The following is a 57,671-nucleotide window of genomic DNA, read 5'->3' as shown; positions in this document are numbered from 1 at the left end:
GTCTGTACGGAAATATTTATGCCGGGGAACTGCTATTGTCTCTATTAGTAGGTTCATTAGCGTGGACAGGATGGGCAGGCTTTATTGCTGCAATTCCTTTAACAATGGCATGGCAAGGTTTTTCTATCTTCATAGGGTTTATACAAGCCTATATCTTTACAATGTTAACTTTTGTTTACATGTCTCATAAAGTAAGTGACGAGCATTAATCTATTCCCTTATTTTTTTAAGGTGAAACTATAAAAAAATCATATTGATATATTTAGGAGGAAATTAATAATGAATCTTTTAGCAGCAGCAATCGCAATTGGTTTATCAGCATTAGGAGCAAGTATTGGTAACGGTTTGATCGTAGGACGTACAGTTGAAGGGATTGCACGCCAACCAGAAGCACGCGGTTTCCTACAAACAACAATGTTCATCGGGGTAGCATTAGTTGAGGCATTGCCGATTATCGGAGTTGTAATTGCATTCATGGTACTTAACCGTTAATAAATAGCTAAAAAATGGCGAAGACTTTTTTGAAAACTTCGCCTTTACTTTATGCAAAAAAAGTCAGTTTGAAGGTAAGCAGTTGGAAGGGAGTGAACCGTTGTGTTATTAAATAGCTTCGTATTAGGAGCTGCTGGAGCAGCTTCTCACGGTATAAATGGTGGAACAGCCATATTTCAATTAGTAATCTTTTTAATTCTTCTTGCGCTATTGAAGAAATTCGCATGGGGACCGATTATGGGAATCATGAAGCAAAGGGAAGAATTTGTAGCAAATGAAATAAACAGTGCGGAGAAAAACCGCATCGAGTCTTCTAAGCTTCTAGAAGAACAGCGGGCATTGCTGAAAGAGGCGCGCACTGAGGCAAAAGAATTGATCGACAATGCAAAGGCTCAAGGTGAGCTGCAAAGAGAAACAATCATTGCTGATGCAAGAAAAGATGCGGAAAGACTAAAGAATTCAGCATTGCTTGAAATTGAACAACAGAAGGAAAAGGCAGTTGTTGCAATTCGCGAGCAAGTTAGTTCCCTATCTGTATTAATCGCTTCTAAAGTAATCGAAAAAGAGCTGAGTGAACAGGATCAGGAGAAACTGATTAATGATTACATACAAGAGGTAGGCGAAAAACGATGATGGATACAGGAGTATCAAAGCGCTATGCTTTAGCCCTTTTCCAAATCGCGAAAGAAAATGGCAATGTGGAACAGTTGGAAGAGGAAATGCGTGTTGTAAAAGCAGTTGTGGCCAACTCACCGGATTTGCAGCAAGTTTTCAAGTCTCCTAATATCTCATTGGAGCAAAAGAAAGAGATAGTAAAAAATGCGTTCAGTTCAGCAAGTGTTCATGTGCAAAACATGTTGATGCTTTTAATGGACAGACATCGCGAAGATTATATCGTCAGCATCTGTAATTACTTTTTGGAATTTGTTAATGATGCAAAAGGAATTGCAGAAGCGAAAGTCTACTCTGTAAGACAACTTACAGATAGTGAAAAATCGGCTATCTCTGCGGCATTTGCTGCCAAAGTAGGGAAACTGTCGCTAAATATTGAAAATATTGTTGATTCCAACCTTTTGGGCGGAATTAAAGTTCGCATAGGTAACAAAATATTCGACGGCAGCTTACAAGGCAAGCTTGCACGTCTGCAACGTACATTATTAGGATAAGATTTCAAGATAGGGGTGAAACGCATGAGCATCAAAGCGGAAGAAATCAGTGCTCTTATAAAAAGGCAAATTGAAAATTACCAATCAGAAGTTCAAGTGAGTGAAGTAGGTACGGTTATCAGTATTGGTGATGGAATCGCTCGCGTTCATGGATTGGACAACTGTATGGCAGGGGAACTTGTTGAGTTCTCTAACGGAGTTATGGGTCTTGCCCAAAACTTAGAAGAAAGCAATGTCGGGATCATCATCCTTGGTCCTTACACAGACATTCGCGAAGGTGACGAAGTGCGTCGTACAGGCAGAATCATGGAAGTACCTGTAGGCGAAGAATTGATTGGACGTGTTGTTAACTCATTAGGTCAGCCTGTGGATGGAATGGGTCCGATTAACTCAAGCAAAACTAGACCGATTGAGTTCTTGGCACCTGGTGTTATGGACCGTAAATCAGTTAGCGAGCCGCTTCAAACAGGTATCAAGGCAATTGATGCACTTGTGCCAATCGGCCGCGGACAGCGTGAGCTTATCATCGGTGACCGCCAAACAGGTAAAACATCTGTAGCAATCGATACAATTCTTAACCAAAAAGACCAAGATATGATCTGTATCTATGTAGCAATCGGACAAAAGGAATCTACTGTTCGTAATGCGGTTGAAACACTTCGCAAACACGGTGCATTGGATTATTCCATCGTCGTGACTGCATCTGCTTCCCAGCCGGCTCCATTGCTTTACCTAGCTCCATATGCAGGTGTAGCTATGGGTGAGGAATTCATGTATAACGGCAAGCACGTTTTAATCGTATATGATGATCTTTCTAAACAAGCATCAGCATACCGTGAATTATCCTTGCTGCTTCGTCGTCCTCCAGGCCGTGAAGCATATCCAGGGGATGTATTCTACTTGCATTCTCGTTTACTTGAGCGTGCAGCGAAGCTGAGCGACGCTAAAGGCGGCGGTTCTATTACTGCATTGCCGTTCATTGAGACACAAGCAGGAGACGTATCTGCATATATTCCAACAAACGTAATCTCTATTACAGATGGTCAAATATTCTTGCAGTCTGACTTGTTCTTCTCAGGAGTACGTCCTGCAATCAACGCAGGGTTGTCTGTTTCCCGTGTAGGTGGTTCTGCACAAATTAAAGCGATGAAAAAAGTTGCAGGTACGCTTCGTCTTGACTTAGCGTCATTCCGTGAGCTTGAGTCATTCGCACAGTTTGGATCAGACCTTGATAAAGCAACACAAGATAAGTTGAACCGCGGTGCCCGTACAGTTGAGGTACTGAAGCAAGACTTGAACAAACCATTAAAAGTAGAAAAGCAAGTAGCGATCCTTTATGCATTGACGCGCGGATTCCTTGATGATATTCCAGTACATGATATCAGAAGATTTGAAGATGAGTTATTGAACTGGATGGATCATAACCGTAAAGAATTGCTGGATCACATTGTGTCAACGAAAGAGCTTCCTTCTGACGACGATATGGCAGCTGCGATTAACGACTTCAAAAAGACGTTCGCTGCAACTGAGTAATAAAAGGAAAATCTGATGAATGGTGGTGAAAACGTTTGGCATCATTACGCGATATAAAGTCACGTATTAATTCAACGAAAAAGACAAGCCAAATCACAAAAGCGATGCAAATGGTATCTGCTGCTAAGATGAATAAAGCAGAAGCAAATGCAAAGTCTTTTGTTCCATATATGGAAAAGATAGAAGAAGTGACACAGTCAGTAGCGGCAGGGAGCAAAGGCAGCTCCCACCCAATGCTGGTTGCCCGTCCGGTTAAAAAGACAGGTTATATTATTATCACATCAGACCGCGGACTTGCGGGTGCATATAACAGTAATGTTTTAAGAAAGCTGAACCAGATTGTACAAGCTAAGCATCAATCAAAAGATGAGTATGCAGTTATTGCAATCGGTAAAGTCGGCAGAGATTTCCTTGTGAAGCAAGGGACAAATGTCATTTTGGACATTGTCGGAATTGCGGACCAGCCGGACTTCTTGGACATTAAGGATATTACGAACAAGTCTGTCGGCATGTTTAGTGATGGAACATTTGATGAAGTACACATCATTTACAGCCATTATGTGAGTGCAATCCAGCAGGATGTAATGGAGAAGAAAATTCTCCCTCTTACAGATATCGGGAATAACTCTGCTGCACTTACTTCCTATGAATTTGAGCCTTCTGCAGAAGAGATTTTGGATGTATTGCTGCCGCAATATGCAGAAAGCCTAATTTACGGTGCATTGCTTGACAGTAAAGCGAGTGAACACTCTGCTAGGATGACAGCAATGAAGAACTCTACTGATAATGCGAAAGAAATTATCAATGATTTGAGTCTAGTTTATAACCGAGCTCGCCAGGCTGCTATTACGCAAGAGATTACGGAAATCGTCGGCGGTGCAGCTGCGCTGGAATAGGATTTAAGCAATAGAATTGCGACTTTGCAATTCTATGAAAAGAAGTATTGGAGGGAAAAACATGAGCTTAGGACAAGTTCTTCAGGTAATGGGTCCTGTAGTCGACGTTAAGTTCGATGGTGGCCATTTGCCTGATATAAATAATGCTTTGAAAGTGGTTCGTATTTCAGGAGAAAATGCTTCTGACAACGCTGAAGTAACCCTTGAAGTTGCCCTGCATTTAGGTGACAATACGGTCCGTACAATCGCGATGTCTTCTACTGATGGAATCACTAGAGGAACTCAAGTAACAGATACAGGTAAGTCTATTTCTGTACCAGTTGGTGATGTTACTTTAGGACGTGTATTTAACGTATTGGGAGAAACAATCGACCTTGATCCAGAAATTTCAGCTGATGCTAGAAGAGACTCTATTCATAGAGAAGCTCCGAAGTTCGAGCAGCTTTCTACACAAGTTGAAATACTAGAAACAGGTATTAAAGTAGTAGACTTGCTTGCACCTTATATTAAAGGTGGAAAGATCGGTCTATTCGGAGGAGCAGGTGTTGGTAAAACGGTTCTTATCCAAGAACTTATCAACAACATCGCTCAAGAGCACGGCGGTATTTCTGTATTTGCCGGTGTTGGAGAGCGTACGCGTGAAGGAAATGACCTATACCACGAAATGACAGATTCCGGCGTTATTAAGAAAACAGCAATGGTATTCGGACAAATGAACGAGCCGCCAGGTGCTCGTATGCGTGTTGCCTTGACTGGTTTGACAATGGCTGAATATTTCCGTGATGAGCAAGGACAAGACGTTCTGTTCTTCATCGATAACATCTTCCGTTTCACACAAGCAGGTTCTGAAGTTTCTGCCTTGCTTGGACGTATGCCTTCAGCAGTAGGTTACCAGCCGACTCTAGCAACAGAAATGGGTAAATTACAAGAGCGTATCACTTCTACAAACGTAGGATCAGTAACATCTATCCAAGCGATTTATGTACCAGCAGATGACTACACAGACCCAGCGCCTGCAACAACATTTGCTCACTTGGATGCAACAACAAACCTTGAGCGTAAATTGACAGAGATGGGTATTTACCCAGCGGTGGATCCATTGGCATCTACATCACGCGCTTTGTCGCCTGAAATCGTAGGAGAAGAGCACTACAATGTTGCTCGTCAAGTACAATCAACTTTACAGCGCTACAGAGAGCTTCAAGATATCATCAGCATCCTTGGTATGGATGAGTTGAATGATGAAGATAAAATGGTCGTACATCGCGCAAGAAGAATTCAATTCTTCCTGTCACAAAACTTCCACGTAGCAGAACAGTTCACAGGACAGAAGGGTTCTTATGTTCCTGTTAAAGAAACTGTTAAAGGCTTCAAGGATATCCTTGATGGTAAATACGATCACCTTCCAGAAGATGCATTCCGCCTAGTCGGAAGAATCGAAGAAGCAATCGAAAATGCTAAAAAAATGGGTGTTGAAGTATAATTCTAGTCAGGAGGGGTAGAAATGAAGACGATTAAAGTCCATGTAGTAACTCCTGATGGCCCGGTGCATGATTCAGACGTTGAGACGGTTATCGCAAAAGCAGAAAGCGGAGAACTTGGAATAATGGCAGGCCATGTTCCAATGGTTGCTCCCCTTAAAATAGGTGTCATACACTTGAAAAATGGAAAGACTTCTGAGTATTTGGCAGTCAATGGCGGAATCTTAGAGGTTCGGCCAGATAAAGTAACGGTGCTTGCTCAATCTGCGGAAACTGCGGAAGATATCGATTATGATCGTGCTTTACGAGCTAAGGAGCGTGCAGAGCAAAGATTGCATGCGCAGAGTAGTGAACATATAGATTTTAAACGCGCAGAGCTTGCTCTCAAACGTGCAATGAACCGTATTTCTATAATCGAAAAAAGATATTAAAACCAAATGCCTCCTTTGCAAAAATGCAAATTGGGGGCATTTTTTTCGTTCGTGAAAGGGCTTTAAAAGAACAAAAAAGGTCTAGAAGAAACGAAAATGAAATAAAAATGAAATGAAAATGAAAAAATATGAAACCTTTTAGGTAGTTAGTTCGTCAAATAGAAGTTAGCAAGGAAACTTAAGAGTGGAGGTTCGGCCGTGATAGAAGATTTTGGCCAACAGGCGTTGCTCAGCATTGTAACAAATGTGGTATTTATTGCCCTGGCTTGGTGGGCATTGCAGTCCTTGAACATTGAAAAGTTCATCCGTGCAAACAAAGTAGTTCAAGCAAGAGTTTTATATGTGTTATTATCGATAATAATGGGATCACTAGTCAGTGACTTCTTCCTTAATTATCTGCTTTGGTCACAACAGTTGCCACTAATTATGCAATAAGATGCATTGGAAGAAACAATTACCAACTAAATAGGTCTTCATACATGTTTTCTTTTGTTCACTTTTTCAGTACAATTCAACTTGCGTGTTGAATAAAATTAGTTTGTACGCTGATATAGAATATATTCATGTCAAAAAGTGACGACAATTCGTGAGTATTTCATTCCCCTACTATGGAAACAATGCTAGTAAGGGGGAGGAATATAAGATGAATAAAAAAAGAACAGTAATTTATATCGTGTTAACAATACTAGTTGGTTTGGCAGCAGTCACTTTTGGGAATAACCCAATTATCGCGAAAAAACAGCTAGACCTATTTATCATAAATGGAATTTTACAAGAGGAACAGAACATTAATGTAACTGAATGGTCTCTGCATGCAAGAGAAAAATTGGAAAATGTGAAAAGCTTATCAGATGCAAAAGCCGTTCAGGCTGAATTGCAGGAAAAATTTCCTGATGCAAAATGGACGGAAACAGAAAACAGCAGCAGCTGGCAGGCTAAAGCTTTACTTTCAGCTGACAGCAGCAAAGAAGAGAGTATAACGGTCACTGCTTCATTAACAACTCAAACTGCTCAATCATATGTTATATATGAAGTGAAAGGGAAGGAGTTAAGTGACCAGTTCAGCAAAATGCTGAAAAAGGATATAGAAGAAAAAGTTTCAGCTATATTTCGTGGAAAACCAACAATTTTCTCTTGTATAAAAGGCGAATTCAATGATAAGATTAGTAAGAGTCTGCCTTATTATGTAAACCATTTATTGGATGCTTTTCAAGCGAAACAAATAGAGGCGTTAGAGGAAGATGATTTTGTATCAGCTTCAGCCATAACGTCTATCTTTGATGAGAAAATTCAGGAAAATGACAAGGCAATGAACTTGCAATTGGGAATCAGGACACAAGGAATGGGCGGTAAGACTACCTTTGTAGTTGGCACACCCATCATAACGATTGAATATTAATATAGAGACATTGGACGCGGAGGGGAATACACTTTGGATAAAATCATCGTCCGCGGCGGAAAAAGGTTAAATGGAACGGTTAAAGTAGAAGGCGCAAAGAATGCCGTTTTGCCTGTAATCGCCGCTACATTATTAGCAAGTGATGGAAAAAGCATAATTAAGTCAGTTCCAACTCTTTCAGATGTATTTACAATAAACGAGGTATTGCGTTTTCTTAATGCTGACGTAACTTTTGCCAACAACGAAGTAACAGTAGATGCATCAAAAGAGTTGAGTGTGGAAGCGCCATTTGAATATGTGCGCAAAATGAGAGCTTCTGTTTTGGTAATGGGTTCATTATTGGCTAGAAATGGCCATGCAAGAGTAGCGTTGCCAGGAGGCTGCGCAATTGGCTCTAGACCGATTGATCAGCATCTTAAAGGCTTTGAAGCAATGGGTGCAAAAGTACAGGTAGGAAATGGTTTTATTGAGGCGTCTGTTGAAGATCGTCTGCATGGAGCGAAAATTTATTTAGATTTCCCAAGTGTAGGGGCAACAGAAAACATTATGATGGCTGCGACACTGGCTAAAGGTACAACAATCATCGAAAATGTTGCTAAAGAACCTGAAATTGTTGATTTAGCTAATTTCCTAAATGCAATGGGTGCAAAAGTAAGAGGTGCAGGAACTGGCACACTTCGAATTGAAGGTGTAGAAAAGCTGTACGGTGCAGAACATACAATTATTCCGGATAGAATTGAAGCTGGAACGTTTTTAGTTGCCGCTGCTATCACAGGCGGAAATGTCCTTGTACAAGGTGCAGTGCCAGAACATCTTTCATCTTTAATCGCAAAAATGGAAGAAATGGGTGTAGTCTTCAAAGAGGAAGAAGACGGACTTCGTGTTATTAGTGCAGAAAACTTAAAAGCTGTTGATATTAAGACAATGCCTCATCCTGGATTCCCAACAGATATGCAGTCACAAATGATGGCATTGTTGCTTCGCGCTAAAGGAACTAGCATGATAACAGAAACTGTTTTTGAAAACCGTTTTATGCATGTTGAAGAGTTCAGACGCATGAATGGCGATGTGAAGATTGAAGGTCGTTCTGTTATTATGAATGGACCAACAAACCTGCAAGGTGCTGAAGTAGCAGCAACAGATTTACGTGCTGCAGCAGCATTAATATTGTCAGGACTTGTGGCTGAAGGTATTACAAGAGTTACTGAACTGAAGCACTTGGATCGCGGATATGTTAACTTCCATGAGAAGCTGGCGGGATTAGGTGCTGACATTGAACGAGTGACAGAAGAAGAGCAAGTTACATTGACTGCAACTTATGTCGCAGATATGAATGCGTAATAAAACATAAGCAGCTATTATTCATTTCCCTTATGAGATGGATATAGCTGTTTTTTTTTTGTGCAGTTAAGCTTGGAAGAGGTTAATGAGGAAATGAAGAGATAACGAGAGATTACTCCCATACTATGCAAAGTTAGAAAAAATAGAACGCCTAGACCGATTATTTTCATGGTTTTTTCCTGATGAATAAAGTCATAAATGCTTGTCCAAGCCCATAAGAATGTTTTGTAAGACATTAATCGTCTTCTCGAAGCAATATCTACATCGTTCTTATGGAGGCTTATATATGATCAAATTCAAACCCTTTATCGCACTAGGAGCCATTCTGTTCAGCATCACTTTATTGCTTCCAGCTGTTTTGGTGCTTCCCTTTATTTCAGAACGAGGGAATGACACAAATGATACGCCAGCACAAGTTACGCCAGCAGAAAACACAGGTCCATCTGTGGAAGTTTCCATCTATCGGGAAGAGCAAAAAAAGATAGAGAAAGTTGATTTAGAAGAATATGTTGCCGGTGTTGTGGCACTGGAGATGAATGCAAGCTTTGAACCTGAAGCACTAAAAGCGCAAGCATTAGCAGCAAGAACCTATATCGTCCGCAGGATGATCTCCCAAACGGATTCAGGATTGCCTGATGGAGCAATAGTCGGTGATTCTATTACTTATCAAGTATATAAGAATAAAGCAGAATTAAAATCAACCTGGAAAACCGGTGATTATGATTGGAAGATGAAAAAGATTGAGGATGCCGTTCAAGCAACAGCAGGACAGATTCTGACATATGACGGAGAGCCAATCGATGCTCTATTTTTCTCCACAAGTAATGGATATACAGAAAACGCTGATGATGTCTGGGCTAACTCTCTTGCTTATTTAACGAGTGTTGAAAGCCCGTGGGATAAGAACTCCCCAAAGTTTAACGGCAAAGAAGAGCTCAGTATTCAAGAGTTCGAAAGCAAACTTGGCGTCTCTGTAGGAAGCAGTACAAGCATTATGACAAATGTAGAGTATACGAAAGGCAAGCGAATTGCAAAAGCGAATATAAGCGGAAAAGAGCTTGCAGGGACAGACATTCGCGATAAGCTTGGTTTAAAGTCAACAGACTTCACTATGACCAGAGAAGGCCAGAATATCGTTGTGACAACGAAGGGATATGGTCATGGTGTCGGGATGAGCCAGTATGGTGCAAACGGAATGGCGGCTGAAGGCAAGACATATGAGGATATCGTCAAGTATTACTATAAAGGTGTAGCTGTAACCGATTCTGAGAAACTTCTGACAGCTTATATGGCAAATAAATAATAAAGAAATAGCAGGAAGCTTCCTTGGCAGCAAGGGGGCTTTTTTTACTTTTCATCCCTTTAGAAAAAAAGTTTTTATTTTCATGCATAAATAAAACCAGTTTGTCGAAAAATAAGTTTTTAAAAAATTTTTTCTTGCATGTATATATTTATCATTATCTGTTCAGAATGATTGCTGAGGTGATGATAAAATGAGAGAGGAAGAAAACAAACGTACTTCTCCAAAATCAAAAGTAAAGAGTTTCTTTAAAAAGCGTTGGGCATTTCCAGCTGTTTATATCGCGAGTGCAGCTATTATTCTAACAGGTGTCCTTTGGTATCAAAACAGTGCAAGCGATACAGACAAGTTCAATTATGATGCGTCAAAAAATCCAAATACGCAGCTTAATGGTGATGAGCCTTCTGTACCAGTTACAAATGATGTTGAGAACTTTGCATGGCCAGTAAATGATCCAGATGCAGTAATTACTCAAAAAGGTTTTTATGACAATAGCCAAAGCAAGGAAGAGCAAATAAACTCACTAGTTTTCTATGATAATATGTACCAGCCTAATACTGGTGTAGATTTGAAAATGGAAGATAACAGTGAATTCGAAGTACTTGCTTCATTAAGCGGAACAGTTACAAAAGTATCAGAAGATTCTGTACTTGGTAATTCAATCGAAATCGAACATGCTGATGGTATCAAAACTTTCTATCAGTCTGTAAAGGATATCCAAGTAAAAGAGGGCGATGAAGTGAAAAAAGGTCAACCTCTTGCTACTTCTGGACAAAGCTTATATAACAAAGATGGCGGCATACATGTTCACTTTGAAATTCGTAAAGATAATGTAGCAGTAAATCCAATTGATTACTTCAATAAATCATTGGCTTCATTAGAAAATGCTGATACTTCTGAAGCAAGCAGCACTTCTGAGGAAAATGAAGTAACAGATGAATCGAACAAAGAAGAGTCTGTTTCAGAGGATGCAACAGAAAATCAATCAAATAAAGAAGTAACAGAAGAGTCAACAGACTCGAAAAATACAGATGCTGACGCAACAGATGAATCAACAGATTCTTCAAGTGATGATGCAGCAGACGAAAGCACTTCAGCTGATCCAAACGCATAATGCAAAACGAAAGAGTCCCATTCTTCGACAGAATGGGACTCTTTTTTCATGAATAAACCTATTTCAAAGACAAATTTCTCGGGAAATAATCCATACCTGTAAATCATGCTTTTTTGTCCATTATAGGCTTCTTTTTTAGCTGCATTGCTTGGACAATTCGCAGGATAGTTAAAATAAACACAGTTGCGCCTGTGAATATATAGAGTATAAGCATCCATGTTGTCTGGCTGTCTGTGCCCAGCAGCAATCCGTGAAGAAGAGCTGCATAGAATGTTGGGAATGCGAGAAAATGGATGGCTCTCCACATCTTCTTCCCAATCTTTTTTAAGAAGTCTGTTGATAAAACTAATAACAAGAATCCATAAAAGGCAAATATGCCTAATGATAGGGAGATGACATTATGTTCGACTGTAAAAGGAATCAGGATATTAAAGATGGTGTAAGAGGTATATTCTGTATCGAATACTAGGACTAGACCATGAACCATTCCAAAAAGCAGCCCGAACCAGCCGGCAGCCTCATGAGTATTTAGAATTATTTTTTGCATTTTCTTCGGAAATATTGGAAGTTTAAAAGTTAGCCCAGTCAGCATGGAGATAAACAGCAATAAATAAGATGTGATGGCTGCTGCCCTTGTTACATTCCAAATGCTGAATAGGTCGCCAAAGGTGGATAACCATTCATTCATACTGTTTCACTCCTTCTTTTGCATAAAAGTTTATATTGCCAGCTTGCAGGCATTGGTCATCGCTTGTCAGCCCAATAAAAGCTAAATTATTTCCTTTAAATTGCTTTAAGCCTTCCTCCCAGCCAAGGATAAGCATGCATTTAGCAAGAGCTTCTGCCTCTGTTAATGTTGGGGCAATCACAGTTGCCTGAATAAGGTTGGAGGTGCTCGGCAGGCAGGTTCGCGGATCTACTATATGGTGACAGTGCTGTCCGTTGGCAGTTGTCCAATGCCTTTTTACTGTAGAACTTGTTGCAATACCTGCATCTCTTTGTAATTCAATGGAGGCAATCGTTGCGTCTGGTCTGCTTGGATGATCTATTTTGACCACACGCTTTCTTTGCTCTAAACCCCAAACACAAATATCCCCGCCTGCAGAAATAGCGCCAGTCTTTATTCCGTCATCCTGTAAAAGCTCAGCGATGCATTGTGCTGTCCAGCCTTTAGCTATGCCCCCTAAATCTATTTGAATATCTTGTTCAAGGGTTACGCTCCTCATGCCTGTATCGATTGTGAGCGGGCGGGAAATCAGTCTAGATGAGGTAGGCTGTTCAGCTGTCTTCGGACATGCCTCCATCAGTTCAAAGCTCCGGTCATAACCGAGAGCACAAAGCGTCCTGCCTAGATAAGGATTATAAATCCCTTTTGTGACTGTAAAGTAGAAGTCCGCAATCCTAATAGCTTCAAACAGGATAGAGCTGCATACAAAAGGGATGTGAATGGTCCTATTTAATTGTGATAATTCACTAGCCTTGTCAAACCGTGACAGCGTCTTTTCTGCCTTTTTAAACAGATGTAATGTTTTTTTGGATGATTCCTCTGGTAAATCAAATGTGCGAATAGTGGTGTTCATACATGGGAATTCTGTTTGCTGCATATAATTATCTCCTTAAGATGAATGGCTGCGAAGGTCTCCACTTTCAGTTGTGCTCCCGTTAGTTGGAGGTGCTTGAAAGGACCCGCCGCTGAAATTATTGGACCCGCTGTTTGGGTCTGTTGTGGTACCTCCGCTGCTGTCACTTGAAGTATCAGAAGAACTGTCCTCTTGATAATCACCAGCCCAAGAGTCGCTGCTTCCAGATGAATAGGAACTTCCTGATGAATCACTGCTGCCTGAACCGTCGTCAGGTGTTGTATAACTTCCATTACTCCCATTTGAAGGGATTTGGCTTCCGTCTTCCTGTGCGAAAGGATTTTGGCTGCTTGGCAGCTCGCTGGTGCCCCCTGATTGATTATAAGCAGTTTGCTGACTGTTCCCAGTTGAAGTTGTTCCATTTAAAAACCCTATAAAACCTGTAAAAGCTGCAACACTGGATAAACCTATAATCCACTTTGTTTTTTTCGGTGCCATATACATCCCCCGTATCTATCAATATTTATTAATAAGGATTGTACGAAACAATCCTTAATTATTTCTTAAGCGCTACCCACTTTTAAAAAAATCAAAGGAAACCTTGTCCCTATTCATAATTTTCTGCATAAACTTTGACCCAAGCTAATAAACTGTTACAAACCTTACAAAGATGAAGTTTGGAGTGAGGGATCGTTTATAGATAAATGGATATGTAGTCGAGGACATGTTTAATCACGATAAGATCAGAAAGCAAAAGCTTTCTGCCGCATGTAAAAAGGAATATTCATGAAAGGAAACGTGCGGGATGAAGAATTTCGATGAAGCGAAAAGCGAGTCTCATTTCACACTTCTCACATCCAATTTAGGGAGGGCGAGTGGTGTGCACGATTACATCAAAGAGAGAACTATCAAGATTGGAAAGTATATCGTGGAGACGAGGAAAACAGTTCGCGTTATAGCGAAGGAGTTTGGCGTATCCAAAAGTACAGTCCATAAGGATTTAACAGAAAGGCTTCCTGAAATAAACCCGGATTTGGCAAACGAAGTAAAGGAAATTCTTGATTATCATAAATCGATTAGACATCTTCGCGGTGGGGAAGCGACAAAAATGAAGTACAAGAAGGAAGAATTGGAAGGGGAAACAGTACAATAACAACATGGAAAGAAAAAAACACAAGAATTTCATTTATGCTTATCTATCGATGGAGGACATCCTCCATCGGTAGAGAAAAAAACAGACAGAAATAGGACTTAGGAAATACTAAGTCTTTTTTATATGTCAAAATACATATCCAACACGCTCCTGTATTACTAACAGTTATATAAGAGATTGGAAAAAAATAGATAAATAATCGTTTAAGCGAACAAATATGAAAATTTTACAAATAAAAATAAGAAAAAATGCGCATATTTTTGACAAAAAGTTACTTCTTTCGTCAGCGGTATGATAGAATAGAAAATTAGAGTAGGACTAATATGATACGTGTTATGGCAAGGGTTGCAAGACATGTGAAGTGTTAGACATACACTTATCAGAAAACGAATATAAGAGAGTCAGCAGTTGTATTTTATATCGAACAACTGTTCTTCTGTCTGTCATAGTATTGCTTGAATTGTTAAAATGATCTGCTTATTAAAATGCGTTACATAATTTAATGAAACTAGTTTTGCTTTTTTGCGTTTAAATAATAGGAGAAATATTAACTTTTCATGTAAAGGTCTGTTTATAAAGAGAACAAATGGAAAAAACTGAATAATAGCCATAAGGAGGAAGTGTAAAAAATGTTCGCTAGAGATATCGGTATTGATTTAGGAACAGCAAATGTGTTGATTCATGTAAAAGGGAAAGGGATCGTCTTAAATGAGCCTTCGGTAGTCGCTCTCGATAAAAACACAGGCAGAGTGCTTGCAGTTGGAGAAGAAGCGCGCCGTATGGTTGGACGTACACCTGGAAATATTGTCGCTATTCGTCCGCTGAAAGACGGAGTTATTGCTGATTTTGATGTCACAGAAGCAATGCTTAAGCATTTTATCAATAAATTGAATGTAAAAGGATTTTTATCAAAGCCACGCATCCTTATCTGCTGTCCTACAAACATTACAAGTGTAGAGCAAAAAGCTATTAAAGAGGCAGCAGAAAAGAGCGGCGGCAAAAAAATCTACCTGGAGGAAGAGCCGAAAGTTGCTGCAATTGGAGCGGGTATGGACATCTTCCAGCCGAGTGGCAACATGGTTGTGGATATCGGCGGGGGAACAACTGACGTAGCTGTTCTTTCAATGGGTGATATTGTTACTTCTTCAAGCATCAAAATGGCAGGGGACAAGTTTGACAGTGAAATTCTTCAATATATTAAGAGAGAATATAAGCTCTTGATTGGAGAAAGAACGGCAGAAAACATCAAAATTAACATTGGAACTGTTTTCCCTGGCGCGCGTAAAGAAGAGATGGAAATTCGCGGCCGTGATATGGTTTCAGGTCTTCCTAGAACGATTACGGTTCATTCAGAGGAAATTGAACAGGCGCTAAGAGAGTCTGTAACAGTGATTGTACAAGCTGCTAAGAGTGTTCTGGAAAGAACTCCGCCTGAGCTTTCTGCAGATATCATTGACAGAGGAGTTATTTTGACAGGAGGCGGCGCGCTTCTTCATGGAATTGACATGCTGCTTGCTGATGAATTAAAAGTTCCAGTCTTGGTTGCAGAAAATCCAATGGATTGTGTCGCAATTGGTACAGGCATCATGCTTGACAATATTGACCGTTTACCAAAAAGAAAGCTTGGCTAATCAGGCTTTTCCATTGCTAAATAAATGAAAAATCGGCTGCCCGAAAGGGTAAGCCGTTTTTTTTGTTTAAAATTTAAAATAAATTTCTGTTTTGCATTAAATACCATTAGATATTTGTAAATAACATCCGATATAATAAGGGATGAAGTAAATACAATACAAAATATGACTTTTTTCAACAAATGACTACAGAAATGAACCTAACTTATTTTATAATATAACTAACTGTAATATGACCTTAACTTCTCAAAGATTGGAGAAAATGATATGTTTAAAGGATTTTATACAGCTGCATCAGGTATGTTAGCACAGCAAAGAAGAACTGAAATGCTGACAAACAATATGGCAAACAGCAATACACCTGGATATAAAGCCGATCAATCTGCTGTCCGTACATTCCCGGAGCTGCTTCAACAAACGGTAGATACCTATACTCCCAGCGGAAAAACAACAAAATCAACAATTGGCTCTTTAGGGACTGGTGTTTATATGCAAGAAGCCATCCCAACATTCACACAAGGTGATATTACTCAAACTGACTTGAAAACAGACATCGCCCTAGTGAATATAAATGTTCCTGGGGATGACAATAATACGGCAGGCTCCATATTCTTTAATATTCAAAATGCAAACGGTGAGACAAGATATTCTAGGAACGGAAACTTCACACTGGACGGCCAAGGTTATTTGACAACAGGAAGCGGCTTATATGTAATGGATGAAAACAATGAGCGAATTCAGCTGCCTGACGATAACTTTTCCGTGTCTAATGAAGGTGTGCTTACAACAAGTGAAGGGCAAGCATACCGCCTTGGGGTGAGCTATACAGCAAATCCTAAATCTTTAGTAAAAGAAGGCGATGGCCTTTACCGGGCTGAGGATGGACAGGCACTTGAAAATGCTTATACAGCAAACGGTGTAACATTCCAGCTTAAACAGAACTTCCTGGAGAGTTCTAACGTAGATACATCCAGGACGATGACAGATATGCTGTCTGCATATCGTTCATTTGAAGCAAACCAGAAGATTCTTCAAGCATATGACAAAAGCATGGATAAAGCCGCAAACGAAATAGGTAAAGTTTAAGGCAGACCACGTTTGGGGAAGCAACCCAGGTTAAGGGGGAGAATATAAGATGAACAGAACGATGCTTATCGCTACAAATACATTGACACAGTTGCAAAAACAAATGGATACAATCAGTAATAATATGGCTAATGTTGATACGACTGGTTACAAAAAGAATAATGCTACATTCACTGATTTGCTTGTCCAACAGGTTAATAACCAAAAGGATCTTGCGCAGGAGGTTAACCGTCAGACTCCTAATGGCATTAGACAAGGAAACGGTGCAATGGTTGCCCAGACCCAGACAGTTATGACACAAGGCACTTTAAAAACGACGAACCGTCCGTTGGATACGGCATTTACGTCAGAGGGCCAGCTTTACCGTGTGCTTGTCCAAAATGGGCAAAACACTGAAGTTCAATACACAAGAGACGGTGCTTTTTATTTATCTCCGGTATCAAATACGGAAAACATGCTTGTGACAAAGCAGGGGTATGCAGTTCTTGATGAAAATAATAATCCGATAATGCTCGATAAAAACGTAAGTCAATATACTTTATCAGAAACAGGTACTCTATCTGCAACTCTGAACAATGGACAGACTCAGAACGTTAATCTAGGTGTGACAGCTGTTAATTATCCTCAATTCCTTGAGAAAAAGGGAGATAATCTGTATGGTTTGCCTGCCAATCTAGATGAGCTTAACATGACGAGAGATCAAGTTCTGACAGATTTGGACGGAGCACTACGCGGAGAAGTTTCCGTCCAGCAGAATGTTCTGGAACAATCCAATGTTGATATGAGCAAGGAAATGGTTAACTTAATGTCGACACAGCGCTCCTATCAGTTTCAGTCAAGAGCTATCACTATTGCTGATCAGATGATGGGATTAGTAAATGAGATACGCTAAAAGGGAGATAAAATAATGTCAGTTAATACAAGCAGTCAAGAAGTCATGAAGACAAGGGAGCAGATAAGGGAAGAAAGACAAGATAATAACTCGCAAGAGAAGTCTTCTTCAAGGTTTGGCAGAGTTCGGATGTTCCCGATTTGGCTACGGTTAATCTTAATTATTGTATTGACAGCTGTAAGCATCACAGCCGGTGCTGTAATTGGCTATAGTGTTATCGGTGACGGTAAAGCTGGAGATACTTTCAAAAAGTCGACATGGACACATATAATAGATCTTGTTGAGAAAGAATAAGGATATATAATTATTTTTTTAAGGAAGGGATAATTTCCCTTCCTTTTTTATAAGGTTATTTAGTACAATTATACATAACCACATATTAGTAGGAGGTCATAAAAATGTTAGATATAAATCAAATTAAAGAAATCATTCCCCATCGTTACCCATTCTTGCTGGTCGACCGCATCTTAGAGGTCGAGGAAGGGAAGCGTGCAGTCGGAATCAAGAATGTTTCAGCAAATGAAGAGTACTTTAATGGTCACTTTCCAGAATTCCCAGTAATGCCAGGTGTGCTTATCGTTGAAGCATTGGCTCAAGTTGGAGCTGTGGCGATGCTGATTAAAGAAGAAAATAAAGGAAGACTTGCTTTCTTTGCAGGTGTTGACAGCTGCCGCTTCAAAAAACAGGTATACCCTGGCGATCAGCTTCGTCTCGAAGTAGAAATGACAAGAGTGCGCGGAAACTTTGGCAAAGGAAAATGTGTTGCTACTGTAGACGGTGAAATAGCGTGTGAAGCAGAAATCATGTTTGCATTAGGAGATAAAAAAGAAGAATAGAGCTTTTGCTCGGCAGAAGCATCTGGTGTTTAATGCCTATTGTTATATATTTATGGGAAAGTCAAATGACATGTAAAATGTCCTTTTTCTTGGACAAGATAATTATTGACCATATAAAAGGTCTTTAAAAATCTTAAAGGAAAAGGGGTTTTTCACTTGAATAAATGGATGACGCTATTAGGTGTTTCTGCATTGTCTGCAATGCTTCTTACTGGCTGCGGTAATAATGATGATCAAAGTCCGGCTCCGGAAGATGATACGACTGTAGAAGACACAGATACTACAGACAATAATATCATTCCAGACAATAACATCATTCCAGACGGTGACATGAATAACGGGACAGACAATAATCGTCTTAACAATGATGATGGTCTGAACAACAGAAATGGCGACAATGACAACAATATAGACAACGGTGATGATGGTTTTATCGATGACAACAATGACAATAATGACCGTAACACTGACAACGATCTTGATGCCGCTGAAGATGATAATGATCCTGGCGAAGACATGATTGAAGACCGTAAAGATCGCAATGACAAGGATGACAAAGATAGCTGATTTTAAAAAGGCAGTCTACAAATGTAGACTGCTTTTTTAGTCTGTATTTTTTTCTACAAAGAGCTGCTGTTTGCTGTGCATCAGTTCTTTAAACCTTTCAGACAGCACACGGCCTTCATAGCCGCTTTCAAGGAGATGATCAAGCAGCATCTCTGCATAATCCTTGCGATTCCTCATCAAGCTCCCTTGCAGCAGCACACTGATTGTGTCCGTAAATTTACTGACAGAATGGACAATGACTTCAAACGGTGCGGGGTCATTTTCCTTTTTAGAAATGACAGCATGTACTAGTAGCTTTTGTCCATCATTTAGCGCATTTTCAAAAAAAGAGTAATCTGTGTGAGCCATATATAATTCGATCAGCCAATTATGATGGTCATCCTCTTTATTGATAATTAATCCGTCTAAAATAGGTATTGCTGTTGCGTTCCCCCCTTGCAGCAGCTGAATGGAGATAAGTTTGAATGTCTTCACTAGAATGCCTCCCCCGAAAGTATCTTAGTTCCTTTTATTATAACGCAGATTGGTTCATGCTCCAATGCATGCATATATTGACTGTTTTGACAATTTTGATTTTGCTGCTGAATTATTATTGTTATTACTATATTAAGAAATTTTTTAGGATTTATACTGCTAAAGTGGTGGAGGAAAGGATAGAAACTTGTCATACTATCGTGCCTTTCGCAAATATGTGTCGAATGGCGGGGGAATATGCGATGGAAACCAACTATTATCCTAGTATAAATTCCTGTGCAAAAGGACTTTAGCACCTTAATAGTAGAAACTAACTATGATACTTTTATAGGGTATCGATATATTCAGAAAATAAAGAATTATCAGGAGGGGAGCCTTGATATGCAAAAAGGGAAGATTTTAATCTTTGTCATTATGCTGTTTATGTTATTTTCCAATAGCGTCTTAGCTGCTGGCATACCAAATAAGGTGGAAAGTACTAAGGGGAAGGACAACCAGCTTACAGTAAAAAAAATCAGCGGCAGTGATGTAAAGGAGAAATATAAAGACACAGATACTGTCCGGGTCGTAGTCGAGATGGCAACAGAACCGACTGTCGATTATGCTCAGAAACAGGACAAGCAAGTAAAAGAGCTGCCTAAAGCAACGAAGAAGAAGCTGAAAGAAGATAAACTTGCAGAACAGAAGGAAGTCAAGGCGAAGGTAAAGCAGGAAAAAGTCAAATTTACAGAAAAGGAAAGCTTTACAACAATCTTCAACGGGTTTAGTGGTGAAATGAAATATGGTGACATTAAAACCGTGGAAGAGCTTCCGGAAGTGGCAAAAGTACATATCGTAAATTCATATGAAAGACCAGACGAAGAAACAGATATGGTATACAGCAAAGAGCTTGTTCAAGCCCAAGAAGCTTGGCGGGATTATGGTTATAAAGGAGAAGGAATGGTTGTCGGTGTCATTGATACTGGAATCGATCCAAATCATCGAGATATGATTTTGTCTGAAGGGACAGAAGGGGAACTAACGAAATCTGAGGTAGACAAAGCTAAAACGGATACTGGCCTACTAGGCAATTACTACACAGAAAAGGTTCCGTATGGCTACAATTATATGGATGAAAACAATATTATCCAAGATGTTGCCGAAGGGGCAAGCATGCATGGTATGCATGTAGCTGGAACTGTCGGTGCGAATGGTGATGAAGAAAATGGCGGGATTAAGGGAATTGCTCCAGAGGCTCAAGTGCTTGCACTTAAAGTTTTCGGAAATGACCCTAATATGCAGTCCACATGGGGTGATATCTATATTAAAGCAATCGATGATGCAATCATCCTTGGTGCAGATGTCATTAACATGAGCTTAGGATCCACAGCTGGGTTCGTAGCAGAGGATTCTCCAGAACAGCAGGCAATCAGCAAGGCTGTTAATAACGGCATTCTTATGTCCATTTCAGCAGGAAACTCTGCACATTTAGGCAGCGGCTTTGCAAACCCGCAAAGCTCTAATCCGGACATCGGCGTGTCTGGTTCACCAGGCTTGGCCTATGACAGTGTCCAAGTAGCTTCTGTTGAAAATAATTTTATGAAATTGGATGGCTTGAATTATACAATTGGTGATGAAAATGGACAAGCAGCCTTCTTATCAGCTGGCAGTGTCCATCCCAATGATTTAGAGCAGAAGGACTTCGAGCTTTCTTATGCAGGGCTTGGAAAGCCAGAAAACTTTAACAGTGATGTTAAAGGGAAGTACGCGCTTATTCAAAGGGGAGAAATAGGATTTGTGGATAAGGCAATAAATGCCCAGAATGCTGGTGCTGCTGGAGTAATCATCTACAACAATACAGATGGATTTGTCAGTATGGCAAGTGACCCAGCTATTAAAATTCCGCAACTGTTCCTTCAGAAAACAGATGGAGATAAATTAGCAGCTGTCTTGGAGCAGAATGAAACAGTGTCTATTAATTTTGATGGCAGCCAAGTGACAGCAGCTAATCCTGAAGCCGGCAAAATGAGTGCCTTTACTTCATGGGGATTAACACCAAATCTTGATTTCAAACCAGAAATCACCGCACCTGGTGGTCAGATTTATTCTACATTAGAAAACAATCAATATGGGGTGATGAGTGGTACTTCCATGGCAGCACCGCATGTATCAGGCGGATCTGCCTTAATATTGGAAAGAGTGGACAGTGAATTTGGGGCAACAGGCTTTGATCGTGTCCGCATTGCCAAGAATTTGCTGATGAATACCTCTGAGCCTGTAACGGATATCGGTACAGTAAACAGCGCATTTGAATGGGATATTCCTTATTCACCGCGGAGACAGGGAGCAGGCTTAATGCAGCTTCATTCTGCCCTGCAATCGCCAGTCATCGTAACGGGAAATAAAACGGATGAGGCAAAGGTATCCTTAAAAGAGGTAGGCAATACATTCAGCTTTACCTTAAAGGCGGAAAACTTTAGCGATAAAGCAGTTTCATATGACATTACTGCGAATCTACAAACGGATTTTGCAGCATATGGAGAGCTAGGCTATAGTGCAGATGTTCTTGAAGCACAGGAAATTCTTGATGCGAGCATCTTGATTGACGGCAAAAAAGAGAAAACAGTGAAAATCGGGGCAAACAAAAGCAAAAAAATTAAAGTTACTGTCGATTTGAGCAAAGCAAAGGTAGTTGAACCATCCTTAACTGGAGACTTTGAAACACCTGTCGCGATTGATCAAGTGTTTGAAAACGGCTATTTTGCTGAAGGCTTTGTAACATTCACAGACCCGACAGACATGAATGCAGACTTGAATGTCCCTTATGTAGGCTTTAAAGGGGATTGGAACAAGGCTCCTATTCTTGACGGAATGAAATATGATACAGAGTCTTTCTATGGCATGAGTGGAGCAGTAACTACAGATGGAGAAGATTTCTCCTACTTAGGTTATGATCCTGTAAACGATAAATATACGAAGGAAGGCATTGCATTTTCACCTAATGGAGATGGTATTCAGGAAGATATCATTCCAGTGCTTTCATTCCTGCGCAATGCAAAAACCGCCGAGTTCTCTATTGTAGACAAAAACGGGAAAACAGTGCGTACCCTTCTTACAGAGGAAGAAGTGACAAAGGATTATTATGACAGCGGCAACGGAACATCCTACAAGCTCGACAGCGATTGGGCATGGGATGGAAAAGTGAACAATAAGCTAGTGGATGGTCAATACTACTATCGTATCAGCGCTACGATTGATTATCCTGGTGCTAAGCCGCAAATTGTTGATATCCCAGTGAAGGTCGACACGAAATCTCCATCTGTTAAAGCAGAGCTGACAGAAAATAATAAAGTGCTTGCAGTAGCTGCTTCAGATGATAAGAACGGGTCTGGTATCGCATATGTAGATATTTTGAAAGATGGAAAGTCCCTTTTAGAAAAACCATTAAGTGCTGACAGTGAAAGTTATACATTGTCCAAAGCGTTAAATGCTGGTGAAAGTCTGACAGTTGTTGCTTATGATTATGCTGGAAATGCAGCAGAAACAAAGCTTACAGCAACAGATACTAAAAAGGATACAACCATCCCAGTTGTTTCTTTAAATGATCCAGAAGCGCTTGGTATTTTTAATACGTTAGAGGTGCCTTTCACAGGCACGATTAAAGATGAATCAGCAATTAAGGAACTAATCGTTGCTGGGAAGACGATTCCAACAACGCTTAATCAAGAAACAGGAGAATATGAATTCAGCCAAAGCTTGCCTTTCAAAAGCGGTGTCCACGCTTTTGAAGTAAAGGCGGTAGACGCTGCAGATAATACGGCAGTCTTCAAAAGAACGATTATGGTTGATAATGAGAAGGCATCTCTGCAATTAAGTGGTTTGCCAGTAAACCGTATCGTAAAAGCAAACAAGAAAAGTGTAACAGTTGACGTTACAGCACGTGATAATTTTGATGAGCTGAAGCTTACCCTTAACGGCAGCCAGCTGTTTGCACAGAAATTTAAAGAGCCGTATGCAATGAGAAGTATAGAGAAAAAGCTTAAGAAGGTGGAGCTTATGCTTGAACCAGGCCTAAACGAATTCACTTTTGAAGCGATAGATCTTGGAGGTAATAAAACATCCAAGACAATCTATTTCTACAAGCTCGGAAAAACGGAGAAGCAATCAAGTAAAACAGTTGTTCCTGCTGATAAAGAATAGTTAGAAAAACCTAAAGGCCAATCAAATTGGTCTTTAGGTTTTTACTTTGGAAAACGATAAAACCCGGAGCTAGCGAGGCTCCGGGTTTTAGTGATTAAGAGAGGGATACAAGATCCTTCAGGTCATCTGTTGAAAGCTCTGTCAGCCAATTTTCATTTTGGATGATTTGGTCATTCAACGATTGTTTTTTCTCAAGCATAGCATCTATTTTTTCTTCCAATGTTCCTGTGCAGATCATCTTATGAACATGAACAAATTTTGTTTGTCCTATTCTGTATGCACGGTCTGTAGCCTGATTCTCTACAGCCGGATTCCACCAGCGGTCATAATGAATTACATGGTTTGCTGCAGTCAGGTTTAGTCCCGTTCCTCCAGCCTTTAAAGACAGGAGGAACACAGGGAACTCATTATTTTGGAATTGCTGTATCAGTGTATCCCTTGTGTTTTTCGGCACACTGCCATTCAAGAAAGGTACGTCCACCTTGTATTTCTTTTTGATCATTTCTTGAATCATATGACCCATCTCAATATATTGAGTGAAAATCAGGCAGCTTTCTCCTTGCTCTAGAATAGCATCAACAAGTTCGGCAAGTTTCTCCATTTTGGTGGAGCGGTCGATTAATTGAGCAGGATTTTCTTCCTTCAAATACAAGGCAGGATGGTTGCAAAGCTGCTTCAGCCTGCTTAGCATCTGTAATACGAGTCCTTTTCTTTCAAAGCCGGTCAGCTGCTCTATCCGCACAAATGTATCCGTAACAAGCTGTTCATAAAGGGCTGCCTGTTCAGGGGTTAAGCCGCAATATTCCTTCTGCTCAAGCTTATCAGGCAAGTTAAGGGCAACCTCTTCATCCTTTTTCGTTCTCCGCAACAGGAATGGACGAATGAGTGACTGAAGCCGTTCAATTCTTTCCTTTTTATTATCCTTTTCAATTGGAATGACAAACCGCTTTTGGAATTGCCCGATACTGCCAAGATACCCATGATTCGTGAAATCAAATATCGACCATAATTCATTGAGTCTGTTCTCCATTGGTGTGCCGGAAAGGGCGATATAATGTCGGCCTTTTAATTTACGGACAGCACGAGATTGCTTCGTCTGCGCATTCTTTATGTTCTGTGCCTCATCAATCGAGATGGAGCTCCATGTCACCTTTTCAAACTGATCAAAATCAATATGAGATAGACCATATGAAGTTAGAACAACATCATAATTCTGCAGCTCTTCAAGGAATTCCTCATCCTTCAAACGGTTTGATCCATAATGCAAATAGGTTTTGAGTGACGGTGCGAACCGTTCTATTTCCTTTTGCCAGTTCCCTAACACAGATGTAGGACAAATAATCAATGCTGGAGCATGATCCTCCCTGTCCGTCTCCTTCACTTTCAGCAAGTAGGAAATAAGCTGAACTGTTTTGCCGAGTCCCATATCATCTGCGAGAACCGCGCCAAATCCATACTTGCGTAAGAACAATAGCCAGCTCATGCCGAGAACCTGATAGTTTCTCAAATCTCCGAGAAACTTGCTTGGCACTTGCTCAAGGGGCAGATTTTTAACCTCCTTCAACTGGTGAATCATCGTTCTCCATTGCCTGTTAAGCTCAATCTGGATTTTCGCAAAAGCTTTAGGATTATCCAGTTCATCAGCAGATAAGTCATCCTGCTGATTTAGCTCCTGTTCAATTAAATCCCTCACATGCAAGCCTTCCTGCTCTGCTTTTTTCATGAGATCCTGAATTTGCTTAATAAAGGAGGGATCGAGCTTAATCCATCGTCCTCTTATAAAGACAAGCCTCCGTTTTTCCTCTACCATTTGCTTAAATTCATCTTCAGACAAAGTCACACCATTCATGGAAAAGCGCCAATTATAATCAAGCATTGCCTGCAGGCCGACAAAAGATGGGCGGTGGCTAGTAGTCGCAACCTTAGCCTTCACTTTCATGCTGGCACTTTTCATCGCTTGCCACCATGATGGCAGCAGAATGTCAACTCCAAGGGCAAGCAATGTTTCACTCGCATCTGTAAGAAAAAGCCATGCTTCTTCTTCTGTCAGCTGATTTGTCAGCCCTTTTTTGCCGGCGAGCCATGGGAACAGGGAAATCCATCTGGCCTGCTCTTCTTCAATATAACCTTCGTATTCAAGCCACTTTGTTGGGATGCCCTGTTCTTCTAAATCAATGACATTATCAGGATTGCTTTTTGCTTTCAAGAATATGTCGATATTCCATGTTTCCGTTAAATCAGCAGGCTCCACAAGTTTTATTCCTAATGTGAAAGGGTATGGAGTACTTTTGAGTCCCATCCATTCTTGCCAAGTTTCCTCTGTGAAATAGGCAGCCAGACTGGCAGAGGAAATATTTGCATTCCGCAACGCATGGATTTTCTCTCCAAAGACCCGTTTGCTTTCTTCATGCTCATTTAAGTACTCATCCAATGAGTCATGGAACCATTTTTTGATAAAGGATAAATTGCTTGTTCCTTCCAGTTCTTCGTCCAATGTTTCTTCCCAGAAATAGTCATTGAACTCTTCTGTGACACGCTTAGGCAACGCCCATTGGAAGGTATCCTTTTCCCAATTGCGGAAGTCTGGAATCCACTCTTTATTTTGGATAGACTCATACAAGCTTGGCGCTGCTGACAAGCAAACCTGCGCAGTGTCATTCCAATCCCATTCCATAAACCGGTTGAACCGTTCATTGGCAAACAGGGTGACCAGTTGCCATGGAGTGAGAGCAATTCCTTCCGTGCCAGCGACAGTTTCAGCGTTCAAAAATGTACCATAAAAGCTTTCTTCATGATGCTGGAAGAGAAGAGTCTTCCAATAGCTTGGATATAAGTAGTCGTGATCAGCCTCTCCAGTTAAGAAAAAGCCTTTATCTTGATAATAATGAACATTAATTTTTAAATAATTATTCTTCAGCATGTATCAATTTACCCTTTCTGCATTCTTCATGAAAGGCTCTTAAACGTTTCGTCCGATCAAGCGTCATCTTTAAGAACAGCTCAAATTGCTGCTGTTTTTTTAATTTTTTATAGATAGTCCGCAGCTTTTTCATTTGGCGGACAGCAATGCGGTAATGGTCTCTGCTTTTTTGATCAATATGTTCCTGGACAGAGCGGTGATACAACGATAAGAGCAATGCTTGATCGTATTCCTGCAGTGTCTTAATTTGCTCTTTTGTCAGCATATCGATTCCGAGTCCCATATAGGTATATAAATCAATCCATTTATCAAACTGCTTCTGTTCATACAAGAAGTCTTCGTATTTCCTGTAGCTGTATGGCAAAGTTTGATTAAACAGCCGTTCTAAAATATCCATCCTGTTTTTAGCATGACAAAACGGAGTAGCTGCCCTGATGCTCATACTTGTGAATTCATGGCAGAATTCAAAGTCATTCTCCTGTTGGATATAAGCTTTTAAGGATTGGATAAAAGGCGTTAAATACAATTCTAGTCTGTTCCAATCTCGTTTACTGTTGAGAATGTCTAACCAATAAAGCATATATGGCATGATCTCTACCTGCAGTTCCTGAATGCTGTGAACTGCCTTTTCGTCTTCTCTTAGAAGGACTTGCAAATGGGTAGCAGCAACCTTCTCTGTGAAAACTGGAGATTCTATGCTTGTGAGCTTTTTCAGCTCATCAAGTCTCCATTGTTTTTTCGTGAACAAGTTGGTCCAAAGGATTCGATATATTTGAATACTCTCAAATTCAATCGTCTTATGGAGATGCAATATTTCCCCGCTGTCATCTTTTAGCTTTTCCAAAAAAAGATCAAAGGCGAAGGGAAAGGTGAAATTGGACAGCCTGTTTAAATACTCCTGCACTCCTTGGAGCAAATCCTGAAATATATGGCGGTAATAACGGTTGATTACTCCGTCCGCGTGATTATTTTCTTTGCTCATGGAAAGAAACAGCTTAAAGGTGATTACATGCCCAACTAAAAGGTATAAATACTTCCACTCATTTTGCTGAGGAGAGGAATTTTTTAATTTGCGCATATATATATAGTACATTTCAGATATAGCACTAGGCTTCCTGCTGCTTTCTCCAATAACAGACTGAAAGGTTTCAGTGAAGAAGTCGACCCATTCTTCATAATCCGGTTCTTTGTTTCCCGGTTTTTTCAACAGATCGCTTGCACGCATAAGCGGAAGGCTGTTTAAATCAACAGCAGCTTTTTGAGGCGGCTGTCTCCACTCTGAAAGCCAAGCTGATACTTTGCCTGCAGCTCCGAGCACAGAGAAAAACAAGGCAAGCTGATGCCTGCAGTATCCTTCAGCAAAGCAAGTGCAACTGCTCATAGAGATATCATCAATATGAAGCACAGCCTTTGCAGAATTTACATCTTGTATAACCCCAGTTACTGTTTCGTGATCAATCTTCACTTGTGAGACATAATTTTGCCGATATAGAAGCAGCCCTTTTTCGACAACTTTCTGCGTAAGGGGATCACTAGAATCGAGAGCTTCTTGAAAGTTCTTAGCACATTGGTTTAAATGCTCTAAATATTGTTCATGCAGCATAGTAAATCCCTCCAGAAATCAGCGAAACCAAACAATCATGAGAAGCTGATTCATAATATGATAATCAAGAACTTGGCGTTCGTTTCTAAAAAAAGTCCATTTAATAATTATAGCGTTTTTTTGCAGGAGATGGTAGGGAAGAGGCAGGAGAAATAACAATTGCATAAAAACAAACAAGACCAGCCTTTTATAGGCTGGTCTTTGCTTTCATTAGTATAAACGTTTAATACTGTTAAAATGCTTCTTGTAATAAGCGTTATCTAAGCTTGTCTTTCTGACACCGTCAGAATCTGCGTGAACGAACTGATTATTGCCGATATAGACGCCGACGTGAGAGATTCCTTCTTTGTATGTATCCTCAAAGAAGACTAAATCACCGACAGCAGGGACATCAACATAGAAGCTGCGGTCATAATAACCTTGTGCAGAAAGACGGCTAATGGAATCACCAGTTTTGTTAAACAAGTAGTAAATTAGTCCGCTGCAATCAAAACCAGCTGTTGTAGATCCTCCCCAAGCATATGGAATACCAATTAAACTGTTGGCTACCGAAACAATGCTTTTATTAGAAGAGCTGTTGTCAGAAATGAATTCTGGCTTGCTTGCTTCCTCTTTATCAGCAGAGCTGTTTGTTTCCGTTACATTTCCTGTTGAACCGGTAACCTTCAGCTTTTGGCCAGGGAAAATAAGATCAGATGTTAAATTATTCAACTGCTTTAGTTTCGCAACGGAAAGATTATAAGATGATGCTATTTTTCCTAATGTATCTCCGCTTTTGATGGTGTATGTACCTGTACTCACAGTTGATGAGTTGTTTAATGATGAGCCAGAACTTGATGAATTGTTGCTGCTGGAAGACCCAGAAGAAGATGGTCTTGATACAACAAGCACATCACCAGGATATATAATGGTAGAACTGATGTTATTCCATTGCTTCAATTCGCCTAACGTAATCGAGAACTTGTTTGCAATCTTAATCAATGAATCTCCGGAAACGATCTTATAAGTTTTTGTGCTTGAAGTTGTTGTCTGTTTGTTTGCAGTTGTTGTGCTGCTTGAAGATGAACCTGTGCCTGCCACATTCAGCTTCTGATTCACATAAATAAGATCAGAGGATAATTTATTATCAGATTTCAATTGCTTGACAGTAGTATTATACTTGTTCGCAATCTTGCTTAGAGTATCGCCTTTCTTAACTACATAAGTACTAGCTGACGCATGGACAGAAAAAGCAGTCGAAAGAATAGCGGCAGTAGCAAAGACTGTGACTTTTTTCTTCATTTTTTTACACTCACTCCCAAAAAAATATAATTATCTAAAACTATCTTATCATAACGTATCGGTCTATAGTACCCGTTTTCATAGAAAAATAGGATCGAAGAAGCAAAAATAGGAAATTAATCATGGTTAATTTAGGGTCTATTAAACATATTACGGGGAATAGGAGGAAAAGTGTCTAAAATAAAAAAGACAGGCGCCAAATAGGGATTTCCTAATCGGTCAGCCTGTCATTATGCTCCTCTTGCCATCTGTCTATCTTCTCTTGAATATAATCTGTATATCGGCTATCCTTTACTAAGTGGAAAATAACAAGTGCTTCTTTCATATAATTGCTGGCAAGCTTGAAATTCTCCTGCTGCTCATAATTATAGCCGATATGATAGTGAAAATGGGCAAGTAAGTATAGGTTGTCCTTTTGAATAGCCCAATCGATACCTTCTTTACAATAGGAAATGGAAGACTCGTATTCATTCAAGTCTGTAAGTGCTTTGGCGATGTTGAAGTACAATCGGCTTTTAATTGTCTCATCCTGCAAATGAGGTATTTTTTGCAAATAGGATAAGGCCTTGTAATAAATCTGCAAGGATTCCTCTAGTAATCCTTCTTCATAGTGAAATATTCCTTTGCTGATAAAGATCTCAATCTCTTTTTCGGTGAAAATCTTTTCAAATGTTAAGGCGATGGCATCTTCAATCAACTCTAGAGCTTTAGGGAAATCCTTATCTACCTCATAGACATATATGGCCTTATGCCATAGAAGGATTTGATAATGCCTCTTATTGCGTGTAAACAGCGGGTTTTTCTCTTCCGCTTCAACGATTTGCTTGATTGTTTCATAGTCTGTATTTCGTCGGGCAGCTTTTAATTGTCTGCTTGTTTCGATAACGTAATCGAGTCTTGGAGTTGTGCCGATATCAAAGAAATAGTTCACGTCTATTCCTAACCTTTGTGAGATTAAGTACAATGTGGATGAAAGCGGCAGGACCTCTCCCTTCTCAATTTTACTAATTTGCGCTTGTGTGCAAATATTGTGGGAAAGTTCTTTTTGTGAAAGTCCTACCTGTTTTCGCAATTCCTTTATTTTCTCTCCAACAGCTGAAAAATCCAATTGATCACTCCCTAAAAATATTCCTAAAGTTATATTTTTGTGCGCATGCATGTAAAAAAGCCTAAAAAAAGAGCTATATCACTCGTTATCAGTCATAATCACGAATACATCTATTTATATAATATGATTTAATAGATTTTACCGCAATATATTAAGAATATTTTGCTATTTAAAGAAGTGCCCACCTACGCCTTCTTTAAAAGGAGAGCAAGATAAAATCTTAATTGAGCATACTTAATAGAACCTTATCGGTTTCTATTAAACCCCATTTATCTGTTTTACGAGTAGTCCTTTTATCTCCAATTTTCTGCCGTTTTCTTTATGAGAGCGGTCTTTTTTTATGTGAATTAATTCTCCCCCCATTTACTCTTCAAAGGTGCTGGTTCCATTCATTATTGCATGCTGCCTCATTCTGCTATAATAGGAAAAAAACCTGTTGGGAGCAAAAAGTAATGAAAAAAAGATGGAGCCTGTTTGCTACCATTATGACACTTATCAGTGCAGTGGTTATTTTCTCCTTATTAATGACAGATATCCTGATCAGCAATTTGATTAATAATCATACAATAAACAGCCTGGAGGAAAAGGCTTTAACTATATCTAGAATTGTAGCGAAAACAGAAATTGTTCAAAATGCTCTTGAAGGAGACGAAGAAGCAAAGAATCATATTCAGGCATATACGAAGGAAATTCAGCTAGATAATGGCGTGGAGTTTGTTGTTATTCTTGATATGAACGGAATTCGCCTCACTCACCCTGATGTCCAAAAGATAGGAAAGAAGTTCAAGGGTGGAGATGAGGTGAAGGCTTTGTCAGGGAATGAACAGACTAGTGTTTCAAAAGGTACACTAGGAAAGTCGATGCGGGCATTTACTCCTGTATATTCAGAGGAAGGCAAACAAATCGGAGTTGTAGCAGTCGGAATTTCTCTTGCTAAAGTCAATGAAGTGCTGGCTGAAGGGAAGTGGATTATTGTATACGGGTCCCTGCTCGGATTGCTGGCAGGAATAGTTGGCGCCTATCTGCTGGCAAAATATATTAAAAGAGTGATGTTTAACATGGAGCCGGCTGCTATTGCTAAACTGCTGCAGGAAAGAAGTGCAGTCATTAATTCTGTCAGAGAGGGCATTATAGCAGTTGATATGGCAAGAAATATCACCCTCGTCAATCAGTCTGCTATCGATTATTTACATAAACTAGGATTAAATACGAATCCAATCGGCCTGCCAATCAGCAGTTATATTCCTTCAAAGGAACTCGACCTTGTATTAGAAACAGGTGAAGCGCAGCTTGATGAAGAACAGATTATCAATGGCACGACCATCCTTGTAAACAGGGTGCCGGTTAAGGTCGATAATAAAATTGTGGGTGCGTTGTTCACCTTCAGAGACAAAACAGAAATAAAAAAACTGTCCGATCAGCTTTCTGGTGTGAAAACCTATGCAGAAGCATTGCGGGCACAATCCCATGAATTTATGAACCGCATGCAAGTTATTATCGGCATGCTTCATATGAAAAATTACGACAGGCTGAAGGAATATCTTGATGACATTGTCGATCAGCAAAGCGGAGATATTTCTGCCATTACTAGTAACATAAAGGATCCAGTCATAGCGGGCCTTCTGCTTGGTAAGCTCAGCTATGCAAGAGAAAAGGGCGCAAGCTTGAAAATATCCGTTCTAACCGTTATTCCTGAATTGACTGCAGCTGCTTCCTTTGAAATCATCACAATATTAGGGAATTTGTTGGATAATGCTTTAGATGCAGTGGAGACTAGTTCGGATAAAGAAATTGAACTAAAGCTTAAAATGACCAACGGAATGATAGATATGATAGTGAAGGATACAGGGAAAGGCATGACTAAGGAAGAAGAGGCTCATATCTTTAAAAAAGGGGTTTCCTCAAAGGGAGAAAATCGAGGTTTTGGTCTTTATTTAGTCGGTGAAAGCTTGCGCAAGGTGTGTGGAACGATTGAAGTGAAAAGCGTCCTTAATAAAGGGACGACATTTAAAGCAAGTATTCCCTATATGAAGGAGGAAAACGGAAGTTGATTTCTGTATTGATTGTAGAAGACGATCCAATGGTAGCCGAATTTAATAAGCAATTTCTACAAGAGCTGAATGGCTTTAAAATCGGCGGCGTTGCCAGCCAAGTGGACGAAGCGATAGAGATAATTAAGAGAGAAAGTATTGATTTAGTGCTGCTGGATGTGTTTATGCCCGGAAAAAGCGGACTGGATTTCCTTTCTTATATAAGAGAGCTAAATGAAAATATGGATGTGATTTTAATCACAGCCGCATCTGACATGGAGCATATTCAGGCAGCCCTCCGATTAGGAGCTGTTGACTATATAATTAAGCCTTTTAAATTTGAACGCTTTAAAGAGTCATTAATGAACTATGCTCAAAAGAAAGAATTTATGAAGGAGCAGACGAAAGTCAGCCAGAGCTTCCTTGATGAACAGATCCTTAACCGAGACCAAAAGGCTGCAAAAGCAGAGCTGCCGAAAGGCTTGACGAAGGAAACGCTCAAAATTGTCTGGGATGCGATAGAAGCACAGCTTGAACAGGAATTCACAACAGACATTATCGCAGATGAAACACAGATATCAAGGGTGTCAGTAAGAAAATACCTGAACTTCCTTAACGAGCAAGATATTATCAAGGTAAGGCTGACATATGGCAGCATCGGCAGACCGGTCAACGTCTATTACGTAAATACGAAAAGAGCTGGCTGGATTGAGCAGTTTCTGTAATAAAGCATGCATATATAAGAAGGTCCCTGATGAACAGGGGCCTTTTTGCATTAGCTTATAGAAACCGCCGCTTTGTATCCTTTGTCGGGAGCATGCAATGATCTTTTTTACCGAACCATTTATAGCGATTTTTAGCGACATAGTCATAGATTGGGTCCCGTATGAATGAGGGAATAATTTTAAAGATATAGGCAAGCTTCCAAGCTCCCTGTAAATGGAGACAGATTTGAAGAGCAGCAGCTGATTTTTCATAAAGCCTACCATTTTCAATAAGTATGACACTATTTATCGTGAGGTCCTTTTTGAAGGGAGTGAGAAGCTCCTTGCCTTTTTCCTCCTGCAAAGGTGCAAAGGTAAAATAAGCGGCAGGGTCTCTTTTAATGATAAATTGAACGGCACTGTTGCAAAGATTGCAGACACCATCAAATAATATGACCGCCTTCATTTTTCCACCTGCATTTCTATGTTTTTTTCTAATCTAACATTTTTCCTTTATTAAGGAAAATATATTTCAAGAAAATGACAGGATAAATTATAATGAAATATGAAATATGGCAAGAAAAAGGCGATGTGCTGATATTTGTAAGAAAATTAAGTGGTGCTGTTGTAATATTCTTTTAATTTAAGTGTAAAAAATGGTACGCTTATACTAGGAGGGGAGAATGAGAATGAAGAAACTATTATGGCTATTGCCGATGATTCTGATTGTAATATTGGCTGGATGCAATAATGATGAGCCTACCCCGGATGATAGGCTTTCCCAATACATAAAGCTGTGGAATGACCAGAAGTTTGATGAAATGTACGGCTATCTGTCTTCCGAAGCGAAGAAGTCAGTTTCAAAGGAAGATTATGTTTCTCGTTATGAGAAATTATACAGTGATTTGGAAATCAAAGATTTGAATGTTTCTGCTAAAAAGCTGTCAGAAGATGAAAAGGATGATAATAAGAAAAAAGAGACTGCAGAGATTCCTTTCACAGCTAAAATGAACAGTATGGCAGGAGAAATCAGCTTTGATAAGGCTGCGAAGCTTGTGAAAGAAGAGCGCGATAAAGAAGAAAACTGGTATATAGATTGGGATACAACGTATATCTTTGCCGATTTAGGTGCTGAGGATAAAGTTTCATTAGAAACGGTTCCTGCAGAACGGGGAGCTATTGTTGATGTTTATGAAAATCCAATGGCGATGAATGGCATCATTTATCAAATCGGTCTTGTGCCTGAACAAATGGAAAATCAGACAACAGAAGTAGAAGAGCTTGCGAAATTGCTGGATATTAAAAAGGAAACAATTGAAAAGGCTTTAAGTGCAGATTGGGTACAGCCAAACCTGTTTGTGCCAATTAAGAAGCTGGCAACAGGCGATCAAGCATTTCTTGAGAAACTGTTTGCCCTTCCAGGTGTTCAGAAGCAGGATGTTGCAGGCAGAATTTATCCATATGGAGAAGCTGCAGCTCATTTAATCGGCTATATTGGCAACATTACTGCCGAAGAGCTGGAAGAGCAAAAAGGCAAAGGCTATTCAAGCTCTGATGTTATTGGAAAAAGAGGCTTGGAGCAAGTTTATGAAGAGAAGCTGAGAGGCGAAAACGGCGCGACAATTTCGATTTCTAAGGTCGATGGCACAAGTGTCACTCTCGCTGAAAAAGAAGTCAAAAATGGTGAGAACATCAAGCTGACTATCGATGGCGAGCTTCAAAAGAAAATATATGATGAAATGGACGGAGAAGCAGGAGCAGCTGCTGCAATCAATCCGACTACAGGGGAAACGATGGCCCTTGTCAGCAGTCCGTCTTATGACCCTAACAAGGTGGTTGCAGGGCTGACAATTTCTGAACAAGAAGAGTACAACAATAATAAGCTGGAGCCTTACACGAACCGCTTTAAGAACACATATGCACCAGGATCTGTGCTGAAGCCGGTTGTGGCAGCGGCAGCTTTAACAGAAGGTGTCATCACACCAGAGCAGGAACGCAAAATTACGACAAAGCAATGGCAAAAAGACAAATCATGGGGCAACTATTATGTAACGAGAGTGCATACTAGCAGTGAACCTGTTAATCTAGCTGATGCCTTGCTGTACAGTGATAATATTTACTTTGCGCAGACAGCATTAGATATGGGCAAAGATAAATATACAACAGAGCTGAAGAAATTCGGTTTTGAAGAAGAGTTTGATTATGCATATCCAATTACGAAAGCAACTATCGGCAAGCTGGACAGTGATATTCTGTTAGCTGACTCAGGCTATGGCCAAGGCCAGGTTCAAACAAGCGTTATTCAGCTTGCAGCAGCATACACACCGTTTGTTAACGGCGGCAACTTAATCAAGCCAATCCTTCTTCAAGACGAAGAAAAGGGCAAGGTCTGGAAGGAAGGCATCATGAGCAGTGCAACTGCTAATACAATTTCAGATGATTTGCAGCAAGTAATCGACAGTCCAAGTGGAACAGCACATGCTGGCAAAATCAACGGTATGACGCTTGCTGGGAAAACGGGTACTGCCGAGCTGAAAGCAAAGCAAGGTGAAAAGGGTACAGAAAACGGCTGGTATGTGACATATGATAAGAAAGATAAGGATATGCTTGTGGCGATGATGATTGAAGGTGTCCAAAATAAGGGCGGTTCTAGTCATGTTGTGAAAAAGGTCAAAAATATCCTCGAATAAACGTTAAGTCTGCAAAGGGCAATCCTTTGCAGGCTTTTTTCTTTAGTTTGGCAAAATATTTTTTTGAGTAATTGCTTGCAAGAATTTTTTTCCACTTTTTAAAAACAGTGAAATAACTCATCATTCTGCGATTTCGCTCATACATTAATTTAAGACGGTGAAGGGAGAGAACGGAATGAATGAAGTAGAGCAAAAGGAACTTCAATACGCCATCGAAGAAATTACAGAAATCGCCACTGGCTTTGGGTTGGACTTCTACCCGATGAGGTATGAAATTTGTCCTGCAGATATCATTTACACATTCGGCGCCTACGGCATGCCTACACGTTTTTCCCATTGGAGCTTTGGCAAGCAATTTCATAAGATGAAGCTTCATTATGATTTAGGCTTGTCTAAAATATATGAGCTTGTGATTAATTCTGATCCTTGCTATGCTTTTTTGCTCGACAGCAATTCACTTATCAATAATAAGCTGATTGTTGCCCATGTATTGGCTCATTGTGATTTCTTTAAGAACAATGTCCGCTTTCAAAATACGAAGCGGGAAATGGTTGAAAGCATGGCAGCCACTGCCGACCGTGTCCGCCAATATGAAATACTGTATGGCAAGCATGAAGTGGAAACATTTCTTGATGCAGTTCTTGCCATTGAAGAGCATATCGATCCAAGCTTAATGAGACCGAAGCTTGCTTGGACAATGGATGATGTAGAATTTGAGGAAGTGGAAGAAACGGTAGAAACGCCATATGATGATTTATGGGGCTTGGATTCCCGCAATAAGCCAAAGAAGGAAAAAAAGAAAATCATTAAGAAATTTCCTCCGCAGCCTGAAAAGGATCTTATGCTGTTTATCGAAAGCTTCAGCAGAGAGCTGACAGACTGGCAGCGTGATATTTTAACAATGATGAGAGAAGAAATGCTGTATTTCTGGCCACAGCTTGAAACGAAAATTATGAATGAAGGCTGGGCTTCCTATTGGCATCAGCGAATCGTTCGGGAGCTTGATTTAACGAGCTCAGAGGCTATTGAATTCGCCAAGCTGAACGCAGGTGTTGTGCAGCCGTCAAAAACGGGAATTAATCCTTATTATCTTGGTCTGAAGATATTTGAGGACATTGAAGAGCGTTACAATAATCCGACAGAGGAAATGAAAAAGAGAGGCGTTAAGCCAAACTCAGGCAGAGAGAAGATGTTTGAGGTCAGAGAAATTGAATCCGATATTTCCTTTTTGCGGAACTATTTAACGAAGGATTTAGTAACAAGGGAAGACATGTATTTATTCCAAAAGCAAGGCAGAGAATACAAAATTGTTGATAAAGGCTGGGAACAGGTAAGAGATCAGCTTGTCAGCATGAGAGTCAATGGAGGCTTTCCTTATATCACTGTTAATGACGGCGATTACTTAAAGAACGGCGAGCTGTACTTAAAGCATGGCTATGAGGGGATTGAGCTGGACCTTAAGTATTTGGAAAAGGTTCTTCCATATATACATCAGCTTTGGGGCAGAAATGTTCATATGGAAACGATTGTTGAGGACAAAAATATGCTGTACACCTATGATGGAAAGGCATTGCACCGCAAGTATCTATAAGAGGGAAATATTCGGGAGGCTTGCAGCTGCGGGCCTTTTTTCTGTTTCAAAAGGATTTTATGAAAGGAAAAAAGGATAAATACTCTTTCATCAAGAATTAAGTAAAAAAACGCTGAACAAGAAACGAGGGAAGGATCTGCCATGGAAGAAAGAAAAATAATCATAACAGGGTACGGAACGGTTGCGAAGGAAATAGTAAAGATAATTAAGGAGCACAATAAGAGATATCAGGATACCTATGGTTTTTCTAGCAAAATTACTGGCATTATCGGGTCACAAGGAATGATTTACGAGGAAGCTGGATTAGACTTAGAAACATTGCTGTCCTTCGGCAAAGGATCACAAGCTCTCAAGCAGTATGCCCAATACAAGCAGGTGCCATTGGCAACAGCGCAAATGAAAGGTGACGTATTGATTGAATGCTCCCCAACCAATCTGGAAACAGGTGAACCGGCATTGTCCTATATAAAAGCTGCTTTAAAGGAGAATATGGACATTATTTCAGTGAGCAAAGGCGCGCTTGTTCATGCTTTGCCTGAATTGAAGCAGCTTGCTGACAATAACGGCTGCCGCATCAAATACAGCGGCGCAACAGCTGCAGCTCTTCCGACTCTGGATATTGGTGAATACAGTCTCGCAGGCAGTCAGATTACCGGGATAGAAGGCATCCTGAACGGCACCTCTAATTTCATTTTAACAAGTATGTCAGATGCTAATCTTTCCTTTGAGAAGGCTCTGGAGCTGGCCCAAGAAAAAGGGATTGCCGAGGCAAACCCAGCACTTGACGTCCAAGGATATGACAGTGCCTGCAAAATACTGCTGCTCGCAAACGGTCTGTTTAATAAAACATGGACGTTAAAGGATATTAGCATTGAAGGCATTGAAAAGGTAACAAAGGGCGATATGCAATATGCTAAAATAAACGGCAATGATATTAAGCTTGTCGCCAGTGCAAGAACCATCAATGGCAAAGTGTCTATTCAAGTAAAGCCTGAAGTTATTTTTGCAGATAACCCGCTGATTAATGTGAAAGGAACAAACAAAGGCATCTTGTTTCACACAGAAGAAATGGGTACGATTTGCTGTATTGGCGGCGCTTCCCATCCTAGAGGAGCAGCAGCGGCAGCTGTTAAAGACATGCTTAATTTATATCGGTAAAGAATAAACCGGCCACCATTACGAAGGCCGGTTTTTATTAAGGAGATAACGCTAAAAGCTGTTAAGAGAGTATCTGTGGTTGCATTCTGCTGACACCGCAGGCATAGCAAGCCGGATAAGCTTCCGTCCATAGGGGGCAGCTTCTCATACTACGGCTTGGCTTTAGTCATAGTGCTGATTTCTGGGCAGCGAGCCGCTGATACTTGACGATATACGTATCAAGCTGTTCACTGATCTGAAGTGTTCCCGGATCATTAAGTCCTTTATCGCTGCCTGATTTAATCAGCTTCAGCTTCAACGATTCAATATCTTGCAGCAGCGCGCTCATACTCTCCTTATTATCTTTTCTCGTTATCATAATGATTACTCCTAGGTATCAATCTTTGTACTTATTTTAACAAATTAATTTGGAAAAATTAAGTGTTTTTATAAGGAAATTTACATAATTTGAAAACATCCGACAAAAAACTGCAAGTTTGGTACAGACTTTTTCCAAAGAGACACAATCATTTCCGTTAGGCAAAGGAAAAACATTATGTGTTCATGTAAGCGCTTTTACATTAAGATAAGGACATAAGGTAATACAGCAACACGGAATGCAAAAAGCATATACGGCAAACAAAAACAAACTTAAATGAAACAATGGTATATGCTAGGAAGCATTCCAAAAAACTCTTTTATTATACAATTTTAATTTCTAGGAGGAATTATATTATGAATATTCTACTATGCTGTGCTGCAGGGATGTCTACAAGTCTATTGGTAACAAAAATGGAAGCTGCTGCAAAAGAACAAGGTATTGAGTGCAAAATCTGGGCAGAAAGCGCAGATGCAGTAAAAAGCCATATCGATAACGCAGATGTCCTATTGCTTGGACCACAAGTTCGCTATTTGCTTCCGCAAATGAAAAAGCTTGGCGCAGAAAAGGGAATTCCAGTAGATTCTATCAATATGATGCATTATGGAACTTGCAACGGAGCAGAAGTACTAAAATCAGCTATCAACCTAGTTAACAACTAAAATAGGATAAGGTGATAAATATGAATAAGTTCTTAGCCTTCTTAGAAGAAAAATTTATGCCTTTTGCAGCCAAATTGGCTGCTCAAAGGCACTTAGGCGCATTAAAAGACGGTATCATATTGGCAATGCCGATGATTATTATCGGTTCAGTATTCTTGATTCTAGGTTATCTGCCAATTCCAGGCTACGCAGACTTCATGGCAAGAACATTTGGCGATGCATGGCTGACAAAGATTTCTTATCCAGTTGATGCAACATTCAATATGATGGGTCTAATCGCAGCATTCGGTATTGCGTACAGATTGGCTGAAAGATACTCATTAGATGCTATTACAGCAGGGGTTATCTCACTATGTGCTTTCCTGTTGGCAACACCATTTAATGTTCCTTTCCTTGCAGAAGGTGCAACAGAAGCTGTAGCAGTAGGCGGCGCTATCCCAGTTGCATTAATGGGAAGCAAAGGTCTATTCGTAGCAATCTTAATCGCATTATTCTCAACAGAAGTTTATCGTTTCATCATTAATAAAAACATGGTAATTAAAATGCCGGATGGTGTTCCACCAGCAGTCAGCAAATCATTTGTTGCTTTAATTCCGGGCTTCATTGTAATCGCTATCATTTGGGTAATTCGTTTAATTGTAGAATATTTCGGTATTAACAGCATACATGATATTGTAACATTAGTTCTTGGCAAACCGCTTGGCCTATTAGGTGGATCATTAATCGGTTCCATTATCGCTTACGGATTAGTAATGCTTCTATGGTCTGCCGGTCTTCATGGTACAAATATCGTTGGGGGAGTTATGAACCCAATCTGGCTATCTAACACAGATGCTAACAAAGCTGCTTTCCAAGCAGGAAAAGAACTTCCAGAGATCTTTACAGCTCAGTTCTTTGAAGTATTTATCAACATCGGTGGTTCTGGTGCAACATTCGCATTCGTACTAATGATGGTATTGTTTGCACGAAGCAGACAAATGAAGGATTTGGGCAGATTATCAATCGGTCCGGGAGCATTTATGATTAACGAACCAGTTATTTTTGGTACACCAGTCGTAATGAACCCATTACTAATCATCCCGTTCTTCTTAACACCAATTGTAACAATCACAGTGACATATTATGCAATGAAACTTGGCTTTGTGGCAAAACCAGCAGGAATTGCAATTCCTTGGACTACTCCGCCACTAATCGGTGGATACTTGGCAACAGGCGGAAAGCTTTCCGGTGCAGTGATGCAGCTTGTCAACATTGGAATCGCATTTGTACTTTACTTCCCATTCTTCCGAACTTGGGATAAACAAAAACTAGCAGAAGAAAAAGGCACAGAATTCACAAAGGTAAGCTAATAACTATAACAACTTAGTGCGCAAGTGTTTTTGAAAACGCTTTAAAAATACTTGCGCTTATACTTAACAATTTTTACATTCTAAAATAGAGAGGCTGATTATAAAATGGCTAATATGGAAGAAACAGTATTCCAGATTATTCTCCACGGAGGAAATGGAAAAAGCTGTGCAATGGAAGCAATTGCTGCTGCTAAAGAAGGAAACTTCGAGCTTGCGAAACAAAAGATGGAGGAAGCTGCTGAAGCATTGAATGATGCCCACCATATCCAGACATCCCTCATCCAAAATGAAGTAAGAGGGAACAAAATTGAGGTTTCCTTACTGATGGTGCATGCACAGGATCATTTAATGAATGCCATTACGCTTAAGGATTTAGCACAAGAAATTATTGATTTATATGAACTTGTTAAAACTCCTGGAGGTGTCCAAAAATGACAAACGGAATTAAAATTGCCACAATTGGCGGAGGATCAAGCTATACACCAGAATTAGTAGAAGGTTTCATTAAAAGATATGACGAATTGCCGATCAGAGAATTATGGCTTGTTGATATTGAAGCAGGGAAGGAAAAGCTTGAAATCGTTGGAAATCTAGCAAAACGCATGATTGAAAAAGCTGGCTTGCCAATTCAAGTTCATTTAACACTTGACCGCAGAGCTGCACTTAAAGATGCAGACTTTGTTACAACACAATTCCGTGTCGGCCTCCTTGATGCCCGTGCGAAGGATGAAAGAATTCCGTTGAAATACGGCGTGCTAGGACAAGAAACAAACGGACCTGGCGGTTTGTTCAAAGGCTTGCGCACTATTCCTGTTATTTTGGATATTTGTAAGGATATGGAGGAGCTTTGCCCTAATGCATGGCTGATTAACTTCACAAACCCTGCCGGCATGGTAACAGAAGCAGTGCTTCGCTATTCTAACATCAAAAAAATAGTAGGCTTGTGCAATGTTCCAATCGGCATGGAAATGGGTATCGCGAAGCTTCTAGAGGTTGATCATTCTAGAGTTCGCATCGATTTCGCGGGATTGAACCATATGGTTTACGGCCTTGATGTTTATGTAGACGGAGAAAGCGTAAAGGATAAGGTTATCAACCTGCTGACAGATCCAAACAACAGCTCATTCGTAAAAAATATTGAAGGTCTTGGCTGGGAGCCTGAATTTATCAAAGCATTGAATGTACTAACATGCCCTTACCATATGTACTACTATAAAACGAGCGAAATGATCGCGAAGGATCAGAAGAATTCGAAAAACGAGGGAACTCGTGCTGAAGTTGTACAAAAACTTGAAAAAGAATTGTTCGAACTCTACAAAGATCCAAATCTAGCAATCAAGCCGCCGCAATTGGAAAAACGCGGAGGAGCATACTACTCTGATGCTGCAGTCCGTTTAATCAATTCCATTTACAATGACAAACGCGACATCCAGCCTGTTAACACAATCAATAATGGTGCAATTGCCGGCATCCCGAATGACTCAGCTGTCGAAGTGTCCAGCATCATTACAAAGGACGGCCCAAAACCAATCGTGATGGGTGAGCTTCCAGTAGCAGTAAGAGGACTTGTTCAACAGATCAAATCCTTTGAAAGAGTTGCAGCAGAAGCAGCAGTAACAGGAGACTATGACAAAGCTATTCTAGCTTTGACAATCAATCCGTTATCACCATCTGACACAGTTGCGAAAGAAATAATCGACGAAATGCTTGAAGCACATAAAGAGCATTTACCGCAGTTCTTCAACAAAGTAGAAGCTTAAAAAATATAAACCGAAAAAAGGCGGAGCAATCCGTCTTTTTTTGTTTGAACAGCTTTTCTTAAAAATGTATGATAGCAAAATTAAATTAAACAGCTGCTTCTTCAGAGTTATCTGCTTGTGTATGTGTAAATAAATAGGTTAGGTAGGAGTGAAGCTCAAATTTTTCCTCTGTAATAAAATCCGTTACATTCATTTTCGTCATTTTCTTCATCGTTAATTCCTCCTTTATACTAGCATTCTTCCCAAACTAGCAAACTCTTATGCATAGAAAGTGAAAAAAGATTAGTAGAAAAGAAAAAAACTATATGAAAAAGCCATGCAATTAGCATGGCTTCGGTTTATGACTATCCGTTCTTTCCATCAATCAGGCGCAAGAATTGCTCTTCGTTAACAATCTGGATATCCTGCCCCTTTTCTTGCAGCTCAAAAGCTTTCTTTTCTTTTGTGCTGATGCCTGAGGCACCGACAAGCTGTTTATCTTGAACACCGACAACAAGGAAGTTTGTTTTTCCGCTCACACCGCTTTTGACAAGTCCGCCTGCGTCAACGACCTTCTGCATTGCTTCTTTCCTGTCTAGTGTTGCTAAGTCCCCTGTGAAGACGACGTTTTTGCCGAACAGTGCATGTGTCTCGTCAAAGGTTTCCGTTGTTGCTGCAATTTCGGAAATTGCTACAGAATTAAATTTCTTAACAGGTTTTGGAGCCGTTCTTTTTTTGCTGAAGGATATTTGCGGCTTTAATGCTGAAAATGGCTTTACTGAAATTCGTCGATTTGTCGTTAAATAAGCATCAAGATCACGTTCATCCATCGCTTTCACGCAGGCAATTACTAACTCTGCACAGGCAATCGCATCCGCTCCTGCATGATGATGGTTTTCTAACATTACACCAAAGCGGGCGGTGCGTGCTTTTAAAGATTGTCTCACACCTTCTCCCCTGCAGGCAGCCGTACTGATGGATATACTGTCAGCAAAGCGCAGCTGCGGTGCTTTAAGATTGTATCTTGCCAGACAGCTGTGCAAAACACTCATATCAAACTGAGCATTATGAGCAACAAGCAGCTGACCTGTCAGCTCAGACTCAAGCTGCTTCCATACTTGATCAAATGCTGGCTGCTCCATAACATCCTCTGCAGTAATGCCGTGAACTCGAATAAATCTCTCATTGAACTTTAACACGGGCGGTTTAATGAGATAATAGTCTGTCTTTACAACCCGATTGTTTTCCACATAAGCAAGTCCGACCGAACAGGCACTGTCCATCTCTTCATTCGCAATCTCAAAATCTATCGCAATAAAATCCATGTTATCACTCCTCGCACATACTTCTTATTAATAATATAACATGTACATTCACTAGAGTGATAATCAAGAAACAGAGCAAATTATTCCAAGCTGAGGCTCCTAGTCTTATAAACAGTATCCCTTCCTCCTTTCAAGGGATTTTCTAATGATTCTCAAAGATAATTTCCAATATATTAATATTTTGAAATAATTATTACTCTGTTGTAATCTTCGTCGAAAGATTACTTTTTCTGCACATATAGTCATATAATGGATATGTAAGTTTAGAAGTAAAGGAGGGATATAAATGGAAAAGTTGAAATTCGTGAAAGATTACAAACAAGATGACGTTTTGCGGCAAAGTTTTTCAGAGCTTGCTAGCAGTGTATTTGGGATAAGTTTTGAGGAATGGTATCAAAAAGACTGCTGGAATGACCGGTATATTCCATATTCTTTTCATGATCACGGAAAGATTGTTGCTAATGTCTCTGTTAATCTAATTGATTTACTAATAGCAGGACAGAAGAAGAAGGCTGTGCAAATCGGTACAGTTATGACACATCCAGACTACAGGGGATGTGGATTATCTCGCAGTTTATTAGAAAAAGTCCTTGCAGATTATGAGGAGAAAACAGATGTAATATATCTTTTTGCTAACAATGAAGTGCTGGATTTTTATCCGAAATTCGGTTTTAAAGAAGTGGAAGAGCAAGAGTTCTTTCTTGAATACAAGCATAAACAGACAGAAGGTGTGACTGTTCGTAAGCTCAATGGAAAAAGTGTAGACGATCTTCGGTTCATTGAGTCTGTGGCACGCAGGAGAAAACCGTTGTCTCAAGCATTTTCGACAGGGGGGGCATGGGGGATTCTGCTGTTTTATTGCTTGAATGTATTTCATGAGCATATCTATTATTTGGAAAAAGAGGAAGTTATCGTTATCTGCGAGATGGAAGGGAATAAACTTCATCTATATGAAGTGATGGCGAGTCATTCCATTGTTCTTGAGAAATTACTAGCGCAAATCGCAAAGGCTGATACGACTGAAGTGGTCTTTCATTTTACCCTAGACAACCTGACTGGTTTGTCAACAAGGCATTTGCCTAAAGAGGGTGATGCGCTGTTTGTGAGGACGGTAGGGGAGACTGTTTACCCGGAAAACAAGAGGCATTCATTATTAACAAAGGCATAAAATTATACTGGAATAAAAAAGATGAATATGTCTGGAAAATAAAAAAGGAGTGAGGACAATAGAAAAGGAAGGGCTCTCACTAGAAAGAATTATCTTTATCGGCAGGACATATGAGGAATATATCGATATGTTCTCACTGTCTTTAGAAGAATTAAAAGGTAAGCGGATACTAGATTGTCCAGCAGGTGCCTGTTCCTTTACTGCAAAAGGGACAAAGCAGCATCTAGATATTACAGCATCAGACATAGCTTATTACTATGGAAATGATGAGTTGTATGAAAAAGGTCTTGAAGACATAAAGCATACTGCCTCTGCTCTTGAAAAAGTAAAGGAACATTTTGTCTGGAACTACTTTAATGATGTCACAAGCTTGCTAAAGCATCGAAAAGCAGCGCTTAACGACTATTACCAGGACAGAGCTAGTAACCCTAAAAAGTATATTCCGTGCACTCTGCCAACTTTGCCCTTCGCAGAAGAGGAATTTGATATCGTGCTGTCAGCCCACTTTTTATTCACGTATGCAGACAGACTGGATAAGGAGTTTCATTTTGCTGCAATCGATGAACTGCTTAGAGTGACAAACGAAGAATTGCGGATTTTTCCGACAGCAGATCTTGACGGCAATAGATATGCTCATATGGATGAGCTGATTGATAGACTGACAGCAAAAGGTTATAATGCACAAGAAATGAAGGTCGGTTATGAGTTTCAGAAAAATGCTAATACGATGCTGCGTATTATTAAAGGACATCACGAGTAAGCTGATGTCCTTTTTAACGCCATAATGATAGACTAAAGAACAAACGTTAGAAAGGGTTAGGAGCATGCAAACAGCGAAAATGACAAAAAGCTGGGCAGAGGAAATCCTCAGCTGGAAGTATGAACCGCCATATGATTTTTACAATGATCATAATAAGGAAGAGTCGATGCAAGAACTGCTTGAAGAGCCTTATTTTGCAGTGTTGGATGACGGCGGGGCATTGATTGGTTTTTACTGTACGGGTACTGCTGCGCAAGTTCCCCTCGGGCTGTTTTATGGTGTTTATGTGGAGGATAGTCTAGATATTGGCTTAGGAATGAAGCCTGAACTGACTGGAAAGGGAATGGGGGCGAGCTTTATCCGCTATATTTTGAACCAGCTTAAAACAACCAGCAGCTCCGTCCGCCTCACTGTCGCAGCCTTTAATGAACGGGCAACTACTCTTTATGAACGTGCTGGCTTCCGAAAAACATATATGTTTACTGGTGAAAATATGATATTTTATGTAATGGCAAAAACCATTTAGAAAGGCTTATTTTGATAGATAATATAGAATGACCATAATTAATACACTTGGAATAACAAGAAGACTTATGCGTATCCAATAGAACCTTGCCTTTGTATATTGGTTCTTTTTTCTTTCGAGTTTTTTCACAGATAGGCTCATGAATAGTATAGTGATTCCGGCTAAAAGACTTGCTGTGATATTATTCATCAGAACAAGACCACGAGAAAACGGCAGTTTTTCATAAACATCCTCCTTTAAATTCTATTATATGAAATATCTCTAATGAAAAACTTAGTCATTTAAACCTAATAGTGAAGGCTTTGTGTCCATGACTTAGGTGTCTGTCTTATTTGCACAAAGATTTTTTGATAAGATTTATAGTGTAAAAAAAGGGAGGCGGATTTTTGTGAATGTAAATGAATTTCAAGAATGGGTTAAAGCTTATTATGAAAAACGGGGCTGGTCCGAGCTGGATATTTTCATCCGCATCGGTTTTTTGGCAGAGGAAACAGGCGAGGTTGCAAGAGCGATACGGGCGTTAGAAATTGGCAGAGACAGACCGGACGAAGCGGAAGGAACAGTTGATCAGCAAAGACAGGAATTGACAGAGGAGCTTGGCGATGTGTTAGGCAATATTATTGTTATTGCTAACAAATATGACATTTCTCTTGAAGAAATCTTCCATTCCCACCGCGAAAAGCTTAATAAACGCTATGCTGAAAACGTAGAATAAAAATAGTTAAATAGAAAAAATTGGAACTTTCTCCTCCTAATCTGGTAATATATTGGTAGAGTAGCAGACAGGAGGATAATAATGGATAGAAAAGCGTGCTTGCTCAGTGATATTGCTGGTGCAGGGTTTTTGGCAGTTTTTTATATGGGATTAATCCTGTTTTTTGACTGGAATATGTATGCGTTTACGGTTGATGGATTTTATTGGCTTCTTTTTTGGTGCAGCGGAGCTCTTGGTTCTTTTTTAGTGAGCCAGATTGCTGCAAGCTATCCAAAATGGACGCTGCCAGCATACACAGCTGCAGCTGTTATGTTTTTTCTTTTGCTCAAGCCGAGCTACACAATTGTTGTCTCTGTCCTGCTTAGTGCCGCATGCACACTGTTGCTTTATTTCGGGAAGAGTTTGGCAAGAAAACTCAAGCTATTCAGATACAGCTTTTGTGTGCTTCCCATCCTGTGCTTGTTGATTACCCTACCAGATACAACAATCAAAAAGGAATGGAATGAGGTTGTCGGCAAAAACTCATATTCTGCTTATTTTTTATACTTTGATGGGGCAAAGGAAATACCAATTGAAGTGAAAAAGGGTGAGGAGCTACTTGTGACGGTAAAGGTAAAAAATGAAAATGGCGGCGGATACAGCTATTATATTGTTGATAAACAAAACAGAACTGTCTCCTCAATAAAAACAAATCCAAGTCAGCTCAAGCTGAATATAGATAAAACCGATACTTATACAATAATAGTAAAAGGGGAAAGCTTGCGAGGCGGTTTTGATGTAGAATGGCAAAATCGCACACAAGACTCTTAGAGGTTTATGATGAAGAAAAGGAACCTGCTGCTTGCAGCTGGGCTTATCATTTGTGCAGCCTTGTTTTCTTATTACCAAAATAACAAACTAGATTGGAGCAGCTATACCATAACATCACAAAAGTTAGCTGGTGCTGGTGTGAAAATTGTTCAGCTGTCTGATTTACACAGCAAGCAATTCGGTGAGAATCAGACGCGGCTCGTTACCAAGGTGAAAGCAGTCAAACCTGATATTATTACATTTACAGGTGATCTTGTTGACCAGAAAAAATATAATGAAAAAGCTGCTCTTGCTTTAATGAAGCAGCTTGCAGCTATTGCACCAACCTTTTATGTTACTGGAAATCATGAGTATTGGTCTGGGCGTTATGAACAGTTGGAGGAAGGGTTAAAGGCGGCCAATATTAATATCTTGCATAATCGGAAGGAAAAGCTACACATGAACGGAACGACGCTTCTTATCGCAGGTGTTGATGATCCAGCTGTCAGCGGAAACGATGATGCGGCATTAACAGTTGAAGGGGAGCTGAAAGTAGCTCTAGAAGGCGTGACAGAGCAGGATTTTGTTCTGCTGTTATCACATAGACCTGAGCTATTTTCCTTATATGAAAAGCATGATATCGATCTTGTATTGTCTGGACATGCACATGGCGGCCAGGTGAGAATCCCTTTTGTTGGCGGATTAGTCGCACCTGACCAAGGCTTTATGCCAAAGTATACTGCAGGTATGTTTGAAAAAAATGAAACAGCAATGATTGTAAATCGCGGGCTCGGCAACAGTATTATTCCACAAAGGGTGTTTAACACCCCGGAAATAGTCGAGATTACTATTAAGAATAAATAGCCTTAAAAAGAGAGGATGCAGAGAACTGTATCCTCTCCTTTTTTGAGTTATTGACAATTAATTTAAAAATGCATAGAATATAAACAAACGAAAGTAAAATTTGTTTGTTTAAATACAAACTTTTAAACGGAGTGTTTATTTATGAAGGAAGACTATTTTAGCAAATCAACCCTAGAAGACTTAAAAAAGGGATATGTCGAGGAAACGGACACTTTTATCTGTCTTTTATGCGGTGAAGCAGTTGAAAAAGGAATCATCTATCCTGATGGAAATGTGCTGTACGAAGCGGAAAAGTTTATGAAGCTTCATATTGAAAGAAGCCATCAATCTGTTTTTGAATATTTAATAAGTCTTGATAAAAAAATAACAGGCCTAACTGACCACCAAAGCAATCTGCTTCGCCTCTTTTATCAAGGTAGGAGTGATGCAGAGGTACAGAAGGAGCTTGAAATCGGCAGTGCCTCAACGATTCGTCACCACCGCTTTGTGTTGAAGGAAAAGGAAAGGCAGGCAAGAACCTTTCTTGCATTGATGGAGCTGTTAAAGGAAAAAGATGGCCATGCGCCAAGCTTTGTACCTATTCATAAAACAGCAAAACAAGTGGATGACCGCTATAACATCACAGAGGAAGAACAAGAGAAAACAATTCGCAAATATTTTGAGAACCAGCCAGAAGCAAAGCTGAAAAAATTCCCTTTAAAAGAAAAGCAGCGGCTGATTATTTTAAGAGAGATTATGAAAAGTATCGATAATGAAGTGATATACAGCGAAACAGCTCTGAATGACTTACTAAAGCCAATCTATGAAGACTATGTACTAATTCGAAGATTGCTGATTGAGTACGGCTTTATTGACAGGAAAGACGACGGAAGCGAATACTGGGTCAAAAAATAATGCCAAGCAGGTGAATAAAATGGACAGGAAAAAGGAATTAAAGCAATTATATAAAGAAACACCAGTCGAAGCAGGTATCTATCTCATTAAAAATCGTGAAAATGGCAAGCTATTTGTTGGAAGCACACGAAATCTGAAAACATTAAACGGTGTGAAATTCACACTCGAAAACGGTGGACATACGAATAATGGGTTAGCAGCTGAGTGGAAGGAATATGGAAAGGATGCCTTCACATTTGAGGTGCTGGAAGTCTTAAAGAAAAAGAACGATCCATATTTCAATGAAAAAGAAGAACTAGGCAAGCTGGAGGAAAAATGGCTAGCAGAGCTGCAGCCGTTTGGAGAAAGAGGCTATAATTAAGAGGATGGGATGCCCATCCTTTTTTTATGGTTGGAAAAGTAAATATGGCACAGATACTTCCTCTTGGTCCAATCCTTGTTGCTCTTTAAGGAATATATACTGCTCTGCTTCCTTTAGCTCCATCCAAGCGATAGCTTCAATCTCTTCAGGCTGCTGTATAGCTAATTTCCCGCTCATAATTTTTCCGTAAAAGGTGAAAAAGACAGCATGGTGACCTCTGTCTGGAAAAAATTTTTCTGTAATTGAAGAAATTCCGCCTACCTCAACCTCTAATCCTGTTTCTTCCGCTACCTCTCGGACAGCCGCATCCATGAGAGTTTCGCCCTGTTCAACAGCCCCGCCTGGCAATGTCCAGTAAGGACCATTGCTGCCGCTGTTTTGCACCATTAAGACATGTTTTTTTTCATCATCAAACAGCAAAACATAAACAACATCTACTCTTTTCAATCGACTTACACTCTCCCTATGGTAACTCGTAATTTAATAAGCTTAGTGTATAGATAAAGCTGTACTTTTACCATATTTATTCAATAAAATTTAACACTAGTAATGCATACTCTTTTTTGCTGCAATTATTTTATAAAGCAGTATTCTGAAATTAATGAGGAAGGAAAAACTGGAAATAAAGCAGAATCAATTAAGAGACACTAAAAAAGGAGTGACAAAGTTGAAACCAGCAATTACAGATTATCCAGAGCATTACCGTAATTATGTTAACCTTGTGCCTGAGGGAAATATCATTGAAATCCTCGAAAGCCAGCTTCATGACACGAAGAACCTGCTTGCAGACATAAAAAAAGAGCAGGCTGATTTCCGCTATGCAGAGGGAAAATGGAGTGTGCTTGAGGTTGTCGGCCATGTGATGGATACAGAGCGAATTATGAACTATCGGATATTGCGAATGGCAAGGGGAGATCAAACACCGCTTGCTGGGTATGATGATGAAAAGTATGTGGAAGAATCTAACTTTTCAAGCAGAACGATAGCTGATCTTCTGGCAGAATGGACTGTTGTAAGAGCTGCCACTGTTGCTTTGTTAAAGGGGCTGCCAAAAGCATCTTGGATGAAAACAGGCTTTGCCAACAATGGAGAATTCACAGTAAACTCTATTGCTTATATTATTGCTGGCCATGAGCGTCATCATGTCGGTCTCCTTAAATCGCGATATATGCTTGGCTAAAGGGGAGAGAGCATATTGGCTAAGAAATCAAGTCGCCAATATGCTGCCTCCCGACAAGTAAAGCTTAGAGCTGATCTTAATAAAGTCTGTCAGCAATGGCGACAGATGTTTATCCTTGTGCCAGGCGAGATTTGTATAAATAGATGGAAGACTATTGCCCCAATCCAGCTTCTTAATTAAACCAGTCTCAGCCTCTTTTTCTATCGCCATTAACGGCAATATGGCAGCACCCATCCCTAAAAGGGCACATTGCTTAAGTGCTTCAATGCTAGAAAATTCCACCTTGGAGCGTGCATAATTCCCTGAGAGTGCCAATGTTTCTTCAAACGCTGTCCGATAAGAGCAGCCTTCCTCTGTCAACAGCAAGGTTTCCTGTGCTAATTCCTCTGGAGACACATATTGTAATTGAGCTAGTGGATGATCAGAGGCGACAAAGAGCACCATTTCCTCCTCCAAAAGCCGGACTGTATGCAGATAAGTGTCACTCCGGGAGATATCGGTAATGAAAGCAGCATCCAATTCCCCTTTTAACAGTCCTTCTCTGGCATGTTCATCAGAATGGGCCGGTTTGAAAATAACCTTCACCTCAGGATATTTCTGCTTAAATGTCTTTAAAATCGGCGGCAGCCTGTAAGTACATTGGCTTTCTTGCGCACCAATAATAATTTTGCCTGTCCTTGCTTTTTCATTAATAGATGTATGCGCCTCTTCTGACAGTCTTATTATTTCATCGGCATATTGCTTATATTTTTTTCCTGCATCCGTTAAGACAATCCGCTTGCCGAGCCGTTCAAACAACGGAGTACCAAGCTCTGCTTCAAGACTTTTTATTTGGGCTGTCACACTCGATTGTGCAAAGTTGAGCTGCTTGGCAGTCAACGTGAAATTTAAATTTTCTGCTGCAGTTTTAAATGTTTTTAGCTGTTTAATCTCCATATTCCCACCTCTAAATCGGTTTTTTCGATGATTTAAATAGTTATATTCAGCTTTTTTGATTAATGCTACCATTATAAAATAAAGATAAGGAAATAAGAACTTAAAAGGAGGATTTTTAATGAAGGCATTATGCTTTATGGAATTTGGACAAAAGGAAGTGTTGCGTTATATGGATGTGCCTCATCCGGTTATGAAGGAAGATGAAGTGCTAATAAGGACAAAAGCAATCGGGCTGAATTATGCTGATATTTACAGAAGAAAGGGCCATTATCATCTTGAAGGCGAACCGCCGTATATTCTCGGCTACGAAGGGGCAGGAGTTGTAGAAGCTGTTGGCAAACAGGTGCAGGGAATTAAGATTGGTGACTCCATTGCTTTCGCTGATGTACCTTATGCTAATGCCGAATTAGTGGCAGTCCCATTTCATAAAGCCATCCCAATCCCTGATAATATTGCCTTTACAGACGCAGCGGCTGTTCTGCTTCAAGGTTTGACTGCTCAATATTTGGTAGCGGACAGTTTCCCTGTCCAACAAGGAGATACAGTGGTTATTCATTCAGCTGCAGGCGGTGTCGGTCAGCTGCTTGTTCAATTGGCTAAAATAAAAGGAGCAAAAGTGATTGCTATTGTGTCATCAGCGCTTAAAGCAGAGGCGGCCAAAACAGCGGGGGCGGACCATACGCTCACATATGCTGATAATTGGACAGCTTCCGTGCAGGAATTGACCGATACTAAGGGAGCGGATGCAGTCTATGATGCGGTCGGAGCAACTTTAATGCAAAGCTTTGAAGCAGTAAAGGTAGGCGGTACGGTAGTATTTTACGGAATGGCTGGCGGCAATCCACCGCTCATAGATCCTCGTATGTTGATGGATACAAGCAAAACACTCACAGGTGGAGACTTGTGGAATGTCCTAACTACCAGGGAAAACCGAATCACCCGCGCAGGCGAGCTGTTTCAGCTAATGGCAGAAGGCAAGCTTTTGCTTCCTTCCATAACTACCTTTCCATTAAGCGAGGGGCAAGCTGCTCATGGCTTGTTGGAAAGCAGAAAAAACATCGGAAAAATAATCCTCCTGCCATAAGAGCTGGAGGATTATTTATTAGTCCAAGTAAAGCACACCGCCGGATGATACCGTAAAACCGGACGTTTTGTAAAAGTTAGCATTATGCTCATCAAAGGAAACAGTCAGAATTCCTAACCCGAACTGTCTTGCCTCCGCAATCAATGCTGTGACAAGTTCCATGCCAATACCTTGCTTTTGTTTGCTTGGATGGACTATTATGTCCTCCACATAACCGTGTTCCAAGCCCATCCCGCATACATAGCCAAATGCGACAAGCTTGCCGAACTCATCCCTGCCGCCAGCCCAGAAATTACATCTCTCTAATAAAGAAGGATAGTCCTTATCCCGTCTTCCCCAGCCAACAGCCTCCCTGAGGTCAGGAACTTCATGATTTTCAATTGGAAGGTTAACCGCAATATTTACTTTCATGTATGCCACCCCTTTTTTTATTGAAAAAATACTGTAAAGTAATTATAAAGGAATAGATTAGGTAACTTGACTATTTTTTTGTAAATATAGAATCTTTATGAAGATATATTCGTATAGTTACATCATGAGAGTGGGGTGATTAACATGGGGAAAACAAAAACAGTCATGACAGGGATTTTATCAACAGCTGTCCTTATTGGCATTACCGGCTGCAGCAGCAGCGGAACAGCAACAGGCAGTTCATCAAGCAATAGCGATATTCCACCAGTACCAGATGATACAAACTGCACCAATTGGGAATGGGATGATGATGATGGTGTCTGGGAATGCGAGGACAGCAATTCCAGATATTACGGCCATTATTTCTACGGTGGAAAATATTATAATTCAAAGTCTTCTTTGCTTAAAAATACGAGCTATAAGAAACAGCAGCAATCAAGCAGCTCCAGTTCAAGCGTGAGCGGTGGCAGTGATTCAACCAATAAATCAAGCGGCTTCGGAAGCGGCAAAAAAAGCTATGGCGGCTAATATATTTTAGAAAGGGAGTGTAAACGTGAACTTATACCTTAATTTCGGTTCTTATTTAGGAGTAGCAATTGTGCTGCTAGTTATCGGTATTCTGTTATTTATGTTAAGTACACCAAAAATAAATGAAATGAGGCTGATTGCAGAGAAAAATGTCAGTGCGGCACTGCTCCTTGGCGGTAAGGTTGTCGGCTTGGCAATAGTATTAGGAGCAGCAGCTGAATATTCGGTTTCACTGATAGATATGGCGATTTGGGGAGCAATCGGTATTGTAGCACAGATTGTCGTTTTCGTATTGGCAGAGGTAGTTACAATCCGCTTCAGTATCAGCAATGCTATTAAAGAAGATAATCGGGCAGTGGGCGTCATGCTGTTTTCATTATCTCTTGCGATTGGCTGGATTGTGGCAAAATGCCTGTCCTATTAATGAGGGAGCTGTAAAATGAAAAAACTGACGTATTTTATTGATAAAGGCAACGGAAACTATGAGCCATTTTATGAGTATGATGTTCGGGATGTTGGTATTGATGAGCTGTATGCAAGGCAATTATGCACATACCTCATCATGAGAGGCCAGCAATATGAGCTTGTATGCAATGAGATGTCAGGCAATGAGGAAATTCTCGTCATTCAGGACAGAGGCAGAAATGTCACCGTGCTTGATGAAAAGAACTACAGAGGCAAAGGCATCCATATCGAGTTCAGAAAGCATCGTGAAGCAGATAATTATCAATTGCTTGCTTCGATTCCTATCGCAAGCCACTTTGATGTGATTCGCTTTTTACTGAAAGATATCACGGATATTCCCAATGTTGGCCAAATGGAGGTAACTTCAACAGAAATCGATGAAGACAGAGGCGTATACGTCCTGTATGTAAAGGATTTGGAGGAGGAATAGAATGGATCGCCACATAGAAAACAGAAGGCGCTTCTATTCGCAGATAGACAGCTTCTGGGCAGATCTTTACGGGGAGGAGTATGCCCTTTATGATGTGCATATGCTGTCACAGGAAGAAGTGGAAAAGATACGCCAAGTCAGTGAATATACTGGGCGAATATTCTTTAAAACATGGGAGCTTTTAAAGGAAGTGCCAGACCGGACATTGCGGGAAATGGGCTTTCCAGAAGAAGCCTTCTCTTTCCTGCGTCTGGAGACAATGGCAATAAGAAGTGTTATTTCCAGGCTTGATTTAATCCCATATCAAGACAGCTATAAATGCATTGAAATTAACGCAGACACACCAACCTTTATTAAAGAGCTGTTTTCCATAAACGGCAAAGTATGCTCAGAGTTTGCCGTAACAAACCCGAATGAAGGCTTGGAACAGGCATTAAAGAAGGCTGTCCGCACTGCGATCGAGGAAGCGGCAGAAGCAATTGGCAAGGACAGGCCAACGATTGCCTTTACTGCCCATGACGACAATATCGAAGATAAAGAAACAAGCCTGTACTTGCTGAACATTTCAGAAACAACCGGCACATACATACCGCTGCATAAGCTCCAGATTGAAAAGGGGAAGGGGCTGTTTGACGAGGCTGGAAATCAAATTGACATCCTGTACAGACAAACCTTTCCAATTGAAAATCTTATTCTTGATGAAGATGAAGAAGAAAATAAAATTGGCATCTGGCTGTTAGAGCTTGTTGAGGAAGGGAAGCTGTCCATCATCAATCCACCATCTGCCTTCCTGCTGCAAAACAAAGCAGTTCAGGCAGTTATTTGGAATCTGCATGAACAAAGACATCCATTTTATACAGATGAAGAGCATCACTGGATCGAGTCCTATTTTCTGCCAACCTACCTCGAGGCTGAACCCTTCATAGAGCGGAATATGGATTTTGTGAAGAAGCCAGCCTTTGGCAGAGAAGGAGATACTGTTGAAATATATAAAGGGAGCGGCAGGCTCGCCCTTGCGGATACCCAGAAGTCCTATACCGACTTTCTCCCTGTCTATCAGCAGTACATCGAGCATCCAAAAGCATCAATACAGACAGAAAAAGGCCGACAAGAAGGGAGCCTTCTTATCGGCAGCTTCCTTCTTAATGGAAAGCCCTCAGCCATCGGACTTCGGGCTGGAGGTACTATTACGAATAATTTATCTTATTATCTTCCGGTTGGGGTTAGGGAATAAAAGAAAAAAGGAAATCAGAAGGAGATCTGATTCCTTTTTTTGTTTTGCTTTTTAAATATAATTTCTTTTTTATTTTTACTTGAATGTTAGCAATCAGTGACCTGCATTATCTGTAAAGTGCCCGTCACCATCATTCATAGAAATATACAAATTTCATGAGTCAGCTGAAGTTCCTGAATATCCTACTGAAAACCCATTAATGGTGTCGTAGTAAGTCCTTAATAAAAATCCCAGCTAGTTTTGTGAATGAGCTGGGATTTTACGTTTTTTTTGTGTGTAAATGAAAAATTTAAGAATGTTGGGCTAAGTCGATGCATTTCTTCGCTTCTAATAGTTAGTTATTTTTTAACCCAGCTGCATAAAGAGGACCGTTGACTGTAATGGTTGTCAGGATACGAGCCATTTCTTGGGGAGATTCCTTCCTGCCGCTATGCAACCACTGTTGCACTACTCCAATCAATGCCGTTCCCATGTAGGATGCCAAGTATTGCCCTGGAACAAGGAAATTTTCTTCTTTTACAAGAGAGCTTGGATTGTTTCCATAAAGTGAATTCCAGATAAATTCTCTCAGTCTTGTCTGAAATGATAAATCACCTTTTGGACCTAACAAAGCTTTCATAATAGCACTATTACTGTTTAAATATTCAAATAATGCAACGGTAAGAGGAAATGGTGGCACAACTGGAGCATCCGCCTCAAGTGAAGCAATAACACTGGGGAAGTTTTGCTTTGCAATACTGGACATTTCCTCCATGATTTCTTCTTCACATTTTGCCATTAAGTCAAATTTATCTTGATAATGGGCATAAAATGTTCCTCTGTTAATTTTTGCTTTAGTTGTTATATCTTTAACTGTAATGGCTTCAAAACCCTTTTCGGTTATTAACTCTATCAATGCGTCTAGAATAGATTCCTTCGTTCGAGTGACTCTTAAATCAGTTTTACCTTCAGACATCTCAGGTTCCTCCTTTGTTGTTATCCAACACAATTTATAAAGGTGTTCTTTATCCAACATATACTATTTATTTGCTTATTGAAGGAAGTACATTTCATCCATATAATTTAGAAGATAATAAACAACACGTTGTTCGTTTATTATACTTATCTTTTTGGAGGAGTTCAAATATGTTTAAAAACAAACTATTACTGTTATCACCATTCATTACATTGGTCATAATATTTATATTTTTATTAACATTAATTCCATCGGTCCAACCAGTACCTAAAAATCTGCCGATAGCAATTGTGAATGAGGAT

General features: G+C 40.1%; 60 protein-coding genes and 1 pseudogene (2 of these 61 running past the window's edge). 45 read left to right on the top strand and 16 right to left on the bottom strand.

Annotation, left to right across the window (positions count from 1 at the left end):
* The 13 genes from atpB to LXM54_RS14445 all read left to right on the top strand — a co-directional run.
* Positions 1–209: the 3' end of a F0F1 ATP synthase subunit A gene (atpB, locus tag LXM54_RS14505; protein WP_396953816.1), read on the top strand. 496 nt of this gene lie to the left of the window's left edge; the window shows 209 of its 705 coding nt (coding positions 497–705); the start codon falls outside the window, past its left edge; its stop codon occupies positions 207–209.
* Between the two features lie 70 nt (positions 210–279).
* Positions 280–492: a F0F1 ATP synthase subunit C gene (atpE, locus tag LXM54_RS14500; RefSeq protein WP_127739009.1), complete on the top strand. Its 213-nt coding sequence runs from the start codon at positions 280–282 to the stop codon at positions 490–492.
* A 102-nt stretch (positions 493–594) separates the two neighbouring features.
* Positions 595–1,125: a F0F1 ATP synthase subunit B gene (locus LXM54_RS14495; RefSeq protein ID WP_233315919.1), complete on the top strand. Its 531-nt coding sequence runs from the start codon at positions 595–597 to the stop codon at positions 1,123–1,125.
* A complete protein-coding gene (locus tag LXM54_RS14490) occupies positions 1,122–1,658 on the top strand; it encodes a F0F1 ATP synthase subunit delta (protein ID WP_233315918.1) in 537 nt (178 codons plus the stop codon). Before LXM54_RS14495 ends, LXM54_RS14490 begins: the two co-directional genes overlap by 4 nt.
* Before the next feature lie 24 nt (positions 1,659–1,682).
* Positions 1,683–3,191, top strand: a complete 1,509-nt coding sequence (gene atpA, locus LXM54_RS14485; protein ID WP_233315917.1) for a F0F1 ATP synthase subunit alpha — start codon at positions 1,683–1,685, stop codon at positions 3,189–3,191.
* Between the two features lie 35 nt (positions 3,192–3,226).
* Positions 3,227–4,087, top strand: a complete 861-nt coding sequence (atpG, locus tag LXM54_RS14480; RefSeq protein WP_233315916.1) for an ATP synthase F1 subunit gamma — start codon at positions 3,227–3,229, stop codon at positions 4,085–4,087.
* 61 nt (positions 4,088–4,148) lie between these two features.
* Entirely contained in the window at positions 4,149–5,570 is a 1,422-nt protein-coding gene (gene atpD / locus LXM54_RS14475) for a F0F1 ATP synthase subunit beta (protein ID WP_233315915.1), read from the top strand.
* Positions 5,571–5,591: 21 nt separating this feature from the next.
* The gene (locus tag LXM54_RS14470; RefSeq protein WP_233315914.1) at positions 5,592–5,999 is read left to right on the top strand and encodes a F0F1 ATP synthase subunit epsilon; all 408 of its coding nucleotides are present in this window, start codon (positions 5,592–5,594) and stop codon (positions 5,997–5,999) included.
* A 198-nt stretch (positions 6,000–6,197) separates the two neighbouring features.
* The gene (locus LXM54_RS14465; RefSeq protein WP_233315913.1) at positions 6,198–6,434 is read left to right on the top strand and encodes a DUF1146 family protein; all 237 of its coding nucleotides are present in this window, start codon (positions 6,198–6,200) and stop codon (positions 6,432–6,434) included.
* Between the two features lie 208 nt (positions 6,435–6,642).
* Positions 6,643–7,398, top strand: coding sequence for a YwmB family TATA-box binding protein (locus LXM54_RS14460; protein ID WP_233315912.1), 756 nt, complete (start codon positions 6,643–6,645; stop codon positions 7,396–7,398).
* Positions 7,399–7,431: 33 nt separating this feature from the next.
* Positions 7,432–8,739 carry a UDP-N-acetylglucosamine 1-carboxyvinyltransferase gene (gene murA, locus LXM54_RS14455; protein ID WP_233315911.1) on the top strand — a complete coding sequence of 436 codons (1,308 nt, stop codon included), beginning with the start codon at positions 7,432–7,434 and terminating at the stop codon, positions 8,737–8,739.
* Between the two features lie 286 nt (positions 8,740–9,025).
* Positions 9,026–10,042: a stage II sporulation protein D gene (gene spoIID, locus LXM54_RS14450; protein ID WP_233315910.1), complete on the top strand. Its 1,017-nt coding sequence runs from the start codon at positions 9,026–9,028 to the stop codon at positions 10,040–10,042.
* Positions 10,043–10,232: 190 nt separating this feature from the next.
* Positions 10,233–11,153 carry a M23 family metallopeptidase gene (locus LXM54_RS14445; RefSeq protein WP_233315909.1) on the top strand — a complete coding sequence of 307 codons (921 nt, stop codon included), beginning with the start codon at positions 10,233–10,235 and terminating at the stop codon, positions 11,151–11,153.
* A 103-nt stretch (positions 11,154–11,256) separates the two neighbouring features.
* Here the strand turns inward: LXM54_RS14445 and LXM54_RS14440 are convergent, their stop codons facing one another.
* From LXM54_RS14440 to LXM54_RS14430, 3 genes are read right to left on the bottom strand one after another with little or no spacing between them, the layout of a single operon-like run.
* Positions 11,257–11,841 carry a ferric reductase gene (locus tag LXM54_RS14440; RefSeq protein WP_233315908.1) on the bottom strand — a complete coding sequence of 195 codons (585 nt, stop codon included), beginning with the start codon at positions 11,839–11,841 and terminating at the stop codon, positions 11,257–11,259.
* A complete protein-coding gene (locus tag LXM54_RS14435) occupies positions 11,834–12,757 on the bottom strand; it encodes an FAD:protein FMN transferase (protein WP_233315907.1) in 924 nt (307 codons plus the stop codon). Before LXM54_RS14435 ends, LXM54_RS14440 begins: the two co-directional genes overlap by 8 nt.
* A 12-nt stretch (positions 12,758–12,769) precedes the next feature.
* Positions 12,770–13,231 (bottom strand): hypothetical protein, encoded by a 462-nt coding sequence (locus tag LXM54_RS14430; protein WP_233315906.1) that lies wholly within the window; start codon positions 13,229–13,231, stop codon positions 12,770–12,772.
* A gap of 382 nt (positions 13,232–13,613) precedes the next feature.
* Here LXM54_RS14430 and spoIIID point away from each other — a divergent pair, with 382 nt between their 5' ends.
* The 7 genes from spoIIID (at position 13,614) to LXM54_RS14395 (ending at position 18,898) form a co-directional block, all read left to right on the top strand.
* Positions 13,614–13,886 carry a sporulation transcriptional regulator SpoIIID gene (gene spoIIID, locus LXM54_RS14425; RefSeq protein WP_016204804.1) on the top strand — a complete coding sequence of 91 codons (273 nt, stop codon included), beginning with the start codon at positions 13,614–13,616 and terminating at the stop codon, positions 13,884–13,886.
* Between the two features lie 629 nt (positions 13,887–14,515).
* Positions 14,516–15,517, top strand: coding sequence for a rod shape-determining protein (locus LXM54_RS14420; RefSeq protein WP_233315905.1), 1,002 nt, complete (start codon positions 14,516–14,518; stop codon positions 15,515–15,517).
* 267 nt (positions 15,518–15,784) lie between these two features.
* Complete coding sequence (locus LXM54_RS14415; RefSeq protein ID WP_233315904.1) at positions 15,785–16,603, top strand: flagellar hook-basal body protein; 819 nt, start codon at positions 15,785–15,787, stop codon at positions 16,601–16,603.
* 49 nt (positions 16,604–16,652) lie between these two features.
* Entirely contained in the window at positions 16,653–17,495 is an 843-nt protein-coding gene (locus tag LXM54_RS14410; protein WP_233315903.1) for a flagellar hook-basal body protein, read from the top strand.
* Positions 17,496–17,510: 15 nt separating this feature from the next.
* Positions 17,511–17,789 carry a DNA-directed RNA polymerase subunit beta gene (locus tag LXM54_RS14405; RefSeq protein ID WP_233315902.1) on the top strand — a complete coding sequence of 93 codons (279 nt, stop codon included), beginning with the start codon at positions 17,511–17,513 and terminating at the stop codon, positions 17,787–17,789.
* 104 nt (positions 17,790–17,893) lie between these two features.
* A complete protein-coding gene (gene fabZ, locus LXM54_RS14400) occupies positions 17,894–18,331 on the top strand; it encodes a 3-hydroxyacyl-ACP dehydratase FabZ (protein WP_233315901.1) in 438 nt (145 codons plus the stop codon).
* 168 nt (positions 18,332–18,499) lie between these two features.
* Positions 18,500–18,898, top strand: a complete 399-nt coding sequence (locus tag LXM54_RS14395; RefSeq protein ID WP_233315900.1) for a hypothetical protein — start codon at positions 18,500–18,502, stop codon at positions 18,896–18,898.
* Positions 18,899–18,934: 36 nt separating this feature from the next.
* Here the strand turns inward: LXM54_RS14395 and LXM54_RS14390 are convergent, their stop codons facing one another.
* A complete protein-coding gene (locus tag LXM54_RS14390) occupies positions 18,935–19,372 on the bottom strand; it encodes a YwpF-like family protein (RefSeq protein WP_233315899.1) in 438 nt (145 codons plus the stop codon).
* A gap of 381 nt (positions 19,373–19,753) precedes the next feature.
* Between LXM54_RS14390 and LXM54_RS14385 the strand changes: the two genes are divergently transcribed.
* Complete coding sequence (locus LXM54_RS14385) at positions 19,754–23,551, top strand: S8 family serine peptidase (RefSeq protein WP_233315898.1); 3,798 nt, start codon at positions 19,754–19,756, stop codon at positions 23,549–23,551.
* A gap of 94 nt (positions 23,552–23,645) precedes the next feature.
* Here the strand turns inward: LXM54_RS14385 and LXM54_RS14380 are convergent, their stop codons facing one another.
* The 4 genes from LXM54_RS14380 to LXM54_RS14365 form a co-directional block, all read right to left on the bottom strand.
* Positions 23,646–26,471 (bottom strand): DEAD/DEAH box helicase, encoded by a 2,826-nt coding sequence (locus tag LXM54_RS14380; RefSeq protein WP_233315897.1) that lies wholly within the window; start codon positions 26,469–26,471, stop codon positions 23,646–23,648.
* Positions 26,458–28,074, bottom strand: a complete 1,617-nt coding sequence (locus LXM54_RS14375) for an SWIM zinc finger family protein (protein ID WP_233315896.1) — start codon at positions 28,072–28,074, stop codon at positions 26,458–26,460. Before LXM54_RS14375 ends, LXM54_RS14380 begins: the two co-directional genes overlap by 14 nt.
* A gap of 210 nt (positions 28,075–28,284) precedes the next feature.
* A complete protein-coding gene (locus LXM54_RS14370) occupies positions 28,285–29,355 on the bottom strand; it encodes a C40 family peptidase (protein WP_233315895.1) in 1,071 nt (356 codons plus the stop codon).
* 211 nt (positions 29,356–29,566) lie between these two features.
* On the bottom strand, positions 29,567–30,463 hold the full coding sequence (locus tag LXM54_RS14365; protein ID WP_233315894.1) for a helix-turn-helix domain-containing protein: 897 nt from the start codon (positions 30,461–30,463) through the stop codon (positions 29,567–29,569).
* 452 nt (positions 30,464–30,915) lie between these two features.
* Between LXM54_RS14365 and dcuS the strand changes: the two genes are divergently transcribed.
* Both dcuS and LXM54_RS14355 read left to right on the top strand, forming a co-directional pair.
* Positions 30,916–32,514: a DcuS/MalK family sensor histidine kinase gene (gene dcuS, locus LXM54_RS14360; RefSeq protein WP_233315893.1), complete on the top strand. Its 1,599-nt coding sequence runs from the start codon at positions 30,916–30,918 to the stop codon at positions 32,512–32,514.
* Positions 32,511–33,218, top strand: a complete 708-nt coding sequence (locus LXM54_RS14355) for a response regulator (RefSeq protein WP_233315892.1) — start codon at positions 32,511–32,513, stop codon at positions 33,216–33,218. The genes dcuS and LXM54_RS14355 overlap by 4 nt, the downstream gene beginning before the upstream one ends.
* A 55-nt stretch (positions 33,219–33,273) precedes the next feature.
* On the opposite strand, the gene LXM54_RS14350 is transcribed toward LXM54_RS14355, so the two are convergent.
* Positions 33,274–33,663: a thiol-disulfide oxidoreductase DCC family protein gene (locus LXM54_RS14350; protein ID WP_233315891.1), complete on the bottom strand. Its 390-nt coding sequence runs from the start codon at positions 33,661–33,663 to the stop codon at positions 33,274–33,276.
* Positions 33,664–33,886: 223 nt separating this feature from the next.
* Here LXM54_RS14350 and LXM54_RS14345 point away from each other — a divergent pair, with 223 nt between their 5' ends.
* From LXM54_RS14345 to LXM54_RS14335, 3 genes and pseudogenes are all read left to right on the top strand, one after another.
* Positions 33,887–35,887 carry a penicillin-binding transpeptidase domain-containing protein gene (locus LXM54_RS14345; protein WP_233315890.1) on the top strand — a complete coding sequence of 667 codons (2,001 nt, stop codon included), beginning with the start codon at positions 33,887–33,889 and terminating at the stop codon, positions 35,885–35,887.
* A gap of 175 nt (positions 35,888–36,062) precedes the next feature.
* Positions 36,063–37,478 (top strand): SpoVR family protein, encoded by a 1,416-nt coding sequence (locus LXM54_RS14340; protein ID WP_233315889.1) that lies wholly within the window; start codon positions 36,063–36,065, stop codon positions 37,476–37,478.
* Between the two features lie 138 nt (positions 37,479–37,616).
* A pseudogene (locus LXM54_RS14335) lies at positions 37,617–38,636 on the top strand (homoserine dehydrogenase); the annotation flags it as partial.
* A gap of 166 nt (positions 38,637–38,802) precedes the next feature.
* On the opposite strand, the gene LXM54_RS14330 reads toward LXM54_RS14335, so the two are convergent.
* Positions 38,803–38,994, bottom strand: a complete 192-nt coding sequence (locus tag LXM54_RS14330; protein WP_233315887.1) for an aspartyl-phosphate phosphatase Spo0E family protein — start codon at positions 38,992–38,994, stop codon at positions 38,803–38,805.
* A gap of 356 nt (positions 38,995–39,350) precedes the next feature.
* On the opposite strand from LXM54_RS14330, the gene LXM54_RS14325 reads away from it, so the two are divergent.
* The 4 genes from LXM54_RS14325 to LXM54_RS14310 all read left to right on the top strand — a co-directional run bounded on the left by LXM54_RS14325 (position 39,351) and on the right by LXM54_RS14310 (position 42,765).
* Positions 39,351–39,656, top strand: coding sequence for a PTS sugar transporter subunit IIB (locus LXM54_RS14325; RefSeq protein ID WP_127739040.1), 306 nt, complete (start codon positions 39,351–39,353; stop codon positions 39,654–39,656).
* Between the two features lie 20 nt (positions 39,657–39,676).
* A complete protein-coding gene (celB, locus tag LXM54_RS14320) occupies positions 39,677–41,005 on the top strand; it encodes a PTS cellobiose transporter subunit IIC (RefSeq protein WP_233315886.1) in 1,329 nt (442 codons plus the stop codon).
* A 105-nt stretch (positions 41,006–41,110) separates the two neighbouring features.
* The gene (locus LXM54_RS14315; protein WP_127739042.1) at positions 41,111–41,440 is read left to right on the top strand and encodes a PTS lactose/cellobiose transporter subunit IIA; all 330 of its coding nucleotides are present in this window, start codon (positions 41,111–41,113) and stop codon (positions 41,438–41,440) included.
* Complete coding sequence (locus LXM54_RS14310) at positions 41,437–42,765, top strand: 6-phospho-beta-glucosidase (RefSeq protein WP_233315885.1); 1,329 nt, start codon at positions 41,437–41,439, stop codon at positions 42,763–42,765. Before LXM54_RS14315 ends, LXM54_RS14310 begins: the two co-directional genes overlap by 4 nt.
* A gap of 85 nt (positions 42,766–42,850) precedes the next feature.
* Here the strand turns inward: LXM54_RS14310 and LXM54_RS28030 are convergent, their stop codons facing one another.
* Entirely contained in the window at positions 42,851–42,976 is a 126-nt protein-coding gene (locus tag LXM54_RS28030; RefSeq protein WP_267913402.1) for a hypothetical protein, read from the bottom strand.
* 133 nt (positions 42,977–43,109) lie between these two features.
* A complete protein-coding gene (locus LXM54_RS14305) occupies positions 43,110–44,069 on the bottom strand; it encodes an exonuclease domain-containing protein (RefSeq protein ID WP_233315884.1) in 960 nt (319 codons plus the stop codon).
* Positions 44,070–44,355: 286 nt separating this feature from the next.
* On the opposite strand from LXM54_RS14305, the gene LXM54_RS14300 reads away from it, so the two are divergent.
* The 8 genes from LXM54_RS14300 (at position 44,356) to LXM54_RS14265 (ending at position 50,146) form a co-directional block, all read left to right on the top strand.
* Complete coding sequence (locus LXM54_RS14300; protein ID WP_233315883.1) at positions 44,356–45,237, top strand: GNAT family N-acetyltransferase; 882 nt, start codon at positions 44,356–44,358, stop codon at positions 45,235–45,237.
* Between the two features lie 49 nt (positions 45,238–45,286).
* The gene (locus LXM54_RS14295; RefSeq protein ID WP_233315882.1) at positions 45,287–45,997 is read left to right on the top strand and encodes a class I SAM-dependent methyltransferase; all 711 of its coding nucleotides are present in this window, start codon (positions 45,287–45,289) and stop codon (positions 45,995–45,997) included.
* 64 nt (positions 45,998–46,061) lie between these two features.
* Positions 46,062–46,523 (top strand): GNAT family N-acetyltransferase, encoded by a 462-nt coding sequence (locus LXM54_RS14290; RefSeq protein ID WP_233315881.1) that lies wholly within the window; start codon positions 46,062–46,064, stop codon positions 46,521–46,523.
* 388 nt (positions 46,524–46,911) lie between these two features.
* On the top strand, positions 46,912–47,238 hold the full coding sequence (locus tag LXM54_RS14285; RefSeq protein ID WP_233315880.1) for a MazG-like family protein: 327 nt from the start codon (positions 46,912–46,914) through the stop codon (positions 47,236–47,238).
* 81 nt (positions 47,239–47,319) lie between these two features.
* A complete protein-coding gene (locus tag LXM54_RS14280) occupies positions 47,320–48,048 on the top strand; it encodes a hypothetical protein (RefSeq protein WP_233315879.1) in 729 nt (242 codons plus the stop codon).
* 6 nt (positions 48,049–48,054) lie between these two features.
* The gene (locus LXM54_RS14275) at positions 48,055–48,891 is read left to right on the top strand and encodes a metallophosphoesterase (RefSeq protein WP_233315878.1); all 837 of its coding nucleotides are present in this window, start codon (positions 48,055–48,057) and stop codon (positions 48,889–48,891) included.
* 141 nt (positions 48,892–49,032) lie between these two features.
* Positions 49,033–49,785 carry a DUF2087 domain-containing protein gene (locus LXM54_RS14270; protein ID WP_233315877.1) on the top strand — a complete coding sequence of 251 codons (753 nt, stop codon included), beginning with the start codon at positions 49,033–49,035 and terminating at the stop codon, positions 49,783–49,785.
* Positions 49,786–49,804: 19 nt separating this feature from the next.
* The gene (locus LXM54_RS14265; protein ID WP_233315876.1) at positions 49,805–50,146 is read left to right on the top strand and encodes a GIY-YIG nuclease family protein; all 342 of its coding nucleotides are present in this window, start codon (positions 49,805–49,807) and stop codon (positions 50,144–50,146) included.
* Positions 50,147–50,170: 24 nt separating this feature from the next.
* Here the strand turns inward: LXM54_RS14265 and LXM54_RS14260 are convergent, their stop codons facing one another.
* Entirely contained in the window at positions 50,171–50,593 is a 423-nt protein-coding gene (locus tag LXM54_RS14260) for an NUDIX hydrolase (protein WP_233315875.1), read from the bottom strand.
* A 220-nt stretch (positions 50,594–50,813) separates the two neighbouring features.
* Here LXM54_RS14260 and LXM54_RS14255 point away from each other — a divergent pair, with 220 nt between their 5' ends.
* Positions 50,814–51,326, top strand: a complete 513-nt coding sequence (locus tag LXM54_RS14255; RefSeq protein WP_233315874.1) for a DinB family protein — start codon at positions 50,814–50,816, stop codon at positions 51,324–51,326.
* A 27-nt stretch (positions 51,327–51,353) separates the two neighbouring features.
* Here the strand turns inward: LXM54_RS14255 and LXM54_RS14250 are convergent, their stop codons facing one another.
* On the bottom strand, positions 51,354–52,262 hold the full coding sequence (locus LXM54_RS14250) for a LysR family transcriptional regulator (RefSeq protein ID WP_233315873.1): 909 nt from the start codon (positions 52,260–52,262) through the stop codon (positions 51,354–51,356).
* Between the two features lie 118 nt (positions 52,263–52,380).
* Between LXM54_RS14250 and LXM54_RS14245 the strand changes: the two genes are divergently transcribed.
* Positions 52,381–53,346: a quinone oxidoreductase family protein gene (locus LXM54_RS14245; RefSeq protein ID WP_233315872.1), complete on the top strand. Its 966-nt coding sequence runs from the start codon at positions 52,381–52,383 to the stop codon at positions 53,344–53,346.
* An 18-nt stretch (positions 53,347–53,364) separates the two neighbouring features.
* Here LXM54_RS14245 and LXM54_RS14240 read toward each other — a convergent pair whose 3' ends face one another.
* On the bottom strand, positions 53,365–53,757 hold the full coding sequence (locus LXM54_RS14240) for a GNAT family N-acetyltransferase (protein WP_233315871.1): 393 nt from the start codon (positions 53,755–53,757) through the stop codon (positions 53,365–53,367).
* A gap of 144 nt (positions 53,758–53,901) precedes the next feature.
* On the opposite strand from LXM54_RS14240, the gene LXM54_RS14235 reads away from it, so the two are divergent.
* From LXM54_RS14235 to LXM54_RS14220, 4 genes are read left to right on the top strand one after another with little or no spacing between them, the layout of a single operon-like run.
* On the top strand, positions 53,902–54,285 hold the full coding sequence (locus tag LXM54_RS14235) for an aminotransferase yhxA (protein WP_233315870.1): 384 nt from the start codon (positions 53,902–53,904) through the stop codon (positions 54,283–54,285).
* Positions 54,286–54,310: 25 nt separating this feature from the next.
* Entirely contained in the window at positions 54,311–54,709 is a 399-nt protein-coding gene (locus LXM54_RS14230) for a DUF350 domain-containing protein (protein ID WP_233315869.1), read from the top strand.
* A gap of 15 nt (positions 54,710–54,724) precedes the next feature.
* On the top strand, positions 54,725–55,180 hold the full coding sequence (locus LXM54_RS14225; RefSeq protein ID WP_233315868.1) for an RNA helicase: 456 nt from the start codon (positions 54,725–54,727) through the stop codon (positions 55,178–55,180).
* A 1-nt stretch (position 55,181) separates the two neighbouring features.
* On the top strand, positions 55,182–56,414 hold the full coding sequence (locus LXM54_RS14220; RefSeq protein WP_233315867.1) for a glutathionylspermidine synthase family protein: 1,233 nt from the start codon (positions 55,182–55,184) through the stop codon (positions 56,412–56,414).
* 334 nt (positions 56,415–56,748) lie between these two features.
* On the opposite strand, the gene LXM54_RS14215 is transcribed toward LXM54_RS14220, so the two are convergent.
* The gene (locus LXM54_RS14215) at positions 56,749–57,369 is read right to left on the bottom strand and encodes a TetR/AcrR family transcriptional regulator (protein ID WP_233315866.1); all 621 of its coding nucleotides are present in this window, start codon (positions 57,367–57,369) and stop codon (positions 56,749–56,751) included.
* 170 nt (positions 57,370–57,539) lie between these two features.
* Here LXM54_RS14215 and LXM54_RS14210 point away from each other — a divergent pair, with 170 nt between their 5' ends.
* A protein-coding gene (locus LXM54_RS14210) for a YhgE/Pip domain-containing protein (RefSeq protein WP_233315865.1) crosses the window boundary here: on the top strand, positions 57,540–57,671 show its 5' portion. It continues 1,050 nt past the right edge of the window; only the first 132 of its 1,182 coding nucleotides appear in the window; it begins with the start codon at positions 57,540–57,542; its stop codon lies beyond the right edge, outside the window.

The organism is Bacillus sp. Au-Bac7 (genome assembly GCF_021341655.1).
In the GTDB taxonomy this organism is placed as follows: domain Bacteria; phylum Bacillota; class Bacilli; order Bacillales; family Cytobacillaceae; genus Niallia.
Note: the sequence above shows the minus strand (reverse complement) of the source record. Positions and strands in the feature narration are given on the sequence as shown.

What these genes read in the sequence shown, in the direction of transcription:
- atpE (WP_127739009.1), top strand. Translation starts at nt 280, where the DNA reads ATGAATCTTTTAGCAGCAGCAATCGCAATTGGTTTATCAGCATTAGGA.
- LXM54_RS14490 (WP_233315918.1), top strand. Translation starts at nt 1,122, where the DNA reads ATGATGGATACAGGAGTATCAAAGCGCTATGCTTTAGCCCTTTTCCAA.
- atpA (WP_233315917.1), top strand. Translation starts at nt 1,683, where the DNA reads ATGAGCATCAAAGCGGAAGAAATCAGTGCTCTTATAAAAAGGCAAATT.
- atpD (WP_233315915.1), top strand. Translation starts at nt 4,149, where the DNA reads ATGAGCTTAGGACAAGTTCTTCAGGTAATGGGTCCTGTAGTCGACGTT.
- LXM54_RS14470 (WP_233315914.1), top strand. Translation starts at nt 5,592, where the DNA reads ATGAAGACGATTAAAGTCCATGTAGTAACTCCTGATGGCCCGGTGCAT.
- LXM54_RS14460 (WP_233315912.1), top strand. Translation starts at nt 6,643, where the DNA reads ATGAATAAAAAAAGAACAGTAATTTATATCGTGTTAACAATACTAGTT.
- spoIID (WP_233315910.1), top strand. Translation starts at nt 9,026, where the DNA reads ATGATCAAATTCAAACCCTTTATCGCACTAGGAGCCATTCTGTTCAGC.
- LXM54_RS14445 (WP_233315909.1), top strand. Translation starts at nt 10,233, where the DNA reads ATGAGAGAGGAAGAAAACAAACGTACTTCTCCAAAATCAAAAGTAAAG.
- LXM54_RS14440 (WP_233315908.1), bottom strand. Translation starts at nt 11,841, where the DNA reads ATGAATGAATGGTTATCCACCTTTGGCGACCTATTCAGCATTTGGAAT.
- LXM54_RS14435 (WP_233315907.1), bottom strand. Translation starts at nt 12,757, where the DNA reads ATGCAGCAAACAGAATTCCCATGTATGAACACCACTATTCGCACATTT.
- LXM54_RS14430 (WP_233315906.1), bottom strand. Translation starts at nt 13,231, where the DNA reads ATGGCACCGAAAAAAACAAAGTGGATTATAGGTTTATCCAGTGTTGCA.
- LXM54_RS14420 (WP_233315905.1), top strand. Translation starts at nt 14,516, where the DNA reads ATGTTCGCTAGAGATATCGGTATTGATTTAGGAACAGCAAATGTGTTG.
- LXM54_RS14415 (WP_233315904.1), top strand. Translation starts at nt 15,785, where the DNA reads ATGTTTAAAGGATTTTATACAGCTGCATCAGGTATGTTAGCACAGCAA.
- LXM54_RS14410 (WP_233315903.1), top strand. Translation starts at nt 16,653, where the DNA reads ATGAACAGAACGATGCTTATCGCTACAAATACATTGACACAGTTGCAA.
- LXM54_RS14405 (WP_233315902.1), top strand. Translation starts at nt 17,511, where the DNA reads ATGTCAGTTAATACAAGCAGTCAAGAAGTCATGAAGACAAGGGAGCAG.
- fabZ (WP_233315901.1), top strand. Translation starts at nt 17,894, where the DNA reads ATGTTAGATATAAATCAAATTAAAGAAATCATTCCCCATCGTTACCCA.
- LXM54_RS14395 (WP_233315900.1), top strand. Translation starts at nt 18,500, where the DNA reads ATGACGCTATTAGGTGTTTCTGCATTGTCTGCAATGCTTCTTACTGGC.
- LXM54_RS14385 (WP_233315898.1), top strand. Translation starts at nt 19,754, where the DNA reads ATGCAAAAAGGGAAGATTTTAATCTTTGTCATTATGCTGTTTATGTTA.
- LXM54_RS14380 (WP_233315897.1), bottom strand. Translation starts at nt 26,471, where the DNA reads ATGCTGAAGAATAATTATTTAAAAATTAATGTTCATTATTATCAAGAT.
- LXM54_RS14375 (WP_233315896.1), bottom strand. Translation starts at nt 28,074, where the DNA reads ATGCTGCATGAACAATATTTAGAGCATTTAAACCAATGTGCTAAGAAC.
- LXM54_RS14370 (WP_233315895.1), bottom strand. Translation starts at nt 29,355, where the DNA reads ATGAAGAAAAAAGTCACAGTCTTTGCTACTGCCGCTATTCTTTCGACT.
- dcuS (WP_233315893.1), top strand. Translation starts at nt 30,916, where the DNA reads ATGAAAAAAAGATGGAGCCTGTTTGCTACCATTATGACACTTATCAGT.
- LXM54_RS14350 (WP_233315891.1), bottom strand. Translation starts at nt 33,663, where the DNA reads ATGAAGGCGGTCATATTATTTGATGGTGTCTGCAATCTTTGCAACAGT.
- LXM54_RS14345 (WP_233315890.1), top strand. Translation starts at nt 33,887, where the DNA reads ATGAAGAAACTATTATGGCTATTGCCGATGATTCTGATTGTAATATTG.
- LXM54_RS14340 (WP_233315889.1), top strand. Translation starts at nt 36,063, where the DNA reads ATGAATGAAGTAGAGCAAAAGGAACTTCAATACGCCATCGAAGAAATT.
- LXM54_RS14330 (WP_233315887.1), bottom strand. Translation starts at nt 38,994, where the DNA reads ATGATAACGAGAAAAGATAATAAGGAGAGTATGAGCGCGCTGCTGCAA.
- LXM54_RS14325 (WP_127739040.1), top strand. Translation starts at nt 39,351, where the DNA reads ATGAATATTCTACTATGCTGTGCTGCAGGGATGTCTACAAGTCTATTG.
- celB (WP_233315886.1), top strand. Translation starts at nt 39,677, where the DNA reads ATGAATAAGTTCTTAGCCTTCTTAGAAGAAAAATTTATGCCTTTTGCA.
- LXM54_RS14315 (WP_127739042.1), top strand. Translation starts at nt 41,111, where the DNA reads ATGGCTAATATGGAAGAAACAGTATTCCAGATTATTCTCCACGGAGGA.
- LXM54_RS14310 (WP_233315885.1), top strand. Translation starts at nt 41,437, where the DNA reads ATGACAAACGGAATTAAAATTGCCACAATTGGCGGAGGATCAAGCTAT.
- LXM54_RS28030 (WP_267913402.1), bottom strand. Translation starts at nt 42,976, where the DNA reads ATGAAGAAAATGACGAAAATGAATGTAACGGATTTTATTACAGAGGAA.
- LXM54_RS14305 (WP_233315884.1), bottom strand. Translation starts at nt 44,069, where the DNA reads ATGGATTTTATTGCGATAGATTTTGAGATTGCGAATGAAGAGATGGAC.
- LXM54_RS14300 (WP_233315883.1), top strand. Translation starts at nt 44,356, where the DNA reads ATGGAAAAGTTGAAATTCGTGAAAGATTACAAACAAGATGACGTTTTG.
- LXM54_RS14290 (WP_233315881.1), top strand. Translation starts at nt 46,062, where the DNA reads ATGCAAACAGCGAAAATGACAAAAAGCTGGGCAGAGGAAATCCTCAGC.
- LXM54_RS14280 (WP_233315879.1), top strand. Translation starts at nt 47,320, where the DNA reads ATGGATAGAAAAGCGTGCTTGCTCAGTGATATTGCTGGTGCAGGGTTT.
- LXM54_RS14275 (WP_233315878.1), top strand. Translation starts at nt 48,055, where the DNA reads ATGATGAAGAAAAGGAACCTGCTGCTTGCAGCTGGGCTTATCATTTGT.
- LXM54_RS14270 (WP_233315877.1), top strand. Translation starts at nt 49,033, where the DNA reads ATGAAGGAAGACTATTTTAGCAAATCAACCCTAGAAGACTTAAAAAAG.
- LXM54_RS14265 (WP_233315876.1), top strand. Translation starts at nt 49,805, where the DNA reads ATGGACAGGAAAAAGGAATTAAAGCAATTATATAAAGAAACACCAGTC.
- LXM54_RS14250 (WP_233315873.1), bottom strand. Translation starts at nt 52,262, where the DNA reads ATGGAGATTAAACAGCTAAAAACATTTAAAACTGCAGCAGAAAATTTA.
- LXM54_RS14245 (WP_233315872.1), top strand. Translation starts at nt 52,381, where the DNA reads ATGAAGGCATTATGCTTTATGGAATTTGGACAAAAGGAAGTGTTGCGT.
- LXM54_RS14240 (WP_233315871.1), bottom strand. Translation starts at nt 53,757, where the DNA reads ATGAAAGTAAATATTGCGGTTAACCTTCCAATTGAAAATCATGAAGTT.
- LXM54_RS14235 (WP_233315870.1), top strand. Translation starts at nt 53,902, where the DNA reads ATGGGGAAAACAAAAACAGTCATGACAGGGATTTTATCAACAGCTGTC.
- LXM54_RS14225 (WP_233315868.1), top strand. Translation starts at nt 54,725, where the DNA reads ATGAAAAAACTGACGTATTTTATTGATAAAGGCAACGGAAACTATGAG.
- LXM54_RS14220 (WP_233315867.1), top strand. Translation starts at nt 55,182, where the DNA reads ATGGATCGCCACATAGAAAACAGAAGGCGCTTCTATTCGCAGATAGAC.
- LXM54_RS14215 (WP_233315866.1), bottom strand. Translation starts at nt 57,369, where the DNA reads ATGTCTGAAGGTAAAACTGATTTAAGAGTCACTCGAACGAAGGAATCT.